Origin of the sequence: Ramlibacter sp. (assembly GCF_036676645.1) — a bacterium.
GTDB lineage: Bacteria > Pseudomonadota > Gammaproteobacteria > Burkholderiales > Burkholderiaceae_C > Ramlibacter.
In genome coordinates this window covers 1-56,527 of sequence record NZ_JAKFCM010000029.1, presented here as the reverse complement: position 1 = coordinate 56,527, position 56,527 = coordinate 1, and the positions used below count along the sequence as shown (strand labels likewise).

Genomic DNA, 56,527 nt, shown 5'->3' with positions numbered 1-56,527 from the left:
TTCGCCCCGGTGGTCGCCACGGTCGCCACGGTCACCGCGGTCGCCACGCGGCGGCCGGTCGCTCCGTTCGCGGCGCTCGCGCGGGGGCTGGTCTTCCATGCCGGCCGGGCGCTCGGCCAGGGCCTTCATGGACAGCTTGACGCGGCCCTTGTCGTCGGTCTCCAGCACCTTGACGCGCACGACCTGGCCTTCGCTCAGGTAGTCGCTGACCTTCTCGACCCGCTCGTGCGCGATCTGGCTGATGTGCAGCAGGCCGTCCTTGCCGGGCAGCAGGTTGACCAGCGCACCGAAGTCCAGCAGTTTGGTGACCGGGCCTTCGTAGACCTTGCCGATCTCCACCTCGGCCGTGATCTGCTCGATGCGGCGCTTGGCGTCCTCGGCGCGGTCGGCGTCGGTGGAGGCGATGGTGATGGTGCCGTCCTCGGCGATGTCGATCGTGGTGCCGGTCTCGTCGGTGAGCTGGCGGATGGTGGCGCCGCCCTTGCCGATCACGTCGCGGATCTTCTCCGGGTTGATCTTCATGGTGTACAGGCGCGGCGCGAAGCTGCTGATCTCGGCCTTGGCCTCGCCCATCGCGGCCTGCATCTTGCCCAGGATGTGCATGCGCGCTTCCTTGGCCTGGGCCAGGGCGACCTGCATGATCTCCTTGGTGATGCCCTGGATCTTGATGTCCATCTGCAGCGCGGTGATGCCGTTGGTGGTGCCGGCCACCTTGAAGTCCATGTCGCCCAGGTGGTCCTCGTCGCCCAGGATGTCGGTCAGCACCGCGAAGCGGTTGCCTTCCTTGATCAGGCCCATGGCGATGCCGGCCACGTGCGCCTTCATGGGCACGCCGGCGTCCATCAGCGACAGGCAGCCGCCGCAGACCGAGGCCATCGACGAGGAGCCGTTCGACTCGGTGATCTCGGAGACCACGCGGATGGTGTAGGGGAAATCGTCCTTCGCCGGCAGGCAGGCCAGCAGCGCCCGCTTGGCCAGCCGGCCGTGGCCGATCTCGCGGCGCTTGGTGCTGCCCATGCGGCCCACTTCGCCGGTGGCGAAGGGGGGCATGTTGTAGTGGAACAGGAAGCGGTCCTCGAACTCGCCGGCCAGCGCGTCGATGCGCTGCGCGTCGCGCTCGGTGCCCAGCGTGGTGACCACCAGGGCCTGGGTCTCGCCGCGCGTGAACAGCGCCGAGCCGTGGGTGCGCGGCAGCACGCCGTGGCGGATCTCGATCGGGCGCACGGTGCGGGTGTCGCGGCCGTCGATGCGCGGCTCACCGGCCAGGATCTGGCTGCGCACGATGCGCGACTCGATGCCGAACAGCAGGTCGTCGACCTTGACCGGGTCGAATTCGACGCCCTGCTCCTTCAGGTCGGCCTGCACGACGGCATTGGCTTCGCGCAGGGCCTGGGTGCGGGCCTGCTTGCTGCGGATCTGGTAGGCGGCGCGCAGCTTGTCCTCGGCCAGCTGCTCGACCTTGGCGATGAAGGCCTCGTCGCGGGCCGGGGCCTGCCAGTCCCAGACCGGCTTGCCGCCCTCGCGCACCAGCTCGTGGATGGCGTCGATGGCGATCTTGCCCTGCTCGTGGCCGAACACCACGGCGCCCAGCATCACCTCCTCGGACAGTTGCTGCGCTTCCGATTCGACCATCAGCACGGCGGACTCGGTGCCGGCCACCACCAGGTCGAGCAGCGAGTCCTTGCGCTGGGTCTGGCCCGGGTTGAGCACGTACTCGCCGTTGATGTAGCCGACGCGGGCGGCACCGATCGGGCCGGCGAACGGGATGCCGGAGATCGCCAGCGCGGCGCTGGTGGCGATCAGGGCGGCGATGTCGGCGTCCACCTCGGGATTGAGCGAGATGGTGTGGATCACCACGTGCACTTCGTTGAAGAAGCCTTCGGGGAACAGCGGGCGGATCGGGCGGTCGATCAGGCGGCTGGTCAGCGTCTCCAGTTCGCTCGGCTTGGCCTCGCGCTTGAAGAAGCTGCCGGGGATCTTGCCGGCGGCGTAGGTCTTCTCGATGTAGTCGACCGTCAGCGGGAAGAAGTCCTGGCCCGGCTTGGCGGTCCTGGAGCCCACCACGGTGGCCAGCACCACGGTGTCGTCGATGTTGACCAGCACGGCGCCGGAGGCCTGGCGCGCGATCTCGCCGGTTTCCATGGTGACCGTGTGCTGGCCCCACTGGAAGGTCTTGGTGATCTTGTTGAAGATGGACATGGTTGTGTTCTCTCTGTGATGAAGTGAGCGCACGGAGACGAACACGAATGCCATTCCTTAGGGGCTAGGGACCAGGGGCCAGGGGCCAGGGAAATTCAACCCGCCGCCCGCTCCAGCCCCTAAGGAATGACACAGCCCTGTGTCCTTCTCCCCTTGCTCGTCGGGGAGCAGAGGCAAGGCGCCGAAAGCCGAGGTGTCGGGGAGTTCCCCCAGCCCCCAGCCCCCAGCCCCCAGCCCCTGGCTTTACTTCCGCAGTCCCAGCTTGCCGATCAGCGCCGTGTAGCGCTCGGCATCCTTATCCTTCAGGTACGCCAGCAGCTTCTTGCGGCGGTTCACCATGCGCAACAGGCCGCGGCGGCCGTGGTGATCCTTGGCGTGGGTCTTGAAGTGCGGGGTCAGTTCGTTGATGCGGGCGGTCAGCAGCGCGACCTGCACCTCGGGGCTGCCGGTGTCGCCGGTGCCGCGCGCATGCGCAGCGACGACTTCGGCCTTGTTGATGGCGGACATCTGGGTTTCCTTGTTTGAAGATTGACTTGCGCCGGTGGCTGGAAGGGGCCTCCGGCGTGCGCTCTGCGGGATGCAGAACCCGTGGATTCTACCCCAGGCCCCGGTTCCAGGCGGGCCCGCCGTCCGGCGCATGGCTGAGCGGGGAAGAGTTACCCGGGCGCGGCGCGGGTCGGCCCCCAGCAACGGCCTGTTCGTGAAGAACCCGGCTGATCCGCCCCGGCTCCGACCCGCGCGGCGCGGGAACGCAGGAGGCGGAGCTGGTGGTGCCGCCCCGCTGAGCTAGCGAGCCGCCAGCCAGGCCGCGAGCCAGGCCGCGAGCCGCTCCACGCCCTGGTCCAGGCGGGCCGGATCCTTCGACGCGAAGCACCAGCGCAGCCAGCCCTGGGCCTCGGGCGCGAAGGCATTGCCCGGTGCGATGCCCAGGCCGGCCTCAGCCACCAGCCGCTTGGCGAGGGCGAGCGAGTCGCCGAAGCCGTCGAGCTTGAAGAAGGCGTACATGCCGCCGGCCGGCATCGCCAGCTCGACGCGGGGCAGCGCCTGCAACTGCGGTACCAGCCGGTCGCGGCAGGCCTTCAGGTGCGCCACCAGCCGCGGCGTCACCTCCTGGGTGCGCTGGACCGCCACCACGCCGGCGCGCTGGGTGAACACGCTGGCGCAGGAGGTGTTGAACTCGATCAGCTTGCCCATGGGTTCGGTCATGGCCGCCGGCATGACCAGCCAGCCCAGCCGCCAGCCCGTCATCAGGAAGCTCTTGGAGAAGCTGTGCGCGACGACCAGGCGATCGTCGGGACCGGCGATGTCCAGGAAGCTGGGGGCGCACCCGGCCTGCGTGGGTTCGTAGTACAGGCGCTCGTAGACCTCGTCGGCCAGGATCCAGGTGCCGGTGCGCCGGCAGTGCGCCAGGATGGCCTGCTGCTCGGCGCGCGTGAGCGTCCAGCCGGTCGGGTTGTTGGGCGCGTTCAGCACCAGCAGCCGGGTGCCGGGCCGCACTGCGTCCAGCAGTTGCGCCAGGTCCAGCTTCCAGGCGCCCGCCTGCGGGCGCAGGGACACCCGGCGCAGCTTCGCACCCATGATCAGCGGCTGCGCCGTCAGGTTGGGCCACACCGGCGTGACGGCCACGACCTCGTCGCCCGCATCCACCAGCATCTGCATCGCCAGCATCAGCGCGTTGACGCCGCCCGAGGTGATGGCCACACGCTCGCTGCCCACCGGCGAGTGCAGCCGCGAGGTGTAGCCCGCCACCGCCTCGCGCAGTTCCGGCAGGCCCAGGTTGTGGGCATAGAAGGTCTCGCCGGCGCGGATCGATTCGACGGCGGCTTCGCGAATGAAGTCCGGCGTGACCTCGTCGCTCTCGCCGAACCAGAAGGCCAGCACGTCGTTGCGGCCCATGCCGGCGTTGGCCACCTCGCGGATCTTGGAGGCCTCGAGGTCCAGGATGGCCTGTCGCATGGCGGACCCTTCAGGTGCCCGGCCGCTGCATGCGGCAGCTGCTGGGCAGCTCGGCCTGGGCGGGCGCGATCACGCGCACCACGCGGAAGCCGTAGCCGGATCCCTCGACGTCGAACTTCACCCCCGGGCTGCCCTGACGGTCCATCACGCCGACCACCAGCGCCTGCTGGAACTGGTGGTCCAGCGCGCGCATGGCACCGCCCTGCCCGGCCAGGCTGACGCGCGACTTCTCCAGCGCCCCTGCCACCGCGGCGGCTTCGGTGCTGCCCGCCTGCTCCATCGCTTGCGCCAGCGCCTCGATCATCAGCTGCATGCGCATGTGCACGTAGTCGTCCTGCGGTCGCGGGAAGCGCTGGCGGAACGCCTGGTAGAAGGCCTCGCTCGGCGCGGTGGGCAGGTTGGGCAGCCAGTCGGCCACCGCGATCACCCGCCCCACCCCCGCGTCGCCGATGGCGGCGGGGGCGCCCAGCGCATTGCCGTAGAAGGTGTAGAAGCTGCCGTCGAAGCCGACTTCGCGCGCGGCCTTGACCAGCAGCGTAAGGTCGTTGCCCCAGTTGCCCGTGATCACCGCGTCGGCGCCGCTGGCCTTGATCTTGACCGCATAGGGCATGAAGTCCTTGATGCGGCCCATGGGGTGCAGCTCTTCGCCGACGATGCGCACGTCCGGGCGCTGCGCGCCGAGCTGGCGCCTCGCCTCGCGCAGCACCGCCTGGCCGAAGCTGTAGTCCTGGCCGATCAGGTAGGCCCCGTGCACCGCCTTGTCCTCCCGCAGCACCGCCATCAGCGCCGCCATGCGCATGTCGGCATGGGCGTCGAAGCGGAAATGCCAGAAGCTGCAGCGCTCGTTGGTCAGGATGGGGTCGACCGCGGAATAGTTGAGGTACAGCACGCGCCGCGAGGGCTCGCGCTCGTTGTGCTTGTTCACGGCCTCGATCAGCGCCGCCGCCACCGCCGACGAGTTGCCCTGCAGGATCACGCGCGCGCCGTCGTCGATGGCCGCGCGCAGCATGGCCAGCGCCTCCTCGGTCTGGCCCTTGCTGTCGTAGCGTTCCAGCGCCAGCGGGCGCGCGCCGCCAGGCAGCCTGGCGCCGCCGCGCGCATTGACCCGCTCGACTGCCCACAGCAGGTTGCGGAACACCGCCTCGCCGGTGTTGGCGAAGGCGCCCGAGAGCGACTCGATCATCGCCAGCTTGAGCGGCGCGCCCGCGGGCTGCGCCTGTGCGAGGGCGGGCACAGATAGCGCCGCCGCGATGGTTTTCAAGACCCGCCTGCGGGTGCTGTGCATCAAGTATTCCCCTTGAAAAAGTGCCGGCCGGCGCGCACGTTGGCTGCAGGCGGCGATCGGAAATGGAACGAGAGCCGCGGAGTGTAGTTTCCCAAGGAGCCCACCATGTTCTTCGCACCCGTTGTCCGTACGCGCGCCGGGGTTCCGGCGTTCCGTTCCTTCGACCGCAACTTCGAGCGCTTCGTCAACGAGGCGTTCTACGGCCGCGGCCCGGCCGGCGCTCCCCGGCTGGTGCAGGACGACAAGGCCTGGACCGTGAGCCTGGACCTGCCCGGCGTCGCCCGCGAGGACCTGTCGATCAACATCGAAGGCGCCGTCGTGCGCATCGAGACCAAGGCCGAGGCGTCCCGCCAGTACAAGGCCGCCTACGAGCTGCCCCAGGAGATCGACGTCGAGGCCACCAGCGCCAGGCTGGAGAACGGCGTGCTGACGCTCACCCTGGCCAAGCAGCAGCCGGCGAGCAAGGCACGCGCGATCGAGGTGAAGTAAGCCGCGGCCGGTCCGGCGCCGTCGGTGCCAACCGGCCGATCGCACCTGGCACCTCCCGTTTCCGGCGCGCCCCCGGTGCGCAGCGCCCCCCAATGCCCGGCGCCCCCGGCGCCCCCCGGTGCCCAGCGCCCCCTCGGTGCCCAGCGCCCACCGGGGCCATCCCGGCCCTCCAGTGTCATTCCGGCGAAAGCCGGAATCCATCTCCAGGCCGGTGAACCCGCGCCGAGCGGTGTCGGGCGGTCGGGAGATCGATTGCGGGTCAAGCCCGCAATGACACGCCTTTCTGCCGACGCGCCGCTGCCTGCGCGCCCCCGCCCCTACGCGGCCGCGGCGATCTGCCCCAGCGGCCAGCGCGGTTTCACGTCGAACGCGTAGGACCGGCTGGCCGCTTCCACGTTCGCGCCGATGCGCATCGCCGCTGCCATGGCGATCATCGCGCCGTTGTCGGTGCACAGCGCCAGCTCGGGGTAGTGCACGCGCACCCCCCGCTTCGCGCACGCCGCATCGAGCTGCGAGCGCAGCAGCCGGTTGGCGCCGACGCCGCCGGCCACCACCATGCGCTTGAGGCCCGTTTCCTTCAGCGCGGCCAGCGACTTCTTCACCAGCACTTCCACGATCGCCGCCTCGGTGGCAGCGGCCAGGTCCGCCTTGCGCGCTTGCAGCCCCTGGCCCAGCTTGCGCGCCTGCGTCAGCACCGCGGTCTTCAGCCCGGCGAAGGAAAAATCCAGGTTGCCGCTGTGCAGCAGCGGCCGTGGCAGGGCGAAAGCCCTGGGATCCCCCTGCTGCGCCAGTTGCGAGAGGGCCGGTCCGCCCGGGTAGCCCAGTCCCAGCAGCTTGGCGCTCTTGTCGAAGGCCTCGCCGGCGGCGTCGTCGATGGTCTCGCCCAGCAGTTCGTACTGCCCCACGCCATCCACCCGCATCAGCTGCGTGTGGCCGCCCGACACCAGCAGCGCGACGAAGGGAAACTGCGGCGGATCGGCGCTCAGGAAGGGCGAGAGCAGGTGACCCTCCAGGTGGTGCACGCCCAGCACCGGCTTGCCCAGGGCCGCCCCCAGCGCGCAGGCCACGCCCGCGCCCACCAGCAGTGCGCCGGCCAGGCCCGGTCCGCGCGTGTACGCGACCGTCTCGACCTCGCGCAGCTCGCGGCCCGCCTGCTGCAGCACTTCGCGGGTGAGCGGCAGCACGCGGCGGATGTGGTCGCGGCTGGCCAGCTCCGGCACCACGCCCCCATACGCCTCGTGCATGCGCACCTGGCTGTGCAGGGCATGGCCGAGCAGGCGCGGCACGCCGGGCCCGCCACCCTCGACGAGCGCGACGCCCGTCTCGTCGCAGGAAGATTCGATGCCCAGCACCAGCATCGGGCAAGTTTAACGACGCCATCTGGTGCGCCGCCCCCGTTCCGGGCCACGCGCCAGGCCGGCGCGCGGGTGATGACGGCCGAAGAATGACGACACGGCCTTGGCACGGTCCCTGCTAGCCGGAACCACGAAGGCAGCGTCGGCCGATGCAGGCGCGAGCCGCTCGAGATCCGATCCACCCGCAAGGAGCATCCATGGCCTATGTCGTCCCCCATGAATTCGTCGCCCGCATGGTCGACGCCGGGGCATCGAAGATCTTCATGTCGACCCGCGACACGGTGATCCGCGCCTACATGGCCGGCGCATCCTGGCGATGGCCGCCGGGTTTCGCCATCACGGTCTCGGTGCAGACCGGCAACCCGCTGCTGGGCGCGGTGCTGTTCCCGGTCGGCTTCTGCATGCTCTACCTGCCGGCGCGCGCGGCGTGAGCGGGCGCCGCAGGAGGAGTCCCGCATGAAGCCATCGAACCTGCTGGTGGTCGGCAACGGCATGGCCGGCGCCCGCACCCTGGAAGAACTGCTGAAGATCGCGCCCGGGCTGTATGACATCACGGTCTTCGGCGCCGAGCCGCATCCCAACTACAACCGCATCCTGCTGTCGCCGGTGCTGGCGGGCGAGCGGGCGTTCGAGCAGATCGTGCTCAAGCCCTGGGCCTGGTACGAGCAGCACGGGATCCGCCTGCACGCGGGCCGCAAGGCGGTGGCGGTCGACCGCGCGCGCCGGGTGGTGCGCGCCGACGACGGCACCGAGGCGCCCTACGACCGCCTGCTGCTGGCCACCGGCTCGCGCCCGGTCATGCTTCCGGTGCCGGGTGCCGACCTGCAGGGCGTGCTCGCCTACCGCGACATCGCCGACACGCACGCGATGATCGAGGCGGCCCGCAAGTACCGCAAGGCGGTGGTCATCGGCGGCGGACTGCTCGGGCTGGAGGCGGCCAATGGCCTGCTCCGGCGCGGCATGGACGTGACCGTGGTCCATGCCACGCCCTGGCTGATGGAGCGCCAGCTCGACGAACCCGCCGCCCGGCTGCTGCAGCAGTCGCTGGAGGCGCGCGGCCTGGAGTTCCGGCTGGGCGCGCGCACCCAGGGCCTGGCGGGCGGCCGCAGCGGGCGCGTGCGCCGGGTGCAGCTGGACGATGGCTCGCAACTGGGCGCCGACCTGGTCGTGATGGCGGTCGGCATCCGTCCGGACACGGCGCTGGCCGAGAAAGCCGGCCTGCACTGCGCGCGCGGCATCGTGGTGCACGACACCCTGCAGACGGTGACCGACCCCCGCATCTGGGCGGTGGGCGAATGCGCGGCGCACCGCGGCGTGGCCTACGGGCTGGTCGCTCCCCTGTTCGAGCAGGCGAAGGTGGCCGCCAACCACCTGGCGCAGTTCGGTATCGGCCGTTACGCCGGCTCGCTCACCTCCACCAAGCTCAAGGTGACCGGCATCGACCTGTTCTCGGCCGGCCGCTTCATGGACGGCGAGGGCACCGAGGCCATCGTGATGAGCGATCCGGCCCGGGGCGTCTACAAGAAGCTGGTGGTGCAGGACGACAAGCTGGTGGGCGCCTGCCTGTACGGCGACACGGTGGACGGCGGCTGGTACTACAAGCTGCTGCGCGAGGGCCGCAGCGTCGCCGGCCTGCGCGACCGGCTGCTGGCCGGCCAGGCCAACCTCGGCGACGCCGGCCACCAGGGGAACAAGGCGGGGGTGGACGCCGGCCAGTTCGGGAAGCTGGAGGTCGGGCCGGCATGACCCCGATCCCGCACAAGGGCGGCCCGCTGTCGCAGGGCATGGTGTTCGGCGCCCGCGTGGCATGCCCGCTGCACAACTGGACCATCGCGCTGGCCGACGGCTGCGCGACGAGCCCCGACCAGGGATGCACACCGCACTTTGCCTTCCGGGTGGTCGACGGCGCCGTCTACCTGGATGCGATGGAACTCGCCAGCCGGGCCATCGCGGACGAGCCGGCAGGATGCAGCGCGGGCGCCCGGGCGATTCCCGTCGCCGCAAGCTGATGCGCATGCCTCGCCGGCCGGCATATGGCTATAGCCACCAGTGCTAAGTGCTTTGGGAGAATTCCGGCCGTGGGCATCAGCCAGTACCTCAAGGAAATCGGCCGCGGCCGGCAGGGCGCCCGCGCGTTGTCGCGCGAGCAGGCGGCCGACCTGTTCGGCCAGCTGCTGGACGGCACCGTCGGCGACCTGGAGGTGGGAGCCTTCTGCATCGCCATGCGCGTCAAGGGCGAGACGCCCGAGGAAATGGCCGGTTTCCTCGATGCCACGCGCACCCGCCTGAACCGGGTGCCGCCCACGCCCTCGCCCACGGTGGTGCTGCCCAGCTACAACGGCGCGCGCCGGCTGCCGGTGCTCACCCCCTTGCTGGCGCAGCTGCTGGCCCGGCGCGGCCTGCCGGTGCTGATCCACGGCACCGCCACCGAGAGCAGCCGGGTCTTCGTCACCGAAGTGCTGGCCGGGGCGGGCATCGCCCCACTCCACCTCCTGCGCGCACCGCGGCCCGGCGAAGCCGTGTATGCGGCCACGGAACTGCTGCACCCCGGCCTGAAGCGGCTGCTGGACGTGCGCCGGGTGCTCGGGCTGCGCAACCCGGCCCACAGCCTGGTCAAGCTGATGGATCCCTGCGACGGGCCGGCCGTCCTCGTCAGCAGCTACACCCATCCCGAGTACGCGGTGTCCATGGGCGCAGTCTTCGAACTCATGGGATCCACCGCGCTGCTGCTGCGCGGCACCGAGGGCGAAGCGGTGGCCGATGCGCGCCGCACGCCGGCCATGGAAGGCTTCGCCGCGGGCCGCCGCATCGTGCTGGAGGAAGGCCGGCGAGGCACCCTGCCTGGCCTGCCGGGCTGGCCCTCGGCCGCGGACCCCGACGCCACCGCCGCCTACATCCGCGACGTGCTGGACGAACGGCAGCCGGTGCCGGACTCGATCGCGCGGCAGGCGGAACACATCCAGCGCCTGGCGGACGGCGCCGCTTGAGCCGGGAGACGAACGCCATGGACGATTCGACGGGCAGGGTCACGCTGGTCGGCGCCGGTCCCGGCGACCCGGAACTGCTGACGCTCAAGGCGGTGCGCGCGCTGCAGGCAGCGACGCTGGTGCTGGTGGACGACCTCGTGAGCGAGGAGATCGTCGCGCTGGCTGCGCACGCCCGGGTCGTGCGCGTCGGCAAGCGCGGCGGCTGCCGCAGCACGCCGCAGGCCTTCATCGGCCGGCTGATGGCGGCCGCGGCGCTCGAGGGCGAACACGTGGTGCGGCTCAAGGGCGGCGACCCGTTCATCTTCGGCCGTGGTGGCGAGGAGGTCGAACAACTGCGCGCCGCCGGCGTGCGGGTCGACGTGGTCAACGGCATCACGGCCGGCCTGGCGGCGGCCACTTCGCTGGGCGTGCCGCTCACCCACCGTGAGCACGCGCAGGGCGTGGTGTTCCTCACCGGGCACGCGCAGCGCGGCGGCGAGCCGCCCGACTGGCCGCTGCTGGCACGGACGGCACGGCAGGCCCGGCTGACACTGGTGATCTACATGGGCGTCAGCGGCGTGCGCGGCATCCAGGACGGGCTGCTGTCCGCGCTGCCGCGCGCCACGCCCGTGGCCATCGTGCAGCGCGCCACCCTCCCCGGCCAGCGGCACGCGGTGACCACGCTGGACCGGCTGGCCGGCACCGTCGCGCGCGAACGGCTGGCCAGCCCCTCGGTGATCGTGGTCGGTGACGTGCTGCGTGGCGTGGCGGCGATGCGCGACGGCTCCGCGCGCGCGCGGGCCGCCTGAGCCGGACACGCCGGCGCCGGTCACACGCATGGATGTCGCTGCCACCTACCGCTGGCTCGCCGACGGGGTGCTCGTGCTGCACTTCGCCGTGGTCGTCTTCGTCATCGGCGGGCTGGCGCTGGTCCTCGCGGGCAACTGGCGCGGCTGGAACTGGGTCAACCGCTGGACGTTCCGGCTGGCACACCTGGGCGCGATCGGGTACGTGGTGCTGCAGCAGTGGCTGGGCGCGGCGTGTCCGCTGACCGTGCTGGAGATGGACTTGCGGCGGCGGTCCGGTGCGGGCGCCTACACCCAGGGCTTCATCGAGCACTGGCTGCAGCGCCTGCTGTTCTACGAGGCGCCCGGCTGGGTGTTCACCCTCGCCTACACGCTGTTCGGGCTGGCGGTGCTGGCCGCCTGGTTCGCCTTTCCACCGGGGCGGCGCAAGCCGGCTGCTATAAACGGCCCCTCTTGAGGGAAGGGGTCGCTGGAAAGTGCACGCGTTCGACGCAGTGGTGATCGGCGCGGGCGCCGCCGGCCTGTTCTGTGCCGGCGTGGCCGGGCAGCGGGGCGTGAAGGTCCTGCTGCTGGATCACGGCGCGAAGGTCGCGGAGAAGATCCGCATCTCGGGCGGCGGCCGCTGCAACTTCACCAACCGCGACCTGGATCCGCGCGCGCCGCAGCGGCACTTCCTGGGCGCGAACCCGCACTTCTGCCGCAGCGCACTGTCGCGCTTCACCCCCGCCGACTTCATTGCGCTCGTGCAGCGGCACGGCATCCCTTTCCACGAGAAGCACAAGGGCCAGCTGTTCGGCGATCGCAGCTCGGAGGATTTCATCCGCATGCTGCTGGCCGAATGCGAGGCGGGCGGCGTCCAGCACTGGCAGCCGTGCGGGGTATCGGGCGTGCGCCAGGCCGGCCATCCCGGTGCGCCGCTGTACGAGATCGAGACCGAGCGCGGTGTCGTGCGCGCGCCTCGCCTGGTCATCGCCACGGGCGGGCTGTCGGTCCCGAAGATCGGCGCGACCGACTTCGGCTATCGCATCGCCGGCCAGTTCGGGCTGCGGGTGGTGCCGCCGCGGCCGGCGCTGGTGCCGCTCACCTTCGATGGAGGGGACTGGGCGCCCTATGCGCAGCTCGCGGGCCTGTCGCTGCCGGTGCGCATGGGCACCGGCGACAGGAAGGCGGCAATCGCCTTCGACGAGGACCTGCTGTTCACCCATCGCGGGCTGTCCGGACCGGCGGTGCTGCAGATCTCCAGCTACTGGCAGCCCGGCTCCCCGGTGCGGATCGACCTGGCGCCGGGGGCCGAGCTGGCGGCGGCACTGCGGCAGGCCAAGGCCCTCTCGCGCAAGCGGCTGGGCAACGAGCTGGCCGCCTTCGTGCCGGCACGCCTGGCGGACGCCTGGGTCCAGCGCGACGCGGCCTGGCAGCGGCCCATCGCGGAAGTCCCCGACAAGGCCCTCGCGGCGCTGGCCCACGCCCTGTCAGGCTGGGAGCTGGTGCCCTCCGGCACCGAAGGCTGGCGCAAGGCCGAAGTCACCGCGGGCGGCATCGACACGCGCGAGCTGTCCTCGCAGACGATGGAGGCCGCCAGGCAACCCGGCCTGCACTTCATCGGCGAGGTGGTCGACGTCACCGGCTGGCTGGGCGGCTACAACTTCCAGTGGGCCTGGTCCAGCGGCTGGGCCTGCGCGCAGGCGCTGGCCGCCTGATTGGGGTCGGATACGAATTGCCGGGCAGGCCGGATCGATCCGGATCCGATCCCGGAGGTCAAAGCAGCCGCTGCAGCACCTCGGTCAGGAGATCGAGGCTGACGGGCTTGACCAGGTGCTCGTCGAAGTGGGACGCCAGCGCCCGCGCGCGGTCGCTTTCCTGGCCGTAGCCGGTCAGGGCGACCAGCCGGACGCCCTGGCCTTCGGGCTGCTGGCGGATCAGGCTGGCGAGCTGGTAGCCGTCCACCTGCGGCAGGCCGATGTCCAGCAGGGCGAGCTGCGGCCGGAAGGCCTTGAGCACCTGCAGCGCGGCGTCGGCATCCGGCGCGGTGCGCGCGTCGTACCCGATCACCTGCAGCAGTTCGGCCAGGGTCTGGGCCGCATCCGCGTTGTCGTCCACCACCAGGATGCGGCCGCTGCCGCGGGGCTCGCCGGCCGGCGCCGGCGTGGGCGCCGGCGACGCCGGGGGCGAGGCGCCGGACGGCGGCAGGCTCACGGTGAAGGTGGCGCCGCGTCCCTCGCCTTCGCTGTGGGCCTGCACCGACCCACCGTGCCGCTCGACCAGGCTGCGCACGATGGCCAGCCCCAGCCCCAGTCCGCCGGCGCGCCGGTCCATGTCCTGGCGGCCCTGCACGAACCGGTCGAACACCCGCCCCAGCAGCTCGGGCGGCATGCCGCAGCCCGTGTCGCTGACCTCGATCTCCCAGCCGCCCCGCTCGCGCACGCTCAGCGCCACGGTGCCGTGGGCGGGCGTGAACTTGGCGGCATTGACCAGCAGGTTGCACAGCACCTGCGACAGCCGCACGAAGTCGCCGTCGACCATGGCCGGCCCGTGCGGCAGCTGCACCTGCACCGGCTTCGGGCGCGCCGCGAACACCGGCCGGGTGAGCTCCAGCGCGTGGGCCACCACCGCCCGCAGGTCGACCCGCTCCCGGCGCAGCTGGACCTTGCCGCGCGTGATGCGCGAGATGTCCAGCAGGTCGTCGATCAGGCGCGAGAGGTGTGCCACCTGCCGGCCGATCACGCGCCGCTCCTGCACCACCGCGTCGGGCTCGCGCCGGGCCATCAGCTGCAGGGCGGTGCTGATCGGCGCCAGCGGGTTGCGCAGCTCGTGCCCCAGCATCGCCAGGAATTCGTCCTTGGCGCCATTGGCCGCCTCGGCCTGGACGCGCAGGGCCTGCGCCTCGGCAAACAGCCGGGCGTTGTCCAGCGCCAGCGCCGCGCGCCGGCCCAGGTCCAGCACCAGGGCCCGGTCGTCCGCGTCGAGCTTGCGGCCCGATTCCGCCTGCAGCACCGCCATCGCGCCTATGGTGCGCCCGTGCGCCACCAGCGGCAGGATGAAGTGCGCATGCATGCCGAACGTGCGGGTGAATTCGGCCGTCGCCGGATCGTGCTGCGCGTCCTGGAAATCGCCATGGTGCGGGCGTCCGGTGCGCACCACCCAGGCCATGCCGCCCACCACCGCGGCCGGCGCGCGCAGGCGCATGGCCAGCTCCAGCGCCTGCCGCGAACGCTGCGGATCGCTGTGCCAGGCCAGCTTGCGCTGCAGCACGCCGTTTTCGTCCAGCAGGTCGATGCGGCACCAGTCGGCGATGTCCGGCACCAGGGTGCGCGCCACCGCTTCCAGCGTGGCCTCGGGATCCAGCGAATGGGCCAGCCGCTCGCCGGCGGCGGCCAGCAGTTCCATGCGGCGGCGCGCCGCCTCGGCTTCGCTGCGGGCGCGGCGCTCGGCCGCCAGCAGCTCCACGCGCTGGGTCACGTCGGTGCTGGCGCCCACCATGCGCAGCGGCCGGCCGGAGCCGTCGCGCACCAGCTGGCTGCGGGTGGATATCCAGCGCGTGCCCCCGCCGGACAGCGGCGTGCGGAACTCGACGGCGTAGGGGGCGCCGCCGGCGAGCGCCTCGCCCAGCGCGGACTCCACGCGCGGCAGGTCGTCCGGCAGCACGAGCGAGCGGAACCCCGCCACGCCCCCGGGGTCGCTGCCGGCCTGCATCTCGTGCAGTTCGTAGACCCGGTCGGACCAGCTCACCCGGTCGGCCACGATGTCCCAATCCCAGATGCCGACCTGGCCGGCGTCGACCGCCATGCGCAGCCGCTCCTCGCTGCGGCGCAGCGCCGCCTCCACCCGGCGATGGCGCTCCAGCAGGCGGGCGTTGGCGACCAGCGGGGCGGCGACGTCGGCCACCCCGGCGGCGAGGGCCAGGTGCTCGTCCGTGTGGCGGCGGCCCGAGCGGCCCATGAACAGCGTCAACGCGCCCATCAGCTCGCCGCGCCAGCGCACGGGCACCGTCAGCATGGAGCGGAACGCCAGTTCGCGCAGCAATCGCAGGTGGTCGTCGTCGGCCGCGATGCGGCGGTACCACGCGTCGCCCGTGTCCAGGTGCAGGGCCGGCTCACCGCTGGACAGGGCGCAGAGGTTGAATTCGGGATGGTCCTGCCGCACCCAGCGGGTGGGCGCCAGCAGCGCCTGCACGTCAGGGGCGTCGTGTGCCGCGCACGTGCGGCGCACGTCCTCGCCCTCGACCACCGCGTCGAAGAACCCGAAGTCGGCCAGCGCCGGCAGGCAGGCGGCGATCGCCTGTCGCAGGGTCTCGTCGAAGTCCGCGGCACTGGCCAGCAGCCCGGCCGCGCGGCCGAGCACCTGCCGCTGCTCGTCGGGCGGGATCGCCACAGAGGAGGACACCATGGGCACGCCTGCAATTCTGGCCCAATTGGCCGCCATGCGGCCGCCGGCGAACCCCCCGGAGATTGCCGGCGCGGGCCCAGCCGCTATAATTGCGGGCTTTGCCGGCATACCCCGACGGCCCGATCCCAGTTGTAGTCGGGGCACCCCGCCGCAAGCCCGATCTTCTTGCGGCACTTCGAGATCGATTGATTCATTCATGACGACCATTCGCGTTAAGGAAAACGAGCCGTTCGACGTGGCCCTGCGCCGCTTCAAGCGCACCATCGAAAAGCTGGGCCTGCTGACCGAGCTGCGTGCCCGCGAGTTCTACGAGAAGCCCACGGCCGAGCGCAAGCGCAAGAAGGCCGCGGCCGTCAAGCGCCACTACAAGCGCGTGCGCAGCATGCAGCTGCCCAAGAAGCTCTACTGAGCCGCCGCGCCGGCGCCACCATGGCGCGCCCGCCCAGCCTGCCCGGGGACGCCTTGGCAGGCTTTTTTCGTTTCCACCCTGGAGAAGCAACGATGAGCCTGAAGGACCGCATCACCGAAGACATGAAGGCCGCCATGCGCGCCAAGGATACCGGCCGGCTGGGCACCATCCGCCTGCTGCAGGCCGCCGTGAAGCAGAAGGAAGTGGACGAGCGGGTCGAGCTCGACGACGCGGCGGTGGTCGGCCTGGTCGACAAGCTGATCAAGCAGCGCAGGGACAGCATCGACGCCTTCACCAAGGCCGGCCGGCAGGACCTGGCCGACAAGGAAGCCGCCGAAGTGCAGGTGCTGCAGGCCTACCTGCCCGCCCGGCTGTCGCCCGGGGAAGTCGCGGCCGAGGTCAAGGCGCTGGTGGCGGAACTGGGCGCCAGCGGTCCCGGCGACATGGGCAAGGTCATGGGCGCGGCCCGGCAGCGGCTGGCCGGCAAGGCCGAGATGGCCCAGGTGTCGGCGGCGGTGAAGGCGGCGCTGGCGGGGTGAGCCTGCCACCTTCCGGTTCGCGCGCGCCCGCACAGCGGCGCGCTACGAACCGGCCACCTTCATCCGGTTCACAAGCACCGACCCAACGGTCTTCGCGCCGTAGTTGTAGGTGTCGGCGCCCACCGCCTCGATTCCCAGGAACATGTCCTTCAGGTTGCCGGCGATGGTGATTTCCTGCACCGGGAAGGCGATCTCGCCGTTCTCGACCCAGAAGCCGCTGGCGCCGCGCGAGTAGTCGCCCGTGACGTAGTTGACCCCCTGCCCCATCAGCTCGATGACGAACAGGCCGGTGCCCAGCTTGCGCAGCATCCCGGGCAAGTCGTCGCCGGGCTGGGTCAGGCGTGACGTGAGCGACAGGTTGTGCGAGCCGCCGGCGTTGCCGGTGGTCCTCATGCCCAGCTTGCGGGCGGAATAGCTGGACAGGAAATACCCCTCGACCCGCCCGCCCTCGACCACCTTGCGGGCGGCGGTGCGCACGCCCTCCTCGTCGAAGGGTGAACTGCCCTTGCCGCGCTTCTGGTGCGGGTCCTCCAGCACGTCGAGGTGCCCGGCAAAGACCGGCTTGCCCAGCGAATCGACCAGGAAGCTGCTGCGCCGGTAGAGCGCGCCGCCGCTGACGGCCTGCACGAAGGCGCCCAGCAGGCCGGCGGCCAGCGGCGACTCGAACAGCACCGGGCACTCGCGCGTGGCGATCTTGCGCGACTTCAGGCGGGCCAGCGCGCGCTCGGCGGCATAGCGGCCCACCGCCTCCGGTGCCGCCAGCTCGTCGGCCGACCGCATCGACGAATACCAGGCGTCGCGCTGCATGTCCTCGCCGCGGCCGGCGATCGGCGCCACCGAGATCGAGTGGCGCGAACTGGCATAGCCGCCGCGAAAGCCGCGCGTGTGCGCGCTGAAGAAATGGCTCTGCTGCGCCGACACGCCGGCGCCCTCGCTGTTGGTGATGCGCCTGTCGGTGGCGAAGGCCGCCGCCTCGCACTGCAGCGACAGCCGCGCCGCCTCCTCGCTGTCGATCGGCCAGGGGTGGAACAGGTCCAGGTCGGGCTGCTCGCCGGGGCCGGCGATGTCCTGCGCGTCGGGCAGACCGGCCACCGGGTCTTCGGCCGTGAAGCGCGCGATGTCGTACGCCGCCTGTACGGTCTGCCGGATCGCCGCATCCGAGAAGTCGGACGTGCTGGCATTGCCGCGGCGCTGGCCGACGTAGACGGTGACGCCCAGCGACTTGTCGCGGTTGCGCTCGACGTTCTCCAGTTCGCCCTTGCGCACCGACACCGACAGGCCGCAGCCTTCGGAAGCCTCGGCCGCCGCGTCGCTGGCACCCAGCTGCTTCGCATGGTCCAGCGCCCGGTCGACCAGGTCCTCGAACTGCGCGCGGCTGTAGGAGAAGCCTTGTTCGGACCGGTTCGACGCACGGGATGCTTGGTTCATGGCGACGGCTATGATACTTGCGGCCGCCCGCACAGCCGGGCCGCGCCAACCCCCAACGCCATGCCACGCAAACCGAAAAAGGGCTATTTCGTGCGCGGCCAGTTCGTCGCCGAGGGCAGCGAGCTGGACCAGCAGCTCAAGGCCGAACTCAAGCAGACGCAGGGCAGCAGCAAGACCGACCTCAAGCGCGAGAGCAGCGAGCTGCAAAAACTCGGCGAGGCGCTGATGACGCTGCGCGCCGAACGGTTCGAGCGGTTGCCGCTGCCCGACCCGCTGGTCGAGGCGCTCGCACAGGCGCGCCGCATCACCGACTTCGAGGGCAAGCGCCGCCAGCTGCAGTACGTGGGCAAGCTGATGCGGGGCCTCGACGAGGACACGCTCGCGGCGGCGCGCGCAGCGCTGGACGAGCAGCGCCAGGGTTCGGCGCGCGACAGCCTGGCGCTGCACCGGGCCGAACGCTGGCGCGAGGAACTGGTCGACGACGACCAGGCCGTGCAGCGCTGGCTCGCCGAACACCCGGAAACCGACGGCCAGCAGCTTCGCGCCCTGATCCGGCAGGCGCGCAAGGACAGCCGGCCCGACCCCGCCGCCTCGCGGGGGCTCGCGCCACGGCAGGGGCGCGCCTGGCGCGAGATCTTCCAGATCGTGAAGGAGCACTTGCAGCATGAGTGAAGCATTCGATCCGGTGCGCATCGGCGTCGTTTCGGTCAGCGACCGCGCGTCCACCGGCGTCTACGAGGACAAGGGCCTGCCGGCGCTGCAGGACTGGCTGGCGCGCGCCCTGAAGAATCCGGTCACCTTCGAGCCGCGGCTGATCCCCGACGAAGCCGGGCGCATCAGCGCCGCGCTGGTGGAACTGGTGGACGCCGGCTGCTCGCTGGTGCTGACCACCGGTGGCACCGGTCCGGCCCGGCGCGACGTCACGCCCGAAGCCACGCTGGCCATCGCCGACCGCGAGATGCCCGGCTTCGGCGAGCAGATGCGGCAGGTCAGCCTGAAATTCGTGCCCACCGCCATCCTCTCGCGCCAGGTCGCGGTGATCCGCGGCGAGTGCCTGATCATCAACCTCCCGGGCCAGCCCAAGGCCATCCAGGAAACGCTGGAGGGTCTGAAGGACGACCAGGGCAAGCCGGTGGTGCCGGGCATCTTCGCCGCCGTGCCCTATTGCATCGACCTGATCGGCGGCCCCTACCTCGAAACGAACGACGACGTATGCAAAGCTTTCCGGCCCAAGTCGGCGGTGCGCCCGCCGCGCGCCGCATGAACCCGCAGGAAGAGGTCGAGCGCACGCTGGCGGACATCGCCGCGCGCGACGCGGAACTGGGCGCCTTCGTGGCGGTGTCCGACGCCGCGCAGGCGCAGCGCGAATGCGAGCGGGCCCTGGCCAGCGGCGGCGCGCTGCAAGGCCTGCCGGTCGGCGTCAAGGACATCTTCGACACGGCGGCGCTGCCGACTTCGTACGGCTCGCCGCTGTTCGCTGGCCACCAGCCGCGCAGCGATGCCGCCATCGTGCAGGCGATCCGGCGCGCCGGCGGCACGGTGGTGGGCAAGACCAGCACCACCGAATTCGCCTTCCTGCACCCGACGCCCACCCACAACCCGCGCGCACCCGGCCACACCCCGGGCGGCTCCTCGGCCGGCTCGGCGGCTGCCGTCGCCGCCGGCCTGGTGCCGCTGGCGGTCGGCACCCAGACCGGCGGCTCGGTCATCCGCCCCGCGTCGTACTGCGGCGTGGTCGGCTTCAAGCCCGGCTACGGTGCGCTGCCCACGCCCGGGCTCAAGCCGTTCTCCTGGTCGCTGGATACCGTGGGGCTGTTCACCGCCGGCGTCGAGACCATGGCCACCTGCGCGCAGGCGATCAGCGGCCGGCCCTGGGCGCAGGGGTTGAGGGGCGGCACGGCGCCGGTGTTCGGCGTCGCCTGGTCCTACCCGTGGGAGGCCATGTCGGCCAGCGGCCGGCAGGCCCTGGAGCGCGCCGTCGCGGCCTTGCGCGCAGCGGGCGCCACCGTGCGCGAAGTGACGCTGCCCCCGTGGCTGGGCGGCGTGTTCAAGGCGCACGACGAGGTGCAGGGCTGGGAAGCCACCCGGGCGCTGGCCGACGAATACGCGTTCGAGCGCGACCGGCTCTCGCCCGTCCTGCGCGACTATCTCACCCAGGCGCGCGGGATCACCGACGCCGCCTACTCCCTGGCGCTGGACGCGGCTGCCGCCGGCCGCGACGCACTCGGCCAGCTGTTCGACGGCATCGACGTGCTGCTCACGCCGAGTGCCCCGGACGAACCGCCGCAGGGCTACGCATCGACCGGTTCGTCCAGCTGGAACCGCGCCTGGACGCTGCTGCACGTGCCCTGCCTGGGCGTGCCGGGCACGACCGGCGTGAACGGGCTGCCGATGGGCGTGCAGGTGGTCGCGCCGCTGCGCGAAGAAGCGCTGTGCCTGAAGGCCGGCTGGGTGCTGGAGCAGGCGCTACGGGCGTGAGGGCCCGTCGGATGCCGACGGACGCCGACCCCGCGGGGTCATGGCGGGCTCGGCGGGGCCTGCCGCGGACGTGATCCGGGGCCTTCCAGCTCCGGCCCGCGATCACCGCCTGGGCGGATTCACGGGGGCAGGAGGTGGATCGCGGCTTTCGCCGCGATGACACGCTTCTCCGGACTGCGCCATCGCCCGCGCGATCCCGCGCAGGATGTGGATCTCCTCCGCCGTCGGCCGGGCGCGGTTGAACAGCTGGTTCAGGCGCGGCATCAGTTTCTTCGGCGCCTGCGGATCCAGGAAGCCGATGTCCACCAGGGAGCGCTCCCAGTGCTCCAGCATGCCGGCGACCGCCTGGGCATCGGCGGGCACGGCATCCGGGGCCGAAGGCCTCACCGGATAGCCGCCCAGCGCCAGCCGCCACTCGTACGCGACCAGCTGCACGGCCGCCGCCAGGTTCAGCGACCCGTATTCGGGCGCCGTCGGGATCGTCAGCGCCACGTGGCAGCGGTAGACGTCCTCGTTGCGCATCCCGTAGCGCTCCGACCCGAACAGGAACGCCACGCCGTTCGACTGCAAGGCCAGCGCCGGCAGGTGCTCGCGCGGCGTCGAGGTGGGCGGGCCGAAGTCGCGCGGGGTCATGGCGGTGGCGCACAGCGTGTCCACGCCTTCCAGCGCCTCGTCCAGGGCGGCGACCACCCGGGCACGCTGCAGCACGTCGGTGGCACCGCTGGCGCGGTCGACCGCCTCCTGCCGCTGCAGCACGTCGGGCCATCGCGGCGCGACCAGCACCAGGTCGTCGAAGCCCATCACCTTCATCGCCCGTGCCACCGCGCCGACATTGCCGGCATGGCTGGTCTGGATGAGGACGAAACGGGTTTTCAAGGCGGGGCCGGTAAAATCGACCCCATTGTCGCCGCCCGCATCGTCGGGCCGATTCCCGCACCAGCCGGTGCTGCTCTTCGATCATCCGGGCGCGGAACCCACGGGGCCGCGCCGGTGTCCAGACAACCCATGCCGCCCAACCTGCACCCCATGCTCAACGTGGCCGTCAAGGCCGCACGCGCCGCCGGCGCCATCATCAACCGCGCCGCGCTCGACGTCGAGGCCGTGCGCATCTCGCAGAAGCAGGTCAACGACTTCGTCACCGAGGTCGACCACGCCAGCGAGAACGCCATCATCGAGACGCTGCTGACCGCCTACCCGGATCACGCCATCTGGGCCGAGGAGTCCGGCCAGCAGCACGGACGACAGGGCTCCGACTTCACCTGGATCATCGATCCGCTGGACGGCACCACCAACTTCATCCACGGCTTCCCGGTCTACTGCATCAGCATCGCGCTGCGCGTGAAGGACCGCATCGAGCAGGCCGTGGTCTACGACCCCACCCGCAACGACCTGTTCACCGCCACCCGCGGCCGCGGCGCCTACCTCAATGAGCGGCGCATCCGCGTGTCCAAGCGCACCGAGCTGTCGCGCTGCCTGATCGCCACCGGCTTCCCGTTCCGCCCGGGCGACAACTTCAACCTCTACCTGCGCATGATGGCCGAGGTGATGCAGCGCACCGCCGGCCTGCGCCGCCCCGGCGCCGCGGCGCTGGACCTGGCCTACGTGGCGGCCGGCTTCACCGACGGCTTCTTCGAGACCGGCCTGTCGCCCTGGGACGTGGCGGCCGGCTCGCTGCTGGTGACCGAGGCCGGCGGCCTGATCGGCAACTTCACCGGCGAGTCGAACTTCATCGAGCAGCGCGAGTGCCTGGCCGGCAACCCGCGCGTGTACGGCCAGCTGGTGGGCCTGTTGGGCAAATACAGCAAGTTCGCTTCGGCCGGCGAGAAGGCCGGCGTGCGCCAGGCCCCCGAGCTGGTGCCGCGGCAGACCACGCCGACCACCCACCTGACCGACGCGCCGGACGACCGTTCCGAGTGATGGAGGCCCGGCTGAACGAAGTGCTCTGGCAGGAACACTGGCTGGCGACAGCGCTGCTGGCCGCCGGCGCGCTCGTCGTCGGCCTCGTGGTGCACTACGTGCTGGGCCGGCTGCTGCGCCGCGCCACGCGCAGTGCGCCCATCCTGCATGCGGTGCTGGTGAACGGCCAGGCCGCCGCCGGCTTCGCCTGGCCGCTGCTGGCGCTGCAGCTCGTGCTGCAGCTCGCGCCCGACACGCTGTGGCTGATCGACGGCCTGCGCCACCTCAATGGCGTGCTGCTGATCGCCGCCCTCACCTGGCTGGCGATGGCCGCGATCGAGGGCCTGGCCAACGGCGTGGTCGCGCAGCATCCGGTCGACGTCGAGGACAACATGCAGGCGCGCCGGGTGCACACGCAGGCGCGGGTGCTCTCGCGCAGCGCCATGGTGGTGGCGCTGATCGCCGGCACCTCGATGGCGCTCATGACCTTCCCCGGCGCGCGCCAGGTCGGCGCCAGCCTGCTGGCCTCGGCGGGCGTGCTGGGCATCATCGGCGGCCTGGCGGCGCGCCCGGTGTTCAGCAACCTGATCGCCGGGCTGCAGCTCGCGCTGGCGCAGCCGATCCGGCTGGACGACGTGCTGATCGTGCAGGGCGAGTGGGGCCGGGTCGAGGAGATCACCGGCACCTACGTGGTGCTGCGCATCTGGGACGAGCGCCGGCTGGTGATCCCGCTGCAGTGGTTCATCGAGAACCCGTTCCAGAACTGGACCCGCGCCAGCGCCCAGATCCACCAGGCGGTCTACCTGTTCGTGGATTTCGCCACGCCGCTGGAGCCGCTGCGCGCGGAACTGCGCCGGGTGGTGGAGGCCGCGCCCGAGTGGGACGGCCGCACCTGCACGCTGGTGATCGTGGATGCGACCGAGCGGGCGATGAAGATCCGCGCGCTGGTGTCGGCACGCGCTTCGGGGCCGGCGTTCGACCTCGGATGCAAGGTGCGCGAGGCGCTGTTCGGCTTCATGGCACGCGAGTACCCGCACTGCCTGCCGACGGTGCGGGAGATCCACAGAGTGGAGAGCGAGGAGGGGCTGGTGGCGCAAGGCTGAGCCAGCTCTTCTTCACCCCTCTGACCAGACCCGCTCTCAAGTGGATCTGGTCAGCTATGGACCGTCATGCGACAACCACCTAGGCACGCACCTCGGCGTACGCGGCACTTTACGTGACTGAGCGCCTTCGGCCAACGAGCACCAATCCCATTAGCCCCGCGACGGGACCGGCCAAGAGCAGCCAGCTTACTTTCTCGTCCAGAACATCGTACTGCCCAGAGACGACGGAGATCGCCACCACCGTGACTGCAAAGCCAATGCCGTTCATGACGGCTAACGCGCTTCCGACCGTCTGCCCCGGACACGCTTGCGCAGAAAGGCTGGAGAACTGCGGCGAGTCCGCAACCACTGCTGCCCCCCAAACAAGCAAGATCGCGAGTTTCAGCTCCGCCGACGCAGTCGCGGCTAACGGGTAGATTGCGCACATCAGGCCCGAAATGGCGAGTGCAGCCACCGCAATTCGCCTGCTGCCCCATCTCACGGAGAGCGCACCTCCGAGCAGACATCCCACGGCACCCACGGCGACAATGAGAAAGGCAAGGGCGCTTGCCGTAGCAGGGTCCGACTTGGCCGAGGTGGGTAGCAACAGGGGGACGAGAGCCCAGAACGCGTACAACTCCCACATGTGGCCGAAATACCCAAAGGCTGCTGATCGAAAGGCTGGCACGCGAAAAGCGCTGAAGCCGGCGCCGAGGGAGATTGCCGTCCCGGCTGACCTGGCAGGCAGATGAGGGCCATCCCCGAGCCGGAGAATGCAGAACCCGCCAACCACCGCGAGTGCAGACGAGGCAAGGACAGGAGCCCGCCAATCGAAGTCCGTCCCGATCGCATTGAGGCCGTGTGGGAGGGCAGTTCCCAGCGTAAGCATGCCGACGAGTAGGCCCAAGGTCTGCCCGGCGGCGCCCTTCGTCCACGAAATCACGATCTTCATTCCCAACGGGTAGACGCCTGCCATGGCTACCCCCACGAGAAACCGGAAGGCGAGCGCATCCTCGAACCCTCTGCTCAGGAGGGCAAATCCCAGATTCGAGAACGCGCCGATCCAGCTCGAAACGAAAAAGATCGCACTTGCACGGAACCGATCGGCCAGGCCGGTGGCGGCGAACACGAGAGTGCCCAGGATGAACCCGAGCTGAACCGCATTGGTCAGCCAGCCCAGCTCAGACACCCCAATGGACCAAGCGGCGTTGAGCTGTGCCGCTGCACCGTTCGCACTGAACCAGAGCGAAGTGCATAGCAGCTCGGCGATCGCGACGACGACGATCGGATTCACGGGCGGCTGGGGCCGTTTGGAGGTCGGTCGCGGCTACAGACTCGGGAACAAGGCCCTGCGCACATCGCGCTTGAGAATCTTCCCGTACCCGCTCTTGGGAAGCGTATCCACGAAGCGCACTTCGCTCGGCTTCTTGAACGAGGCAAGGTGTTGCAGGCACCAGGCCACGACCTCCGCTTCCTCGAGCCGCTCGCCTTCCTTGCGGACGATTGCCGCGACGATACGCTCCCCCCACTTCCTGTCGGGGATGCCGAACACCGTGGCTTCATGCACCGCCGGATGCTGGTAAAGGACCTCTTCGATCTCCCGGGGGTATACGTTCGAACCGCCGGAGATGATCATGTCCTTCTTGCGGTCGGTAATGAACAGGTAACCGTCTCCGTCGAGGTATCCGATGTCCCCCGTGTGCAGCCAGCCGTTGCGCAGCGTGTCCTGGTTTGCCTTCGGGTTCTGCCAGTAGCCATGCATGACGAGATCGCCGCGCACGACCACTTCACCCGGCGTGTTCGCGGGCAGCGGACGGTCGTCGTCATCGAAGATCCGCACTTCGACGTGGATGCATTCGCGCCCGGCCGAGGCGAGCCTGCGCTCGGCCTCCGGTGAAGCAGTGTGATGTTCATCCTTCGGCAGGTAGGTGCAACCCATCGGCGCCTCGCCCTGCGCATACCCCTGAACGAAGATCCGCCCGAATGTTTCGATCGCCTCCTTGAGCCGCTCCACATACATCGGAGCACCGCCGTAGATGATCGTGTGCAGCGAGGAAATATCGTGCTGCCGGTGGCTCGGGTCGTCCAGCATCATCTGGATCATCGTCGGCACCATGAAAGCCGTCGTCACGCGATGACGCTCCACGAGTTCGTAGAACTCCCCGGTCCGGAACCCCTGGAAGGTCGGAAACACATGGCCGGCGGCTCGGGCGACGTGCTGGAACGCCATCAACCCGTTCGAGTGGGACAGCGGTGCCATGTACGCGAGCCGGTCGTCGGGCTTGACCGGGTTGCACTCGATCAGCTGGGTCGAAACCATGGTCATGAGGTTTCGGTGCGTCAGCATGGCACCCTTTGGCCGGCCGGTCGTCCCCGACGTGTAGAAGATCCAGGCAAGCGCATCCGGCGAGACGTTCGCATCGTGCACATCGGGCTGCGAGCCGGCAAGAAGAGAATCGAAGCTGCGCACGTTCGGAAAACAACCTTCGTCGCAGTCGATGCCCAGGACCAGCAAGCCCGCAGGCAGGCCGTTGGCCGACATCAGCGGCTCGACGAAACGCTTGCTCGCGACAACCACGCGGGCGCCGCAATCCTCGAGCATGTACGCATGCTCGGAGGAGTGAAGCTTCGGGTTCATGGGCACGATGGCCATCCCGGCCCTCAAAGGGCCGAACAGCCCGACGAGCCCACGAGGCTCGTTGTCCAGAAGGAGGCCGACGCGGTCACCGGCGGCGAGCCCCAGGGCGAGCAACGCGGACGCGAGTCGCCCGACCTGATCGTCGAGCCAACGGTAATCACGAACGCTGTCGCCATGGAAAGTGGCCGGCCTGTTTCCATGGAGGGCGCCAGCCCGGGACAGCAGGTATGCGAGATTGTTCATTCCAATTCTTCTTTCAAGTCCGGCGAAGGATCGTTACCGCGGTGGCGGCAGGTTCGCTGCCGACAGAGCCCCCCGAGCTGTGCGCGAGTCCGATCCGCGCGTCGTCGACCTGCCTGCCCTCGGCGCGCCCCTGCAACTGCCACACGATCTCGACGATCTGCGACGCGCCGGTGGCGGCTCCCGGGTGGCCCCGCGAAAGAAGGCCGCCAGACGGATTGACAGGCAGCTTTCCGCCGAGGGCGGAGCAACCCCCCCGCAGCATGCGCAGGGCCTCGCCACGGGGTTGCAGGAGGATCTGCTCCGTTGCGATCAGCTCGGCGACGGCAGAGGCGTCGTGCACCTCGAGGAGGTCGAGGTCACCCGGCTCGATCCCGGCCTCTTCATAGGCCTTGCGAGACGCTCGGGAAAGCACGGGCTCCCCGGAGTCGAGCGCAGGCCGACCGCTTCTGACGACGCTCGCCGCGATTTCCACCGGCCGTCCGCCCAGCGACGCCCTCACCCGGCCGGAGCAAAGAAGCATCGCCGCCGCGCCATCGGTGAGTGGCGAGCACATCAGCGAGCGAAGCGGCTCGGCGACGACCGGAGACGCCATGACCTCGTCTTCCGAGATGGGCCTGCGATACTGGGCGTAGGGATTGCGGCTGGCGTGGGCCCGGTTCTTGACGGCCACCTTTGCGTAGTCGGTCGCGAACGCGCCCGTGTCATGCAGGTACTCGCGGGCGACCTTCGCGTAGTAGTTCTCCATGAAGACGCTGCCCACGGGTCCTTCTCGCTCGAGGGTCTCGCCGATCCAGGCCATCTCCTGGACATCCATGGCCCCGAACAGAGCGCGCATGCTTTGTCTGCGATCGGTGCTGAAGAGCTTGTCCATCCCGACCACGAGGACGAGGTCATGCTGACCGCTTCGCAGGGCGTGGGTCGCCAGGTTCAGTGCCGATGCCCCGGCGGCGCACGCATTATCGAGATTGAACACGGGCACATCCTCGATCCCCGTTCCTCGCAACGCTACCTGCGCCGGCACCGCGACCTGCCCGTCGATGGCCCCGCCGAAAGCCCGCCCCGAGTAGACCGCCTCGATGCGCTGCGCTGGTACGGCGGACTCCCGAAGCACCTCGCGAATGGCATCGCGACCCAGGTCGGCCACGGATCGCTCGGGATACTTGCCGAACGGCACCATGCTTGCCGCCAGGATGTAGGCGGTGTGGGATCCCGTTTTCATATGCGCCGCGAGCTCCCTTCCCAGTACCGCTGCCGTAGCTCCCGTCGCAGGATCTTTCCGTACGGGCTTTTCGGCAGCTCGGAAAGCCGCTCCACCGAGCGCGGCCTCTTGTCGGTCGACAGTTGGTCGCGGCACCAGGCGAGGAACGCATCGTCATCGAAGGCCGCGCCGGGCTTCGGCACGACCAGGGCATGGACCTGCTCGCCCCACTTCTCGCTTGGAATCCCGACGACGACGGCTTCGTGGACGAGGGGGTGCCTGTGGAGAGTTTCCTCGATCTCACGCGGATAGACGTTGCTCCCGCCGGTGATGATGAGGTCCTTCTTCCGATCGGTGATGTAGACGAAGCCGTCCTCATCGATGCGCCCGATGTCGCCGCTGCGCTGCCACGAGCCGTGGCGATCGGCGGCAGTCGCCTCCGGGTTGTCGAGATAGCCGACCATCTGGTGGTCGCCCGAGGTCACGATTTCCCCTTCTTCTCCCGGAGCAAGCAGACGGCCTTCGTCGTCCATGATCGCGACACGGCAAAAGAGAATGGGCCGGCCGGCCGAGGCCAACCGGTGCTCGCGCCCCTGCGTGACGGCGACCCGGTGCTGCTCTTGGTCCAGGAATGTGACCAGCTGGGGCGCTTCCCACTGGCCGTAGCCCTGTACGAACACGAATCCCCAGCTTTCGATGGCCTTCTTGAGGTGCTCCACCGGCATCGGTGCACCTCCGTAAACCACCGTATGAAGCGAAGTCTTGTCACGCCGATCGTGCTCCGGATGATTCATGAGCATGTGGATCATCGTGGGTGCGAGAAAGGCGGTGGTCACCTTCTCGGATTCGATCAATGCCAGCACCCGGGCCGCGTCGAACTTCGGCAGCACGCGCTGACGTGCCCCGAGCACGAAGTGGGTCAGGCCCAGCGCCCCCGATGCGTGCGACATCGGCGCGGAGTGCAACAGGACGTCGGACTCCTTCGCGTTCTTGAAGGGGCCCACCAGGTGATTGCGAACGACGACAAGCCAGTTTCGCTGGCTGAGCACCACGCCTTTCGGTCGCCCCGTGCTGCCCGACGTGTAATAGATGCTGTGCCAGTCCGTCTCTGCGACCTCATAGGCGGGAGCGGCCGGCTCGCCCGACTCGACCACGTCCTCGTACCGGAGAGCCCAGGACGGGCAGGGCTCGCCCACGCAGACATAGTGCCGAACGTTCGGCAGCAACTCCCGAAGACCGGCGACGGTATCCGCGAACGCCTCCCCGAAGATGAGGACTTCGGCCTTGCAGTGGTTGACCGAGTACTCGATGTCCGCAGGCGCGTACCGGGCGTTCAGGAGGGTCCTGACGTAGCCGTAACGCGCGGACATCAGATCCAGCTCCAGCGTTTCGATGGAGTTGTACTGCAGCGAGGCGATTCGGCTGCCCTTCGTCAGGCCCAGCCTGGACAGGGCATGGCCCAGCCGGCTCGTTCGCTCCCCCACCTCGTGGAACGTCCGGCAGCGGGCGTCATCCTCGATCGCGATGCGGTCCCGAAACCTGCCGATTGCGTTGCCGATAAGTACGTCGAGATTCATCTGCGGCCCTCAGATGGCGAGCATGTGGATGCAGCTGGACCACATCCCCATGTTCGACGTCAGACCGACCTTTGCTCCTTCGACCTGCCGGGCGCCGGCCTCGCCGCGCAGCTGGGTGACGATCTCGGCGACCTGGCTCAGGCCGGTTGCGCCCAGCGGGTGCCCTTTCCCGATCAGCCCGCCGCTCGGATTCACGGGGAGCCTGCCGCCGATCCGCGTGGACCCATCGTCGATGAGCTTGCCGCTCTCACCCTCGGCACAGAGCCCGAGGGACTCGTAGGCGAGCAGCTCGGCGACGGAGAAGCAGTCGTGCGTTTCGACCACGTCCAGGTCTTCGGGGCCGAGCCCGGCCTTCTCATAGACCGTGCGGGCGTTGCGCCTGACCGTCTCGAGGTTGAAGCGGTTGAAGGCGAGTTCGTCGACGTCCGAAGCCAAGCCGGAAGCCACCATCCGCACGGCTCGGCGCGCATGCTTCGCCTTCCTGCGCAGGTAATCCTCGGAACAGACCACGGCCGCCGCCGCGCCGTCGGTTGTCGGGCTGCACTGGAAGATCGTGATCGGATCGCTGATCATCCGGGACTCCAGGACGCGCTCGAGCGTGATGGGCGACGGATACTGCGCCTTCGGGTTGTGAACCGCGTGGTCGCGATTCTTCACGGTCACCTTCGCGAACTGCTCGACGGTGGTGCCGTACCGCGACATGTGCTCCATCGCCATCAGCGAAAAGCGCATCGGCAGCACGGTGGTGCCCATCGCGACCTCAGGGCTGTCCTCCGGGTGCACGTTGAGCAGCACGCCATGCTGCATCTTCTCGAAGCCAGCCACCACCACGAGATCGAATTCCCCGGAGCGCACGGCCAGGCTCGCCTCGCGCAGAGCGGTCGAAGCGGCCGCAGAACAATTCTCGACGTTCAGCACGGGGATGCCCGACGGCCCGATCTCCTTGACCACACGCTGACCCGCCGCGACACCCTGGTTCACGTGCGCCGCATAGAACTGCTCCACCTCGCGCCACTCGACTCCGGCGTCTTCGAGGGCAGAGACGACGGCCTCCGCAGCGAGCGACTCGACCGTCCTCTCGGGGAACCTGCCGAACTTGGTCAAACCCACGCCCAGAACATATGCATTGTTCATTGCTGAATCTCCGAAGAAGGACGAAATGCGAAAGCCTGGCCATAGCGCTCGGCGCGGGGGTCGAGTGGCAGCGACATGCCGCACGACTCCACGATGTCGCCCGCCTTCCACGATTCCGGCGGCTTTCCCACCAGGTGCGTGAGGACCTGGACCCCGGCCTCGAGCTCGACCATGCCCAGTGCGTAGGGGACGCTGCCGAAGAATCCGGGGGGCGCCTGCCGAATGACCGTGAACGTGACCACCCTCCCCTGGCGATCGAATCGGTGATTGTTGAGGGCCCCCCCGAAGCACTTCACGCAACGTGCCCGGATCGGGAACATCATTTGCCCGCAGTCGGCACACCCGGAGCCGATCAGGGCCAGGGTGCCTTCAGCATCAGGCCCCACGAACACGCCTTCCTGGATCGGCGGCAGTGCTTCGCCGGCGCTGGCCTTGCCTCCGGGAACGGATGCAACTTCACTCATTTGATGGGCTCCTCGGTTGAAGATTGATGGATGCGGGCCGCGCCACTCGCGCCCGAGTCGTCTGTCGCTGCTGAGCCGCTCTTGGACGGGGCTCTCGCTGATGCCGTTGTCTGGGCATGCACCAGCAGCACCTCGCTGGAGTAATTCCAGTGTGCGTCGAACAGTTGCAGTGTTCGCGCGCTGTCGCCGCTCGCACAGGCTTCGTAGATCGCCACGTGCTGCTTGTGCCACTGCTTGACGGTGGGCAGGTGCACCTGGGGGCGAACGATGTGCCGGACAAGGTTGACTCGGCACTCATCGATGAGTTTGGCAAGGCGGCTCCAACCCGCCGCCCGAACCAGGATCATGTGGAACTCCTGGTTCAACTCGTACCATTCCAGTGGCCTGCGCTCGTACTTCGGCATTTCGGCAAGCAGGGCCTTCATCTGACGCAGGCCTTCTGGCGTGATGCGCTCCGCGCCTCGACGCGTCGCAACGCCCTCGAGAGCCCCGGCGATTGCGAGCAGTTCCTCGCCGCTATCCCGGGTCATTTCGCTGACGAAGGCGCCGCGCCTTGGATGCAGGGTGACCAACCCCTCGGCGGCAAGCTGGCGCAAGGCCTCGCGAATCGGAATGCGGCTCACCCCGAGCTCCTCGGCCAGTTCCTCCTGGGAAAGCCGCACTCCCGGCTCCCTCTTTCCCTGGATGATTTCGTCGCGTAGGTAGGCGGTGACCGACTCCACCAGCGTTCGGCCGTCGAATTTCATGACTTGTCCTCAATTGATCATGAGCTGCGGAAGCCAGAGACTGAGCTGTGGGAAAGCAACCAGCACGCTGAGGACAACGAGCTCGATAAGAATGAACGGCGTCACGCCGGAATAGACCTCCCCGGAACTCACCTTGCCGTTCGCAGCACCGATGACCGCGAACAGGTTGAGGCCGACGGGCGGCGTGATCGCGGAAATTTCCACCAGCTTCACGATGAGCACCGCGAACCAGATCGGATCGAGCCCGAGCGGCTCCAGTGACGGATAGATGAATGGGATGGTCATCACCATCATCGTGACGGTGTCCACGAAGCACCCCAGCACGAGATAAATCAGTACGACGAATCCGATGAAAACCAGCGGGCTCAGCTTGGCCGATTCGACGAAGTCCGTGATGGCACCGATGAACCCCATGTGCAGCAGCAACCGGCTGAACAGAAGTCCTCCGATGATGATGAGGAACAGCGACGCCGTGGTGGATACCGTCTGCGATAGAGCGTCGGCGAACTCTGCACGCCCCAATTTCCTGCGCCCGATGCAGATGGCCAGGGCACCGAGCGCCCCTGCAGTTCCTGCCGCGGAAGGCGGCATCAGCCCCGAGTAGATTCCGCCCAGGACGATGATCAGGAGCAGGCAGACCGCCCAGAGGCCTCGAAAGCTCGAGACGATGTCACCGACCGAATACCGTTTCTCCACGGTGGGCGCCCAGTCGGGCCGCATGCGCATGAAGAGTTTGACGCCGAGCATGTAAGCACCGACGGTGAGCAGGCCCGGCACGACCCCGGCCATCAGGAGTGCGCCGATCGATTCGCCGGTGAGGATCCCGTAGATGACCATGCTGATGGACGGTGGTATCAACGCGGCGAACGTCCCCGCCGCGGCAATGCAGCCCGCCGAAAGCGAGCGCTTGTAGCCGAAGCGAATCATTTCGGGGAGCGCCACCTTCGTGAAGACCGCGCCGGCCACGACGGTCGACCCGGACACGGCCCCGAATCCCGCGGACGCAAGCACCGTGGTGTAGTAAAGGCTGCCTCGGATGCCGCTGAACAGGCGATGCGCCGCCGTATAGAGTTCCCCCGTCAAGCCCGAGGTCGCGGCAAAGGCACCCATCAGCACGAACATCGGCACGACGACGAAGGCGTACTGGCTGGCGATGCTGTAGGGCAGGGTCATGAAGGTTCCGAGTGCGAAAGGCGTGCCCGCGAGGAGGCACATTCCCACGAACCCCACCCCTGCCATGCTCAGCGCCACCGGGACGCCCAGGGCAGCCACGACGAGCATGGCAACGATGATCAACGCTCCGCCGAATATCGGATCCATTGCAACCTTTCAGTGAGACAAGCCGACGGCTGCTTGTGCCGCAACAGGTTCGTGTTCGCCCCTGAACCAGCACGCGATCTGCCGCACGCATTCGAGGCAAGCCAGGGCCGCTCCAAGCGCCACGAGCACCTTGGCTGGGTAAATCGGGAAGGCGAGGCTGGCGCCCGCGGTCTCTCGCATCTCGATGCTCGATAGCGCGAGCACGCCGCTTCTCCAGGCAATCACGCCGAGAACGAAGACGGACGCGACGAGCACGAGCAGGTTCAGCCGCCTGCGGGTCGTTTCCGAGAAACGGGAAACGACGATCTCCACGCTGATGTGTTGCCGCTTGTGCTGGACATGGGCAAGCCCCATGAAGATCATCGCGGCCAGGAGCACTTCCTGCAGTTCCAGTGCCGCGGGAATCGGGGTGCCGAGAAACTGGGTCGCGATGACGTCAAGCCCCCCGAGCAGCATCAAGAGCAGGGTGGCGGCGACCGCCACCCAATACCCGAGCCTCGTGAGGAAACGAATCGTGCGGTCAAAACCTTCGAGCATTGCGGCTCCTCGTTCGCAAGTGACGGCGGCGTGCGTCCGCGCGCGGCGCACGCCGGGTGAGTGGGTGCAGACGCCTTATCGAGGAGAAGGCCGTGCCTGCTTCGATTCGATCTCTGCTCCGCGCTTTCGCCAGAACTCGGAGATCTCGCGCGCTTCCTTTCCAAGGCCCTTTGCGTCCATTTTCTCGACCCACACCTTCGAGAGATCCGGCACCTTCGCGCGCACCTTGTCCATGTCCTTGAACTCCACCACCTTGACGCGGTGCTTATCCACCATCGCGCGCAACGCCTTTTGCTCGTCCTCCTTCACCGCTGCGAGATCCCTGGCCATCGCTTCCTTGCCAACCTCCATCAACAGCTTGCGGACGCTCTCGGGCCACTTCTCGTGCCACGTCTTCCAATTCACCCAGACGGGCCAAGTGGGAATGGCGCCAAAGTGATTACCTCCGTCCCAGGTGTACTTCGCAACCTCGTAGAGCTTCATCGTATGACTGAGGTCGTGCGGCCAGAACGCACAGTCGACGGTGCCGCGCTGCAGCGATTCGTACAGGTCCGGCGTCATGAGGCTGACCGGTGTGGCACCGAGCGCCTCCCACATCATGGGAATGTATTCACCCCAGGATCGGATCTTCAGACCTGCGAAGTCCCCGATGCTCTTGACTTCCTTGGTGCAGAGCAGCCGGTAGGCGTTCAGGCTGTGAAAGAAGATGGGGTAGACATCGGCTCGCTTCAACTCGTCCCGAACCGCCGGAAACTTCTCGACGAGTTCGGCTGTTGCCGTCGTCGCGGAGACGTTGTCGCCGAACTGCATCATCACGGAGTTGGTCGCGCCGACAAGTGGCAGCTTGTTCGGGAAATAGCCCGGGGAGGTCGCGCCCAGGTCCACGGCACCCGAGGCGACGAGGTCGAGTACTTCGTTCGCCTTGCCGAGCGACTCCGACCAGAAAATCTGGATCGAGATCTTCCCCCCGCTGCGCTTCTTGACCTCGTCGGCAAACCATTTGTCGACCTTGGATCCGGTGAAGTTGGCCGGACCGAAGTGCGCCATCTTCAGGTTCATCTTGGGGTAATCCTCCCCCCACGCCGGCGCAGCCAGTCCGACAGCCACCGTCGCCATGACGGCCAGGAAAACTCTACGCATTCTTGTCTCCTTCGTTCTTGTGCCCAAAGGGGCACTCGGTTGCGGGTCCGTTTTGGATACAATATCCAGCTCAAGCCACATCGTCAAGAGGGTTTTCGAGAATGAAGGCGATCCTTTGCGAGCGTTGGGGTGGGCCGGAGACTTTGCGGATCGGCACCGTGCCGATACCGCAGCCTTCGAGGGACGAACTTCTCGTTGGTCCGCAGGCCTGGGCGGCCAACTTCGCCGATCTGGTCCTGATCGGTGGCAGCTATCACTTGAAGCCGGCGCTGCCGTTCGTTCCCGGAATGGAAATCGCCGGCCGCGTGGTTTCCGTCGGTGATGCCGTTTCGGCGTTCAAGCCAGGCGACCGGGTGGCGTGCTACGTGGAAAGCGGAGGCTTTGCTGAATATGTGGTCGCGAGGCCGGACGCAACAATGCTTCTTCCAGAGGGGATGCCCTACGAAACGGGGGCCGCGTTCCCCGCAACTTATGGCACGGCGCACATCGCACTCACGCACAGGGCCCGCGTGGAACGCGGCGAGAGCCTGCTTGTCCTGGGCGCCGCGGGCGGGGTCGGCCTGGCTGCGGTCGAGCTGGGCAAGCTGCTTGGTGCTTCCGTCATTGCCGCGGCCAGTAGCGCTGAAAAACTGCAAGTCGCGGCCGAGCACGGGGCCGATCACGTCGTCAATTACGCCGCGGACCCCCTTGTCCAACGAGTCAAGGCACTGACAAACGGGAGAGGCGTCGACGTCATTTTCGACCCTGTCGGCGGCGACCGTTTCGACGATGCCTTGAGGTGCTTGGCATTCGAGGGCAGGCTCGTCGTGATCGGCTTCGCGAGTGGGCGTATCCCCACCGCGAGCGCCGGGAGACTGCTGATCAAGAGCACCGGGGTCATGGGAAGCAGCTGGACGTTCAGCCTGAAACAGCGGCCTGCCCTGGTCAGAAAGGCATTCGAAGATCTATCGTCCTGGTACGCGTCAGGGGCGCTAAGACCCAGGATCCACGCCGTGATGCCATTCGAGAAGGCTGCCGACGCACTACGCCTCTTGTCGCAGCGGACGGTCAGCGGGAAGATCGTGCTGACCAAGCGCACATGAGCTTCGGGTTCTGCATGGCAAGCCAATTCGAGGATGTTGTGCAGGATCTTTCGGCTCGGGGCCGCGTTGTCCAGTGCGCAGCTGGCTCGATCTCCGTTCGCCGCTATGGGAGGGTGTCGTGCTGGCCGTACCTCCGGTGGTCTTCAGCTTCACGCCGCTTCAGCCCTTCACGCATTGTCCAGGGGCTCTCTAACGCTTACTCGGTCCGCCCGTTCCACGCCAGCGCCGGCCCGCGCGGCGGGTGCTTGCGGAACGCCGAGACGTAGAGCTGGCCGAAGAACAGCACGATGTTCAGCTTCTGGATGGCCTCGCGGTGCAGTCGCCAGACGTGCTGCAGCTGCGCGGGCTTGAGCCCCGTGCCCACGGCGTCGGCCAGCTCCGCGCGGGCCGCAATGGCGGCGTCCTGCGCCTTCGCCGCGGCGCGGCTGGCGGCGCTGCAGATCACCTTGAGGTAGCCGAGCTGGTGCTCGGGAACCACCACGAATTCGACCTTGTTGCCCGACATCGCCACGCCTCCCTGCGTTGTCTCGTCCGGAGCTAGGCATGGTGGCAAGCGGGACCCTGCCGCCCTGTAGGACGGCCCCGGAGGCCACTGTGGGCGGCTGCCATCGCGTGGCAACGATAATGGCCGACCGCTGTGCCAGCCGCCCCGGCCGCAGCCCCGCACGAGATCCCATGGACGAGCCCACCCACGCCGTCGCCAGCGCACCCTCCGCAGCCCACACCCCCATGATGGCGCAGTACCTCGCCATCAAGGCCCAGCACCCCGCGACCCTGGTCTTCTACCGGATGGGGGACTTCTACGAGCTGTTCTACGCCGACGCCGAGAAGGCCGCCCGGCTGCTGGACATCACGCTGACCCGCCGCGGCCTGTCGGCGGGGCAGCCGGTGGTGATGGCGGGCGTGCCCTTCCATTCGGTCGAGAGCTACCTCGCGCGCCTGATCCGGATGGGGGAGTCGGTCGCCATCTGCGAGCAGGTCGGCGACGTGGGCGCGGCCAAGGGACCGGTGGAGCGCAAGGTGGTGCGCGTGGTCACGCCCGGCACCCTGACCGACACCGAGCTGCTGGCGGAGAAGTCCGAAGCCGTGCTGCTGGCCGTGCACCAGGGTGCGCGCCACCGCTGTGGCCTGGCCTGGCTGAGCGTCACCCAGGGCGCCCTGCAGCTGGCCGAGTGCGCCGGCGACGAACTCGAGGGCTGGATCGCCCGCATCGGGCCCAGCGAACTGCTGCACAGCGCCGACGTGACGCCCGCCTTCTCGCAGCGGCTGTCGGCGCTGCGGTCCGCCGGCCCCCTGACGCTGGCCGAACGCCCCGGCTTCCAGTTCGACGCCGGCCTGGGCCTGCGCAAGCTGCTGGAGCAACTCCATGCCGCCACGCTGGGGGCCTGGGGCGCCGACGAACTGGTCCATGCGCACGCGGCCGCCGCGGCCCTGCTCAGCTACGCCGAACACACCCAGGGCCGCGCCCTGTCGCACGTGCGAGGCCTGCAGGTGCAGCGCGACGACGAACTGGTCGACCTGCCGGTCGCCACCCGCCGCAACCTGGAGCTGGTGCAGACCTTGCGCGGCGAGGACTCGCCCACCCTCTTCTCGCTGCTGGACACCTGCATGACCGGCATGGGCAGCCGCCTGCTCAAGCGCTGGCTGCTGGAACCCCGGCGCGAGCGCACGCAGGCGCTGCAGCGGCTGGACGCGATCGAGTCGCTGCGCGGCGGCGCCTGGCAGCGGCTGCGCGCCGAACTCAAGGGCAGCAGCGACGTCGAGCGCATCACGGCTCGGACCGCGCTGCGACAGGTACGCCCGCGCGAGCTGGTCGGCCTGCGGCTGTCGCTGGAGAAGGCCGGGCAGCTCTCGCGCGCCATCGAGGGCGGGACCGAGCTGCTGGATCGCCTGCGCGCCGACCTGGTGCCGCCGCCGGGTTGCGCCGAACGGCTCGCCCGCACGCTGCGGGAGGATCCGGCGGCGCTGGTGCGCGACGGCGGCGTGATCGCGGCCGGCCACGACGGCGAGCTGGACGAACTGCGCGCCATCCAGGACAACGCCGACGGTTTCCTCGTGCAGCTGGAACAGCGCGAGCGCGAGCGCACCGGCATCGCCAATCTCAAGGTCCAGTTCAACCGGGTGCACGGGTTCTACATCGAGGTCACCCAGGGCCAGCTGGACAAGGTGCCCCAGGATTACCGCCGTCGCCAGACCTTGAAGAACGCCGAGCGCTTCATCACGCCGGAGCTCAAGGCCTTCGAGGACAAGGCGCTGTCGGCGCAGGAGCGGGCGCTGGCGCGCGAAAAGTGGCTGTACGAGCAGCTGCTCGACGAGCTGCAGGCGCACGTGCCCGCCCTCACCCGGCTGGCGCGCGCCCTGGCCTCGCTCGACGCGCTGTGCGCGCTGGCCGAGCGCTCGCTGACGCTGGACTGGTGCCGCCCGCAGTTCATGAAGGAGCCCGGCATCGAGATCGTGCAGGGCCGCCACCCGGTGGTGGAAGCGCGGCTGGCCGAAACCTCCGGCGGCGCCTTCATCGCCAACGACACGCGGCTGGGCCCCAGGCAGCGCATGCAGGTCATCACCGGCCCCAACATGGGCGGCAAGAGCACCTACATGCGGCAGGTGGCACTGGTCTGCCTGCTGGCGGCCATGGGCTCGTACGTGCCGGCCGCGGCCTGCCGGCTGGGGCCGCTGGACGCGATCCACACCCGCATCGGCGCGGCCGACGACCTGGCCAATGCCCAGTCGACCTTCATGCTGGAGATGACCGAGGCCGCGCAGATCCTGCACGCCGCCACGCCGCAGAGCCTGGTGCTGATGGACGAGATCGGGCGCGGCACTTCCACCTTCGACGGCCTGGCGCTGGCCTCGGGCATCGCCGCGCACCTGCACGACAGGACGCAGGCCTTCACGCTCTTCGCCACCCACTACTTCGAGCTGACCGATTTCCCGGCCCGGCACCACGCGGCCGTGAACGTGCACGTCAGCGCGGCCGAATCGGGCAGCGACATCGTGTTCCTGCACGAGATCCAGCCGGGGCCGGCCAGCCGCAGCTACGGCATCCAGGTGGCGCGCCTGGCCGGCATGCCGGCGGCCGTGGTCAACCATGCGCGCCATGCGCTGGCCGCGCTGGAGAGCCAGCAGGAGCTCGCCCGCGAGCAGGTCGACCTGTTCGCGCCGCCCCCCGCGCCGGTCGAGCCGGGGCCCAGCGCCGTGGAAGCCGCCCTGGCGCAGCTCGATCCCGATACCATGAGTCCTCGCGAGGCGCTCGATGCGCTGTACACGCTCAAGAAGAAGCTCGGGAAGGAATGACTGCATGGCACGGCTTCGTCATCGCGCAACGGTGTCATCGCGCAAACGGTGTCATCCCGCGAACCTTGTCACCCGGCAGGAAAGGTGTCATCCCGGTGAGAGCCGGGATCCATCTCCTGCGCAACGGTCGTGCGCAGCGGGTCCGCCGGGAGGTGGATTGCGGGTCAAGCCCGCAATGACATGCATCGGATGACATGCATCGGATGACATGCATGGAGGCAAGCCCGCCATGAAACCCCTGGGGAATCGCGCATGACCTACTGCGTAGCCATCAAGCTGGACGCCGGGCTGGTGTTCCTGTCGGACTCGCGCACCAATGCGGGGGTCGACCACATCAGCACCTTCCGCAAGGTCACCGTGTACGAGCGCACGGGCGACCGCTTCATGGTGCTGCAGAGCGCCGGCAACCTGTCGATCTCGCAATCGGTGCGCGAATTGCTGCCCGTCGAGCACGTCAAGGATGCCGAAGGCGGCGACCCGATCACGATCTGGAACTGCCGCACCATGTTCGACGCTGCACGCGTGCTCGGCCAGGCCGTGCGGCGCGTTCACGATCGCGACGCCGACGCGCTGAGGGCAGCCGGGGTGGAGTTCAACGCGGCCCTGCTCTTCGGCGGCCAGATCCGCGGCGAGGACATGCGGCTGTTCCAGGTCTATTCGGCCGGCAACTTCATCGAGGCCACCGCCGACACGCCCTATTTCCAGGTGGGCGAGGCCAAGTACGGCAAGCCGGTGCTCGACCGGGTGGTGCGCCCCGACATGCCGCTGGCCGAGGCGTCCAAGTGCGCGCTGGTGTCGATGGACTCGACCATGAAATCCAACCTGTCGGTGGGCCCGCCGCTGGACCTGGTGGTGTACGAGGTCGACACCTTCCACAGCGACAAGCTGGTCAGCATCGACATGGCCAATCCGTACTTCCGCATGCTGCATTCGGTGTGGGGCCAGAAGCTGCGCGAGGTCTTCGACGCATTGCCCGATCCGGCGTGGGACGACCCGCAGGGCGGCACGCCGCTGAAGGTCCAGCACCCGCACGACCGGCCGATGGACAAGGTGACGGCGGCGTGAAGGGGCTTGCTCCAACGCCCGTGGGCCGCGGCCGGGGACGAGCATGTCCCTGATCGTCTTCTCCCACGCCAACAGCTTCCCGGCCGCGACTTACGGCGTCCTCTTCAAGCACCTGCGCTCGCGCGGGTTCGTCGTCAAGGCGGTCGACAAGTTCGGGCACGACGAGCGCTATCCGGTCAGCAGCAACTGGCCGCAGCTGGTGCAGCAGCTGCACGACTTCGCCGAGCGCGAGACGCAAAAGGCCGGCGAACCGGCCCACCTGGTGGGCCACTCGCTGGGCGGCTTCCTGAGCATCCTGTGTGCCGCGCGGCATCCGCAGCTGGCGCGCAGCGTGCTGATGCTGGATTCGCCCCTGCTGGGGGGCTGGAAGGCCACGGCGGTGGGCGCCGCCAAGCGCGCGCAGCTGGTCGGCTCCATTTCGCCGGGCCGCATCAGCCGCGCGCGCAAGAATCGCTGGCCGACCCGTGAAGCCGCATTCGAGCACTTCCGCCACAAGCGGGCCTTCGCGCACTGGGACGAGCAGGTGCTGCACGACTACGTCAACCTGTGCACGCACGACGAGGACGGCGAGCGGGCCCTGAGCTTCGACCGCGCGATCGAAACCGCGATCTACAACACCCTGCCGCACAACCTGCCGCAGGTGCTGGACCGCCATCCGCTGCGCTGCCCGGCCGCCTTCGTCGGCGGGTGCCAGTCGCAGGAGTCCAAGCAGGTGGGGCTGGGCCTGACGGCCAGGGTCACGCAGGGCCGGATGACGATGATGGACGGCAGCCACCTGTTCCCGATGGAGAAGCCGGTGGCCACCGCCGCCGCCATCGAGGCGGCGCTGCGCTCGATGGAGCACGGCTAGCGGCCGCCGCCAGGCCGGTGCGGCCCGGCCTCACTCGGACTTGGGGCGATCCTCGCCCGGATGGACCCGGCGGGTGCCGTAGTCGTTGCGGCGCAACTGCTCGAGTGCCGTGGCGGCGCCCTTGCCCCAGGTGCGCTCGGCCGCCTGGGATTCTTCGCGCGGCGTGCGCCCGGTTTCCGCCCGGCTCGGATCAGCCGGGTTTGCCGCGCCGGGAGCCGGCCCGTCCTGTTCCATCTTCTTCGTCATGCCCACGTCTGCATGCAGGACCACCTGCACCATGGAGGCGATGATGGGCGCCACTTGCCGCGCATCCCTGTGGCCGCACGCCGATGCCGGGGGTAGGACGGCGCGCTCTCTGCAAGGGCCCTGCTACCCGTGCCACTCCACCCAGCCCATCGACGAGGTGAGCAGCACCAGCAGACCGAACACGATGCGGTACCAGGCGAACGGCGTGAAGCTGTGGCTGGAGATGTACCGCAACAGCCAGCGCACGCACACCCAGGCACTGAGGAAGGAGAACAGCAGGCCCACCCCGAACAGCGGCAGGTCCTGCGCCGACAGCAGCGCACGTTCCTTGTACAGCATGTACACGCCGGCGCCGACCAGGGTCGGGATGGCCAGATAGAAGGAGAAATCGGTCGCCGCCTTGCGCGACAGCCCCAGCAGCATGCCGCCGATGATGGTGGCGCCGCTGCGGCTGGTGCCCGGGATCATGGCCAGGCATTGCACCAGGCCGACCTTGAGGGCGTCCCTGGCACCCATCTGGTCGACGTCGTGGATGCGCACGCTGGACTGCTGGCGGCGCTCGGCCCACAGGATCACCAGCCCGCCCAGGATGAAGGTGGTGGCCACGACGCCCGGCGTGAACAGGTGCGCCTTGATGGCCTTGCCCAGCAGCAGGCCGAGCACGATCGCCGGCAGGAAGCCGATGGCCACGTTCAGGGCGAAGCGCTGCGCCTGCTCCTGCGTGGGCAGCGCCACCAGGGTGGAGCGGAGCTTCTGCCAGTAGACGATGATGACCGCCAGGATCGCACCCGTCTGGATGGCGATGTCGAAGACCTTGGCCTTCTCGTCGTCGAAACCCAGCAGGGCCCCGGCGAGGATGAGGTGGCCGGTGCTGGAAATCGGCAGGAACTCGGTCAGCCCCTCCACCACCCCCATGACTGCGGCCTTGGCCAGCAGGACGACATCCACGCGCGCTCCCTTCGACGAAAGCGGGGGATTATCGTTGGCTCAGCGGCCGGCTACCCCGCCCGCAGCGCCTCGCGCAGCTGCGACGCGCAGATCTGCACCGCGACACGGGCCTCGTCGACCACCTTGCCCATGGTGATGAAGCCGTGGATCTGGCGCTCGAAGCTGACCAGCGCGGCCGTGTTGCCGCTCTCGCTGAGCTTCTGGGCATAGGCGACGCCTTCGTCGCGCAGCGGGTCGAAACCGGCCGTCAGCACCAGCGCCGGCGGCAGCCCGCGGTGGTCGTCGTGCAGCAGCGGCGACAGCCGCCAGTCCAGGTCGCCGTCCTGGCCGGCCAGGTACAGGTCGTGGAAATAGGCGATGGTGTCCCGGGTGAGCAGGTAGCCCTCGCCATTGCGGGTGTGCGAGGGCCAGCCGCGGCGCTGGTCGGTGGCCGGGTAGATCAGCAGCTGGTACGCGATCGGCAGCCCCTGGGCGCCGGCGTCGCGCTCGGTCAGCGCCACCACCGCCGCCAGGTTGCCGCCGGCGCTGTCGCCGCCCACGGCGAAGCGGGTGGCATCCAGGCCCAGTTCCTGCGCGCTGGCGTGGATCCAGCGCGTGGCGGCGATCGAATCGTCCACCGCCGCCGGAAACGGATGCTCGGGTGCGAGCCGGTAGTCCACCGAGACCACCGCGCAGCCGGAGCCGTTGCACAGCTGCCGGCACAGCACGTCGTGCGTGTCCAGGTCGCCGATCACCCAGCCGCCGCCGTGGTAGTACACCAGCACCGGCAGCGCCTGCCCGACGTCGCTGCCCAGCGGCCGGTACAGCCGCAGCGGAATGTCGCCGGCCGGCCCCGGGGCCGCCAGGTTGCGCACCAGTCCGACGTCGGGCGGCTCGGGTTGGGTGACGGTGCGCCGCAGCAGGTAGTACTCGCGCGCCTGCTCCGGCGGCAGGGTATGGGTGGGCGGGATGCCCTTTTCCACCATCAGGCGCAGCAGCATCTGGTCGGCCGGGTGCAGCATCGTGGGTCTCCTGGGTTGTCGGCCCGGCAAGTCTGACACAGCGGCCCGGGCGCGCTGCGCTCCGCCTGGATGCCGCCGAGTTCTGGCAGTTGCACCGCGGCACCGTCGTGCGCGCCGCGACGAAGCCGGCAGGCTGCACCTGACGCTGCGCGGCCGGCCGGAGCGCTGGAGCGTGAGCCGGCTGTACGCGCACCGGTTCAGGGCGATGCAGCCCAAATGCGGCCCCGTCCTACAGGCGCCGGCCGGGGCCTGCGGTCTACTACGCCCATCGGTTTGCGGGGCTGGCCCGAATGGATCGACCAGCCCTGCCACGGAAATCACCCCGACTCCTCTGAGTCCCCTCCTCCTCCGGGGTGAGCTGGTCCGGCCCTCCGTCCCGCGACTGGCAAGTTGCCCCCAAGCCACCGGCTTGGGGGCTCTTTTTTTTCCCGTTCCATCTTGGAGCATGCAAGCGATGGGCCGGGTAGGGTCCATCCTACCGGCGCTGCTGAAGCGTTCGGGCACGTCTGTTGCGTTCGATTGGGTACCTTGTCGCCGTGCGGCGTCACCTCCTGGCCCGCCCGCCGTCCAACCCAAGCCCATGGCCCGCGACGATTCCCGCCCCTCGCACGACAGCGAACGACGCTCCGGCAACGGGCGTGGGCGTGCCACGGCCGGCCCGCAGGCGCGGCGCGGCAACAGCGGCTACGGCATGGACAGCATCCGGCGCAACCTGCGGGTGCAACTGGAGCAGCGCCGGCTGCTTCGGCCGGGTTCACCCTGGGACGAGGACGACAGGAGCAACGACCCGTCCTGAGGCCGGACGAGGTGGACCTCAGGTCTTGGTCGCACGGCGCCGCGTGACGATGCCGTTGAGCACCAGCGCGATGCCGCGGTCGGCGATCTGCTCGGGCGAGAGCTCGCCGTCCGGCCGGTACCAGCGGCCGATCCAGCTGAGCGCGCCGCCCAGCATGAAGGCAGCCATCTTGGGGTCGCAGGGCGCGATGCTGCCCTCCTGGATGCCCTCGGCCACCAGGCGGCGGAACTCCTGGTCGATGCCCGACTTGAGCGCGCGCAGCTCGCGCCGCAGCGGCGGCGGCAGCGGGTCCTCGCCGATGCGGATCACGCAGCGCCCGAACTCCTGCGTGACGATGAGCGCGTAGACCCGCATGCAGGCCACCAGCTGGTCGATCGCGCGGCCGCCGGCACGGCGCACCACGACGATCTCGTCGCGCATCATGCCCAGCGCGGTGCGCACGCATTCGAGCAGGATGTCGTCCTTGCTCTTGACGTAGTAGTACAGCGTCGGCTTGGTCACGTGCAGCCGCTCGGCGATGTCGTCGAGCGAGGTGGCGTGGAAGCCCCGCTCGTTGAACAGCTGCGCCGCCGCGTGCAGCACCGCCTGGCGCTTCAGCTCGCGCTGCTGCGCCCGCGTGTCCGCCGCCAGCCACGGCGATTCGGGGGCGGCGGCGGGGCGACTGGACGGAGGGCTCATGGCTCTGGCTGGGGTATTTCCCGATGCCTCGTGACCGTTGAGCATCGAAGATGGTTACCGACCAGTAGAAATTCTACGAACGAGTAACACCCCTGGGCACCACGCAAACCCTGATGCCGCCCTTGTCCGCAGTTCCCGAGCCCGGCGCGTCCGGCGCGCCCGTCCTGCAGGTGCGCGAGCTGACGCTCGCCTTCGGCGGCGTGAAGGCGCTCACCGGCGTCACGCTGGACGTGCAGCCCGGCTCCATCACCGCGGTGATCGGCCCCAACGGCGCCGGCAAGACCTCCCTGTTCAACACCATCTCCGGCTTCTACCGGCCGGCCTCCGGCCGGGTGCTGTTCGACGGCGCCGACATCACCCGCACACCGGCGCCGCGCCGCGCCGCCATGGGGCTGGCGCGCAGCTTCCAGAACATCGCCCTGTTCCGCGGCATGACCGTGCTGGACAACATCAAGCTGGGCCGGCACGCGCACCTGAAGTCCAACGTGCTGGATGCGCTGCTGTACGTCGGCCGCGCGCGGCGCGAGGAGGCTGAACTGCGGCGCGAAGTGGAGGAACGGATCATCGACTTCCTCGAGATCGACCACATCCGCCACGCACCGGTGGCCGCCCTGTCCTACGGCCTGCAAAAGCGGGTGGAGATGGCGCGCGCGCTGGCCATGCAGCCCAAGGTGCTGATGCTCGACGAGCCGGTGGCCGGCATGAACCGCGAGGAAACCGAGGACATGGCGCGCTTCATCCTCGACGTGCGGCGCGAGTGGGGCGTGACGGTGCTGATGGTGGAGCACGACATGGGCATGGTCATGGACCTGTCCGACCACGTGGTGGTGCTCAACTTCGGCCAGGTGATCGCCAGCGGCAAGCCCGCCGAAGTACAGGCCAACCCCGAGGTGGTGCGCGCCTACCTGGGCGCCGGCGACATCGGCGAGCTGCGCCGCAAGCTGCGCGCGGCGCCCCCGGCGCCCGCGGCGGCGGGGGTGGCCTGATGGACTGGGCCTACCTGTTCGAGATCTCGCTGACCGGCGTGGCCGGCGGCGGCCTGTATGCGCTGGCGGCGCTGGCCTTCGTGCTCGTGTACAAGGCCACCCGCGTGGTCAACCTGGCCATCGGCGAGATGCTGATGGTCGGCGCCTACCTGTTCTTCGCCTTCGCCGCCTCGTTCGCACTGCCGATCTGGCTGGCGATCCTCGGCGCCGTGCTGGGCGCCGGCCTGCTGGGCGCCGTGATCGAGCGCACCATGATCCGCCCGCTGCTGGGCGAGCCGCCGATCTCGGCCTTCATGGTGACGGTGGGGCTGGGTTCCATCCTGGTCGGCCTGGTGGAGATCATCTGGACCGCCGACCAGCGCCGCCTGCCCGAGTTCTTCCCCAACACACCGGTGATGGTCGGCGATGCCTTCCTCGCGCCCAAGGTCGCCTACGGCGCGCTGGCCGCCACCGCACTGATCGCGCTGGCGCTGCTGCTGTTCCGCTTCTGGCGCGGCGGCGTCGCCCTGCGCGCCACCGCCTCCGACCAGGGCGCCGCCTACATGATGGGCATCAACGTGCCGCGCGTGTTCTCGCTGGCCTGGGTGGCGTCGGCCATGATCGCCGCGGTCGCCGGCATCGTGGTCGGCGCCATCGGGGGCATCTCCTCCTCGATGGGCGTGTTCGGGCTGTCGGTGCTGGTGGTGGTGATCGTCGGCGGCCTGGACAGCGTGCTGGGCGCGCTGGTCGGCGGCCTGTTCATCGGCCTGGTGGAAGCGCTGGCCGGCGCCTTCCTGGGCGCCGAATACAAGCTGCTGGCCACCTTCGTGGTGCTGGTGGTAGTGCTGATGATCCGGCCCTACGGCCTGTTCGGCACCCACGAGATCGAGAGGCTCTAGAGAACATGAACCCCCACGTTTCACGCTTCGCGTGTGCACTGCCCCCCGAGGGGGCGCAGTCCGCCCTTGGGGCGGCCCGGCGGGCGGACTGATCGCGATGCGAATCGGCACCCTCAAGGAAAGCTACGTCGCGGACGCCGCGCTGTTCGACTCGGCCACCCAGAAGACCTGGCTGGGCGTGGGTGCGGCGCTGCTGCTGCTGTTCCCCTTCCTGGCCAACGACTACTGGCTGTACCTGGCCTGCCTGGTCGCGATCAACGTCGCCAGCGCCACCGGGCTGAACATCCTGACCGGCTACACCGGGCTGGTGAGCCTGGGCCAGGCGGCCTTCATGGGCCTGGGCGCCTACACCGTGGCCATCCTGCAGATCCGCGCCGGCACGCCCTTCCTGCTGAACCTCCTGGCCGGCGGCTTCGTCGCCATGGTCGGCGGGCTGGTGGTGGGCATCCCCTCGCTGCGGGTCAAGGGCCTGTACCTCGCGATCGCCACCATCGCGGCCTCGTTCATCGCCCACTTCCTGTTCGCCAACCTCGAATTCACCGGTGGCACCGGCGGGCTGTCGCTGCCGCCGGCGGAGCTGTTCGGTCTGGCACTGGACCGGCCTTCGCGCATCTACTGGCTGATCGTGCCGGTCACGGTGCTGATGGTGCTGGGCGCGGCCAACCTGTTCCGCACCCGCGTGGGCCGCGCCTTCATCGCCATCCGCGACCGCGACATCTCGGCCGAGGTGCTGGGCATCCCGCTGCTGCGCTACAAGCTGCTGTCGTTCGGCCTGTCCTCGTTCTACGCCGGCGTGGCCGGCGGCCTGTGGGCCTACTTCTTCCGGGTGGTCACGCCCGAGAGCTTCCCGCTGCTGATGTCCATCTTCTTCCTGGCCGCCATCATCGTGGGCGGCATGGGCACCATCCTGGGCGGCATCCTGGGCGCCGTCTTCATGACCATGGTGCCGGAGCTGCTCAAGCTGGTGTTCGACCTGCTGCCCGGCGGCAGCGAGATGACGGTGTTCCTGTCGCCGGTGCGCACCGTCGTGTTCGGCGCGCTGATCGTCGGTTTCCTGGTGTTCGAGCCCAACGGGCTCGCCGAAGTGTGGCGGCGCATCCGCCGCTTTTTCCATCTGTGGCCGTTCCGTAACTGAGTAACGAAGGAGACATCCATGCAATCCGACAAGCCCCTGACGATGCGCCGCCGCAGCCTGGTGCTGGGCAGCGCCGCCGCGGCCGCCAGCCTGGCCGCACCCGGCCTGGCCCAGGCGCAGGCCGAAGACATCGTCATCGGCGGCTCCATCCCCATGACCGGCGTGTTCGCCTTCGCGGGCATCGGCATCAATGCCGGCATCAGCGACTACGTGAAGATCGTCAACGACGCCGGCGGCATCAAGGGCCGCAAGGTCCGCTACGTGCCGGAAGACACCGGCTACAAGGTCGACGTGTCGGTGGCCGCGTTCAAGAAGATCACCAGCCAGAACAAGGTCAACCTGTACTACGGCGACTCCACCGGCTTTTCCAAGACCATCAACCCGGAGCTGGACCGCAACGGCAACATCCTGATGGCCGGCGCCTCCTTCGCCACCGAGCTGAACGATCCGAAGAAGTTTCCCAACCAGTTCCTGGTGGGCCCCGACTACACCGAGATGTTCGGCATCCTGCTGCGCCACATCGCCAGGGAGAAGCCGGGCGCCAAGGTGGCCTTCGTCTATTCCGACTCCGAGTTCGGCCGCGACCCGATCGACGAGAGCGAGGCGCTCGCGAAGAAGCTGGGGCTGTCGGTGCCGGCCAAGATCATGACCCCGCCCGGCAGCGTGGACGTGTCCACCGAGGTGATCAAGCTGCGCCGCGCCGCGCCCGACTACACCATCTTCCACGGCTACATCCTGGCGCCCATCCCCGAGTTCATCCAGCAGGGCAAGCAGCAGGGCATGACCAGCAAGTGGATGGGCACCTTCTGGACCATGGACAGCTCCACCGTCATGAAGATGGGCGAGGCCGGCGACGGCTTCATGGGCGTGATGCCCTACCGCTACTACTACGACACCGAGAAGGCGCCGATGCTGGAGAAGATCCGCGCCATGCGGCCGGAGTACCAGAGCACGGCCTACACGCAGGGCTTCCTGACGGCGATGCTGTTCGTCGAATCGGCCAGGCGCACGCTCGAAGCCGGCAAGCCGCTGACGGGCGCCAACCTGAAGGCGGCGCTGAACTCCATCAAGGACTTCGACACCGGCGGCATCATCGGCAAGCCCATCACCATCAAGGGCAACTCCATCCCGGTGGGCCGGGTCTACCGCGCCGACATGAAGGCGAAGAAGATGGTGCCGGCCTCCGACTGGATCGCGCTGAACTGATGTCGGGTCCGGCGGCCAGGGCGGCGGACCTGATCCTCGAGGTCAACAACATCGAGGTGGTCTACAACAAGGTCGTGCAGGTGCTGCGCGGCCTGTCGCTGGCCGTGCCGCGCGGCCGCATCGTCGCGCTGCTGGGCGGCAACGGCGCGGGCAAGTCCACCACCCTGAAGGCGATCTGCGGGCTGCTGCCGCTGGAAGACGGCGAACTGCAGGCCGGCCAGATCGGCTTCGACGGGCAGGACACCGCCCGCCTGGCGCCGCAGCAGCTGGTGCACCGGGGCCTGTGCCACGTGATGGAAGGCCGGCGCATCTTCGCCGACCTGACCGTGGAGGAGAACCTGGTGGCCGCCACCTACGCGCAGGCCGGCCGCAAGGCGCAGCCGCGCGACTTCGACGCGGTCTATTCGTACTTCCCGCGGCTGCACGAGCGGCGCCGCGGGACCGCCGGCTACCTGTCGGGCGGCGAGCAGCAGATGCTGGCCATCGGCCGCGCGCTGGTGGGCGACCCGCAGCTGATCCTGCTGGACGAGCCCTCGCTGGGCCTGTCGCCACTGCTGGTGGAGGAGATCTTCACCATCATCGCGCGCATCAATGCCGAACGCGGCGTCTCCATGCTGCTGGTGGAGCAGAACGCCAGCATCGCGCTGGCCGTGGCGCACGATGGCTACATCATGGAAAACGGCAAGATCGTCATCGACGGTACTGCGGAGCGGCTGGCCGACGACCCGGACGTGCGCGAGTTCTACCTGGGCATGGGCGGCGCCGGGCACGCCAAGAGCTTCCGCGAGCTGAAGCACTACAAGCGGCGCAAGAGATGGCTGTCATGACCCACCCCCGAAGCGCCTGCGGCGCTCCCCCCTCAAGGGGGTGTTACCAGCGGCCCGGCAAAGCCGGTTCCGCGGTGGCCCTGGAATTGCCCTCGCGAATTCCACGCGGGTGGCTCGCAATGGAGAACCGGGGTTGAGCGCGTTTCACAATCACCTTCCCGAGAAGACCCTGCCGCAGATGCTGCGCGAGCAGGCGCGCCGCCAGGGCGGGCGCGTGGCCATCCGGCAGAAGGACTTCGGCATCTGGAACCCGCTGACCTGGGCCGACTACCTGCGCCGGGCCAGCCACTTCGGGCTGGGCCTGTCCACGCTGGGCGTGGCGCGCGGCGGCCATGTCGGCGTGATCTCCGAGAACCGGGTCGAGTGGGTGCTGGCCCAGATGGGCAGCGGCCTGGTCGGCGCCGTGACCGTCGGCGTCTACCCCACCAGCCCGAGCAACGAAGTGGCCTACGTGGTCGGCCACGCCGATTGCGAGGTGGTGGTGTGCGAGGACCAGGAGCAGACCGACAAGCTGCTGGCCACGCTCGACCAGCTGCCGAAGCTGCGCCGCATCGTCGTCATCGAGACCAAGGGCCTGGCCAGCTTCACGCCGGCCGAGCGCGAGCGCATCGTCACCTTCGCCGAGGTCGAGGCCGCCGGCCGCGCCCTGCAGCAGCAGGAGGGCGACGCCCGCATCGACGCCGCCCTGGCCGCGCAGACGCTGGACGACATCGGCCTGATGATCTACACGTCCGGCTCCACCGGCGCGCCCAAGGGCGCCATGACTTCCTGGCGCAACATCCGCGGGGTGGTGCCCGGCATCGTGGAGCGCCTGCAACTGGACGAGCGGACCTCGCACCTGTCGTACCTGCCGCTGTGCCACGTGGCCGAGCAGATGCTGACCACCTTCGTGCCGCTGTACCTGGGCTCGCAGGTGAACTTCGGCGAATCGATCCGCACCGTGCAGGAGGACCTGCGCGAAGTGGCGCCCAGCATGTTCCTGGGCGTGCCGCGCATCTGGGAGAAGCTGCACGCCTCGATCACGATCAAGATGCAGGAAACCGGGCCGCTGCGCCGCCGCCTGTTCGAGCGGGCGCTGGCCGCCTGCGGCCCGCTGGCCGAGAAGCCGCGCGGCCGGTGGACGTTCGGCGAGAAGATCGGCTACTTCGTCTCGTACTGGACGGTGCTGCGCTCGCTGCAGAACTTCGTCGGACTGCGCCGGGCGCGGGTGGCGCTCACCGGCGCCGCGCCGATCCCGCCGGACGTGGTGCGCTTCTTCCGCACGCTGGGCCTCCCGCTGGTGGAGGTGTACGGCCTGACCGAGTCCACCGGCATGATCACCGGCCAGCGCCTGGACGACGTGAAGATCGGCACCGTCGGGCCGCCCACGGTGGGCGTGGAGCACCGCATCGGCGAGCAGGGCGAGCTGCTGGTGCGCGGCGACGTGGTGTTCGCCGGCTACTACAAGAACCCCGAGGCGTCGGCGGCGGCGGTGCGCGACGGCTGGCTGCACACCGGCGACGTGGTGGAGCAAGGGGCGAACGGCCACCTGCGCATCGTCGACCGGCTCAAGGACATCATGATCACCGCCGGCGGCAAGAACCTCACGCCGTCGGAGATCGAGAACACCCTGAAGGGCAGCCCCTTCATCAAGGAATGCATCGTGGTGGCCGAGGCGCGCAAGTTCGTCTCGGCGCTGATCCAGATCGACTACGAGACCGTGGGCAAGTGGGCCGAGGCGAACCGGCTGGCCTTCACCCACTTCCGCTCGCTGGTGGAGAACCCGCGCGTGCGCGAGCTGATCGCCGCCGAGGTCGACCGCGGCAACCAGCGCCTGGCCCAGGTGTCGCAGGTGCGCAAGTTCCACCTGCTCACCAAGGAGCTGGACCACGACGACGGCGAGGTCACCGCCACCATGAAGGTGCGCCGCGCCAGCGTGTACAAGGCCTACGCGCAGGAGATCGAGGGCCTCTACGCGTCCGGGGCGGGAGCGGCCTAAGCGGCCGGAGAACCGGCCCCGCCCGGCTCCATCCACCCGACCGCGCGCGCCTGCGCATGCGTGCGGTCCAGGGCCTGGCGGATCAGCCCGTACAGCTCGTCCACCTGCGCCCGGGTCGTGATCAGCGGCGGCGCGACGATCATCCGGTCTCCCACCGCCCGCATCACCAGCCCCAGGTCGAAACAATGCCTGCGGCACGCCAGGCCGACGGCCGTCTCCGGGGCGAAGGCTTCGCCCCGCGAGGGATCGCGGCACAGCTGGATGGCGGCCATCAACCCGCAGCTCTGGACCTCCCCCACCAGCGGGTGGTCCCGCAGCTCCGCGAGCCGCCCCGCCAGGTAGGGGCCGGTGTCTGCGCGCACCTGCTGCACCAGCCCCTGCTGCTCGATCAGGTCCAGGTTCGCCAGGGCCACGGCGCAGGCCACCGGGTGGCCCGAGTACGTGTACCCGTGCTCGAACTCCCCGCCACGCTCGATCAGCACGCGCGCGATCCGCTCCCCGACCATCACGCCGCCCAGCGGCACGTACCCGCTGGTCACGCCTTTCGCGAACGTCATCAGGTCCGGCGCGGTCCCGAAGGTCTCGCAGCCCCACCACCGGCCCGTGCGGCCGAATCCGCAGACGACCTCGTCGCTCACCAGCAGGATGCCGTGGCGCTCGCAGATGCGCTGGATCTCCGGCCAGTAGGTGGCCGGCGGCACGATCACGCCGCCGGCGCCCTGCACCGGCTCGCCGATGAAGGCGGCGACCCGGTCGGAGCCGATCTCCGCGATCTTCTCCTCCAGCCAGCGGGCCGCGACGACGCCGAAGGCGTCGCGGCCGAGTCCCTTCGCCGCCCCGTCGCGATGCGCCCAGTAGTGCGGCTGGTCGATGTGGACGATGCCCGGGAGGGGCAATCCCCCTTGCCGGTGCATCGCCGCCATGCCGCCCAGGGAGGCCGCCGCCAGCGTGGAGCCGTGGTAGGCGTTGAGCCGCGAGACGATCACCTGGCGCTGCGGCTGCCCCACCAGGTCCCAGTAACGGCGCACCAGCCGCACGACGGTGTCGTTCGCCTCGGAGCCGGAACTGCCGAAGAACACGTGCCCGAACTGCGCGGGCGCCAGCGCAGCGAGCCGCTCGGCCAGGGCGGCGGCCGCCGGCGTCGTGGTCTGGAAGAAAGCGTTGTAGTACGGCAGGGTCCGCATCTGCTGCGTGGCGGCCTCGACCAGCGCATCCTGGCCATAGCCGACGTTCACGCACCACAGCCCCGACATCGCATCGAAGATCCGGTGGCCCTCGCTGTCCCACACGTACACGCCCTCGCCGCGGGTGATCACGCGCACCCCCTGGGCGGCGAGCGCCTGGTGGTCCGTGAACGGGTGCAGGAAGTGCGACGCGTCCGCGGCCTGCCACTCGCCGGTGCTGCGCCGCGCGAACGGCGGCAGGTCCGTCCTGAAGGCTGGCGTGTTGGCCGTCATGTCGCGTCTCCTGCTCAGACGTGGAGTAGGAGGTGCTCGCGCTCCCAGGGCGAGATCACCCGCATGAACTCCTCGTGCTCGAGGTCCTTGATTTCGGTGTACACGGTCAGGAACTCCTTGCCGAGCACCTCGGCCAGGTCCTGTTCGGCACGCAACAGCGACACCGCTTCGCCCAGGCTGCGGGGGAGCTCGAACGCGCTCTGGTAGGCGCTGCCCTTGCACTCCTCGGTGGGCTCGATGCGCTGCTCGATGCCCAGCAGGCCGCAAGCCAGCGTGGCCGCCAGCGCCACGTAGGGATTCGCATCCGCACCGATGACCCTGTTCTCGACGCGGCGGGCCCGCGGCGTGGAGACCGGGGAGCGGATCCCCACGGTCCGGTTGTCCACGCCCCACTGGATGTTGATCGGGGCCGCGGTGAAGCGCGCCAGGCGCCGGTAGCTGTTGACGTACGGCGCGAAGAGCGCCATGGCGGCCGGGATGTATTTCTGCAGGCCGCCGATGTACCAGTAGAACTCCTGGCTGGGCGTGCCGTCCTCGTTGCTGAACAGGTTGCGTTCGCTGTCCCGGCTCACCAGGCTCTGGTGCACGTGCATGGCGCTGCCCGGCTCGCCCGCGATCGGCTTGGCCATGAACGTGGCGTACATGTCGTGCCGCAGGGCCGCCTCGCGGACCGTGCGCTTGAACAGGAAGACTTCGTCGGCCAGCGCCAGCGGCGCCGAGTGGAAGAAATTGATCTCCATCTGGCCGGCGCCCACCTCGTGGATCAGCGTGTCCACGTTCAGCTCCATCTTCTCGCAGTAGTCGTAGACGTCCTCGAACAGCGGGTCGAACTCGTTGACGGCGTCGATGGAGTACGCCTGGCGGGAGGTTTCGGCGCGGCCGCTGCGCCCGATGGGCGAGCGCAGCGGCTGGTCGGGATCGGTGTTGCGGGCCACGAGGTAGAACTCCAGCTCCGGCGCCACCACGGGAATCCAGCCCTTGCGGTCGAACAGCTCGCAGACACGGCGCAGCACCGCCCGCGGCGCGAACGGCACCAGCCGGCCGTCGCGGTCGTAGCAGTCGTGGATCACCTGCGCCGTGGGGTCGGCCGCCCAGGGGACGATCCGCACGGTGGTGGGGTCGGCCACGAGGTGCATGTCGGCGTCGTTGCGGCTGACGACGTCGAAGTAGGGCCCCTGGTCCGGATATTCGCCGGTGACGCTCATGGCCACCACGACTTCGGGAAGCCGCATCCCGCGGTCTTCCGTGAACTTCTCCCGCGGAAGGATCTTGCCCCTGGCCACGCCGGTGAGGTCCGGCACCAGGCATTCGATCTCGGTGACGCGGTGCGCGTTGAGCCAGTTGTCCAGTTCGGCGAACTGGAACGGCCGACGGTCTTGCAGGAAGGGGGCCATGGTGTCGTCGCTCGCGAGAGCCACGAAATCATCCTAGTCCACCGGGCCCGCCGATCGGCTGCCGGGCTGGCTCCAAAGAGCCATCCGCGCGCACCAAAAAAAACCCCGCGGCGCGGGGGCGCACGCGGGGGACCTTGGAGAAAAACGGTTGTGCTTGCCGGGCTGGCGATCAGCGCCAGTGACCATGGCCCCGGTGGCCGTTGCCATGCCCGTGGCCGCGGTTCTTGAAGTGGCGGTGGCCGTGGCCATCGAAGTGGCTGCGGGAGTGCCAGCCGCTGCGGTAGACCACCACCGGCGCCGGTTGCTGGTAATAGATGCCGCCCGGGTAGACCACCTGCGGCGAGGTGTACACCACCGGCGGCACGATGACCGGCGCGGGCACCACCACGACCGGGGCAACGGGACGGTGGTTGCCGACATCGACGTGGACGCCCGGCGCGGCCTGCACGCCGACCGACCAGTACACGTCGCGGGCCTGGGCCGCACCCATGGCGGCGAATGCCAGCGAACCCAGAAGGGCGGCCTTGCCGATGAGGGAACGGTTGGAACTCATGGGGAAATCTCCTGTTAAGGGTTGCCGCGGCATGCAGGGCACACCGATGTGCGTATTTAACGCTGGGGCAGCCCTGCTGACTACGCGGGGCAGGTCAAGAGCGTTGCGAGACGTAACCCAGCGCAGCCGGGGTAACCCGTAGAGCCCAACCTAGAATCAGCCCCGATATGACCTCCCCCGCCGAGAAAGACAGCGCCAAGCCCAGCCATTTCCTGCGCCAGATCATCGAGCGCGACCTCGAACAGGGCACGTACTCGCAGCGGCGCTGGGCCGGCCACCCGGGTGATGCGGCCACGCAACAGGCGGGCCCGCCCGACCCTGCGCGCATCCGCACCCGCTTTCCGCCCGAGCCCAACGGCTACCTGCACGTGGGCCATGCCAAGAGCATCTGCCTGAATTTCGGGCTGGCCCGCGACTACGGCGGCATCTGCCACCTGCGCTTCGACGACACCAACCCCGAGAAGGAAGAGGTCGAGTACGTCGAATCGATCAAGGACGCGGTGCGCTGGCTGGGATTCGACTGGGAGGCCAAGGGCACCCGCCACCTCTACCAGGCCAGCGACTACTTCGACTTCATGTACCGCGCCGCCGAATACCTGGTGGGCGCCGGCCTGGCCTACGTGGACGAACAGACGCCGGAGCAGATGCGCGCCAACCGCGGCGACTTCTCGCGGCCGGGCGTGGACAGCCCCTTCCGCAACCGGTCGGCGGACGAGAACCTGCAGCGCTTGCGCGCCATGCGCGACGGCCAGCTGCCCGACGGCGCCGCGGTGCTGCGCGCGAAGATCGACATGGCCAGCCCGAACATCAACATGCGGGATCCGGCCCTGTACCGCATCAAGCATGCGGAGCACCACAACACCGGCGACAAGTGGTGCATCTACCCCATGTACACCTTCGCGCACCCGATCGAGGACGCGCTGGAGAACATCACCCACAGCTTCTGCACGCTGGAGTTCGAGGACCAGCGGCCGTTCTACGACTGGCTGCTGGACCGGCTGGCCGAGGGCGGGCTGGTCAACAAGCCGCACCCGCGCCAGTACGAGTTCGCGCGGCTGAACCTGACCTACGTGGTCACCAGCAAGCGCAAGCTCAAGCAGCTGGTCGACGAAGGCCACGTGGGCGGCTGGGACGACCCCCGCATGCCCACCATCGTCGGCCTGCGCCGGCGCGGCTACACGCCCGAATCGCTGCAGCTGTTCGCCGAGCGCATCGGCGTGAGCAAGGCCGATAGCTGGATCGACTACTCGGTGCTGGAAGGCGCGCTGCGCGACGACCTGGACCCCAGGGCCGCGCGCGCCATGGCGGTGCTGGACCCGGTGAAGCTGGTGATCGAGAACTGGGGCGAGGTCATGGGCGGCGACGACCAGCTCGATGCCTGCAGCGCGCCGGTGCACCCGCACGACGCCTCGCGCGGGCGGCGGCAGTTCACGTTCGGGCGCGAGCTGTGGATCGAGCGCTCGGATTACGAGGAAGCCCCGCCCAAGGGCTTCTTCCGTTTGTTCCCGGGGAACAAGGTGCGGCTGAAGTACGGGCACGTGGTGGAGTGCGTCGGCGCCGACAAGGACGCGAACGGCGCCATCACGCAGGTGCGCGCGAAGCTGATCCCGGACACCAAGAGCGGGACACCGGGGGCCGACGCCGTGAAGGTGAAGGGCAACATCACCTGGGTGGGCGTGGCCGATGGCCTGAAGGCGGAAGTGCGGCTCTACGACCGCCTGTTCGCCGTGCCGCAGCCGGGGACGGGCGAGAAGGACTTCCTGGAGGAGATCAACCCGGATTCACTGAAGGTGGTGACGGCGTACGTGGAGCCGTCACTGCGGGAGGCGAAGGGGGACGAGAAGTTCCAGTTCGAGCGGCACGGGTACTTCGTGGCGGATCGGGT

The 56,527-nt window shown here is 69.2% G+C and carries 50 protein-coding genes and 4 pseudogenes (1 of these 54 cut by a window edge); 28 read left to right on the top strand and 26 right to left on the bottom strand.

The genetic code is table 11. The features are described from left to right. The 4 genes from pnp to V6M57_RS04900 all read right to left on the bottom strand — a co-directional run. Positions 1-2,199 carry the 5' portion of a polyribonucleotide nucleotidyltransferase gene (gene pnp / locus V6M57_RS04915; protein WP_332813864.1) on the bottom strand. 105 nt of this gene lie to the left of the window's left edge, so the window shows 2,199 of its 2,304 coding nt (coding positions 1-2,199); its start codon is at positions 2,197-2,199; its stop codon lies off the left edge, out of view. Positions 2,200-2,442: 243 nt separating this feature from the next. Then, positions 2,443-2,706, bottom strand: coding sequence for a 30S ribosomal protein S15 (gene rpsO / locus V6M57_RS04910; protein ID WP_332813863.1), 264 nt, complete (start codon positions 2,704-2,706; stop codon positions 2,443-2,445). A gap of 279 nt (positions 2,707-2,985) precedes the next feature. Then, entirely contained in the window at positions 2,986-4,155 is a 1,170-nt protein-coding gene (locus V6M57_RS04905; protein WP_332813862.1) for a pyridoxal phosphate-dependent aminotransferase, read from the bottom strand. A 10-nt stretch (positions 4,156-4,165) separates the two neighbouring features. Next, complete coding sequence (locus V6M57_RS04900; RefSeq protein WP_332813861.1) at positions 4,166-5,440, bottom strand: branched-chain amino acid ABC transporter substrate-binding protein; 1,275 nt, start codon at positions 5,438-5,440, stop codon at positions 4,166-4,168. Between the two features lie 105 nt (positions 5,441-5,545). Between V6M57_RS04900 and V6M57_RS04895 the strand changes: the two genes are divergently transcribed. Beyond that, positions 5,546-5,929 (top strand): Hsp20/alpha crystallin family protein, encoded by a 384-nt coding sequence (locus tag V6M57_RS04895; RefSeq protein ID WP_332813860.1) that lies wholly within the window; start codon positions 5,546-5,548, stop codon positions 5,927-5,929. Positions 5,930-6,246: 317 nt separating this feature from the next. Here V6M57_RS04895 and tsaD read toward each other — a convergent pair whose 3' ends face one another. Beyond that, entirely contained in the window at positions 6,247-7,287 is a 1,041-nt protein-coding gene (gene tsaD / locus V6M57_RS04890; protein ID WP_332813859.1) for a tRNA (adenosine(37)-N6)-threonylcarbamoyltransferase complex transferase subunit TsaD, read from the bottom strand. 194 nt (positions 7,288-7,481) lie between these two features. Here tsaD and V6M57_RS04885 point away from each other — a divergent pair. The 7 genes and pseudogenes from V6M57_RS04885 to V6M57_RS04855 all read left to right on the top strand — a co-directional run. Continuing rightward, positions 7,482-7,697 (top strand): annotated as a pseudogene (locus V6M57_RS04885) (formate/nitrite transporter family protein); the annotation flags it as partial. Between the two features lie 43 nt (positions 7,698-7,740). Continuing rightward, positions 7,741-8,976: pseudogene (locus V6M57_RS04880) on the top strand (NAD(P)/FAD-dependent oxidoreductase); the annotation flags it as partial. Between the two features lie 62 nt (positions 8,977-9,038). Beyond that, positions 9,039-9,293: pseudogene (locus V6M57_RS04875) on the top strand (Rieske 2Fe-2S domain-containing protein); the annotation flags it as partial. A 69-nt stretch (positions 9,294-9,362) separates the two neighbouring features. After that, positions 9,363-10,271 carry a DNA-binding protein YbiB gene (ybiB, locus tag V6M57_RS04870; RefSeq protein WP_332813858.1) on the top strand — a complete coding sequence of 303 codons (909 nt, stop codon included), beginning with the start codon at positions 9,363-9,365 and terminating at the stop codon, positions 10,269-10,271. A gap of 17 nt (positions 10,272-10,288) precedes the next feature. Then, the gene (cobA, locus tag V6M57_RS04865; protein WP_332813857.1) at positions 10,289-11,059 is read left to right on the top strand and encodes a uroporphyrinogen-III C-methyltransferase; all 771 of its coding nucleotides are present in this window, start codon (positions 10,289-10,291) and stop codon (positions 11,057-11,059) included. A 28-nt stretch (positions 11,060-11,087) separates the two neighbouring features. Continuing rightward, positions 11,088-11,513: a DUF2784 domain-containing protein gene (locus tag V6M57_RS04860; RefSeq protein ID WP_332813856.1), complete on the top strand. Its 426-nt coding sequence runs from the start codon at positions 11,088-11,090 to the stop codon at positions 11,511-11,513. Between the two features lie 19 nt (positions 11,514-11,532). Continuing rightward, positions 11,533-12,753, top strand: coding sequence for an NAD(P)/FAD-dependent oxidoreductase (locus V6M57_RS04855; RefSeq protein WP_332813855.1), 1,221 nt, complete (start codon positions 11,533-11,535; stop codon positions 12,751-12,753). Between the two features lie 58 nt (positions 12,754-12,811). Here V6M57_RS04855 and V6M57_RS04850 read toward each other — a convergent pair whose 3' ends face one another. Further along, complete coding sequence (locus tag V6M57_RS04850) at positions 12,812-15,439, bottom strand: ATP-binding protein (protein WP_332813854.1); 2,628 nt, start codon at positions 15,437-15,439, stop codon at positions 12,812-12,814. A gap of 196 nt (positions 15,440-15,635) precedes the next feature. Here V6M57_RS04850 and rpsU point away from each other — a divergent pair, with 196 nt between their 5' ends. Both rpsU and V6M57_RS04840 read left to right on the top strand, forming a co-directional pair. After that, positions 15,636-15,848 carry a 30S ribosomal protein S21 gene (gene rpsU / locus V6M57_RS04845; RefSeq protein ID WP_012346814.1) on the top strand — a complete coding sequence of 71 codons (213 nt, stop codon included), beginning with the start codon at positions 15,636-15,638 and terminating at the stop codon, positions 15,846-15,848. Between the two features lie 92 nt (positions 15,849-15,940). Continuing rightward, complete coding sequence (locus tag V6M57_RS04840; RefSeq protein WP_332813853.1) at positions 15,941-16,387, top strand: GatB/YqeY domain-containing protein; 447 nt, start codon at positions 15,941-15,943, stop codon at positions 16,385-16,387. A gap of 42 nt (positions 16,388-16,429) precedes the next feature. Here the strand turns inward: V6M57_RS04840 and pmbA are convergent, their stop codons facing one another. After that, a complete protein-coding gene (gene pmbA / locus V6M57_RS04835; protein ID WP_332813852.1) occupies positions 16,430-17,815 on the bottom strand; it encodes a metalloprotease PmbA in 1,386 nt (461 codons plus the stop codon). A 60-nt stretch (positions 17,816-17,875) separates the two neighbouring features. Here pmbA and yjgA point away from each other — a divergent pair, with 60 nt between their 5' ends. From yjgA to V6M57_RS04820, 3 genes are read left to right on the top strand one after another with little or no spacing between them, the layout of a single operon-like run. Beyond that, positions 17,876-18,487, top strand: coding sequence for a ribosome biogenesis factor YjgA (yjgA, locus tag V6M57_RS04830; RefSeq protein WP_332813851.1), 612 nt, complete (start codon positions 17,876-17,878; stop codon positions 18,485-18,487). Between the two features lie 13 nt (positions 18,488-18,500). Beyond that, positions 18,501-19,079, top strand: coding sequence for a molybdopterin adenylyltransferase (gene mog / locus V6M57_RS04825; protein ID WP_442968780.1), 579 nt, complete (start codon positions 18,501-18,503; stop codon positions 19,077-19,079). After that, positions 19,076-20,293 (top strand): amidase, encoded by a 1,218-nt coding sequence (locus V6M57_RS04820; RefSeq protein WP_332813849.1) that lies wholly within the window; start codon positions 19,076-19,078, stop codon positions 20,291-20,293. The genes mog and V6M57_RS04820 overlap by 4 nt, the downstream gene beginning before the upstream one ends. Positions 20,294-20,395: 102 nt before the next feature. Here the strand turns inward: V6M57_RS04820 and V6M57_RS04815 are convergent, their stop codons facing one another. Next, positions 20,396-21,169: an RNA methyltransferase gene (locus V6M57_RS04815; RefSeq protein ID WP_332813848.1), complete on the bottom strand. Its 774-nt coding sequence runs from the start codon at positions 21,167-21,169 to the stop codon at positions 20,396-20,398. A 129-nt stretch (positions 21,170-21,298) separates the two neighbouring features. Between V6M57_RS04815 and V6M57_RS04810 the strand changes: the two genes are divergently transcribed. Then, positions 21,299-22,210, top strand: coding sequence for an inositol monophosphatase family protein (locus V6M57_RS04810; protein WP_332813847.1), 912 nt, complete (start codon positions 21,299-21,301; stop codon positions 22,208-22,210). Further along, positions 22,210-23,292, top strand: a complete 1,083-nt coding sequence (locus V6M57_RS04805) for a mechanosensitive ion channel family protein (RefSeq protein WP_332813846.1) — start codon at positions 22,210-22,212, stop codon at positions 23,290-23,292. Before V6M57_RS04810 ends, V6M57_RS04805 begins: the two co-directional genes overlap by 1 nt. A 109-nt stretch (positions 23,293-23,401) precedes the next feature. Here V6M57_RS04805 and V6M57_RS04800 read toward each other — a convergent pair whose 3' ends face one another. From V6M57_RS04800 to V6M57_RS04755, 10 genes are all read right to left on the bottom strand, one after another. Next, on the bottom strand, positions 23,402-24,565 hold the full coding sequence (locus tag V6M57_RS04800) for an MFS transporter (RefSeq protein ID WP_332813845.1): 1,164 nt from the start codon (positions 24,563-24,565) through the stop codon (positions 23,402-23,404). A gap of 33 nt (positions 24,566-24,598) precedes the next feature. After that, positions 24,599-26,152 carry an AMP-binding protein gene (locus V6M57_RS04795; protein WP_332813844.1) on the bottom strand — a complete coding sequence of 518 codons (1,554 nt, stop codon included), beginning with the start codon at positions 26,150-26,152 and terminating at the stop codon, positions 24,599-24,601. A 13-nt stretch (positions 26,153-26,165) separates the two neighbouring features. Further along, on the bottom strand, positions 26,166-27,371 hold the full coding sequence (locus V6M57_RS04790) for a thiolase family protein (RefSeq protein WP_332813843.1): 1,206 nt from the start codon (positions 27,369-27,371) through the stop codon (positions 26,166-26,168). Next, complete coding sequence (locus V6M57_RS04785; RefSeq protein ID WP_332813842.1) at positions 27,368-28,927, bottom strand: AMP-binding protein; 1,560 nt, start codon at positions 28,925-28,927, stop codon at positions 27,368-27,370. The genes V6M57_RS04790 and V6M57_RS04785 overlap by 4 nt, the downstream gene beginning before the upstream one ends. 9 nt (positions 28,928-28,936) lie before the next feature. Next, positions 28,937-30,061: a thiolase C-terminal domain-containing protein gene (locus V6M57_RS04780; RefSeq protein ID WP_332813841.1), complete on the bottom strand. Its 1,125-nt coding sequence runs from the start codon at positions 30,059-30,061 to the stop codon at positions 28,937-28,939. Continuing rightward, positions 30,058-30,525 carry a Zn-ribbon domain-containing OB-fold protein gene (locus tag V6M57_RS04775; RefSeq protein WP_332813840.1) on the bottom strand — a complete coding sequence of 156 codons (468 nt, stop codon included), beginning with the start codon at positions 30,523-30,525 and terminating at the stop codon, positions 30,058-30,060. Before V6M57_RS04775 ends, V6M57_RS04780 begins: the two co-directional genes overlap by 4 nt. Further along, positions 30,522-31,271: a GntR family transcriptional regulator gene (locus V6M57_RS04770; protein WP_332813839.1), complete on the bottom strand. Its 750-nt coding sequence runs from the start codon at positions 31,269-31,271 to the stop codon at positions 30,522-30,524. Before V6M57_RS04770 ends, V6M57_RS04775 begins: the two co-directional genes overlap by 4 nt. Positions 31,272-31,280: 9 nt before the next feature. Further along, positions 31,281-32,591 carry a TRAP transporter large permease gene (locus V6M57_RS04765; RefSeq protein ID WP_332813838.1) on the bottom strand — a complete coding sequence of 437 codons (1,311 nt, stop codon included), beginning with the start codon at positions 32,589-32,591 and terminating at the stop codon, positions 31,281-31,283. Between the two features lie 9 nt (positions 32,592-32,600). Continuing rightward, positions 32,601-33,128, bottom strand: a complete 528-nt coding sequence (locus tag V6M57_RS04760) for a TRAP transporter small permease subunit (protein ID WP_332813837.1) — start codon at positions 33,126-33,128, stop codon at positions 32,601-32,603. A 75-nt stretch (positions 33,129-33,203) separates the two neighbouring features. Beyond that, positions 33,204-34,268, bottom strand: a complete 1,065-nt coding sequence (locus tag V6M57_RS04755; RefSeq protein WP_332813836.1) for a C4-dicarboxylate TRAP transporter substrate-binding protein — start codon at positions 34,266-34,268, stop codon at positions 33,204-33,206. A gap of 101 nt (positions 34,269-34,369) precedes the next feature. Between V6M57_RS04755 and V6M57_RS04750 the strand changes: the two genes are divergently transcribed. Further along, positions 34,370-35,350, top strand: coding sequence for an NADPH:quinone oxidoreductase family protein (locus V6M57_RS04750; protein ID WP_332813835.1), 981 nt, complete (start codon positions 34,370-34,372; stop codon positions 35,348-35,350). A 196-nt stretch (positions 35,351-35,546) separates the two neighbouring features. On the opposite strand, the gene V6M57_RS04745 is transcribed toward V6M57_RS04750, so the two are convergent. Next, positions 35,547-35,855, bottom strand: a complete 309-nt coding sequence (locus V6M57_RS04745; protein WP_332813834.1) for a hypothetical protein — start codon at positions 35,853-35,855, stop codon at positions 35,547-35,549. Positions 35,856-36,025: 170 nt separating this feature from the next. Between V6M57_RS04745 and mutS the strand changes: the two genes are divergently transcribed. The 3 genes from mutS (at position 36,026) to V6M57_RS04730 (ending at position 40,559) form a co-directional block, all read left to right on the top strand. Continuing rightward, positions 36,026-38,644, top strand: a complete 2,619-nt coding sequence (gene mutS / locus V6M57_RS04740; protein ID WP_332813833.1) for a DNA mismatch repair protein MutS — start codon at positions 36,026-36,028, stop codon at positions 38,642-38,644. Positions 38,645-38,896: 252 nt separating this feature from the next. Then, positions 38,897-39,709, top strand: a complete 813-nt coding sequence (locus V6M57_RS04735; protein WP_332813832.1) for a proteasome-type protease — start codon at positions 38,897-38,899, stop codon at positions 39,707-39,709. A gap of 43 nt (positions 39,710-39,752) precedes the next feature. Then, positions 39,753-40,559, top strand: a complete 807-nt coding sequence (locus tag V6M57_RS04730; RefSeq protein ID WP_332813831.1) for an alpha/beta hydrolase — start codon at positions 39,753-39,755, stop codon at positions 40,557-40,559. Between the two features lie 30 nt (positions 40,560-40,589). On the opposite strand, the gene V6M57_RS04725 is transcribed toward V6M57_RS04730, so the two are convergent. The 3 genes from V6M57_RS04725 to V6M57_RS04715 form a co-directional block, all read right to left on the bottom strand. Then, complete coding sequence (locus tag V6M57_RS04725; RefSeq protein ID WP_332813830.1) at positions 40,590-40,859, bottom strand: hypothetical protein; 270 nt, start codon at positions 40,857-40,859, stop codon at positions 40,590-40,592. 69 nt (positions 40,860-40,928) lie between these two features. Then, positions 40,929-41,753: an undecaprenyl-diphosphate phosphatase gene (locus V6M57_RS04720; RefSeq protein ID WP_332813829.1), complete on the bottom strand. Its 825-nt coding sequence runs from the start codon at positions 41,751-41,753 to the stop codon at positions 40,929-40,931. Between the two features lie 50 nt (positions 41,754-41,803). Beyond that, positions 41,804-42,754 carry an alpha/beta hydrolase gene (locus V6M57_RS04715; protein WP_332813828.1) on the bottom strand — a complete coding sequence of 317 codons (951 nt, stop codon included), beginning with the start codon at positions 42,752-42,754 and terminating at the stop codon, positions 41,804-41,806. A gap of 62 nt (positions 42,755-42,816) precedes the next feature. Between V6M57_RS04715 and V6M57_RS04710 the strand changes: the two are divergent. Beyond that, positions 42,817-42,962, top strand: a pseudogene (locus tag V6M57_RS04710) (LytR/AlgR family response regulator transcription factor); the annotation flags it as partial. A gap of 372 nt (positions 42,963-43,334) precedes the next feature. Further along, the gene (locus tag V6M57_RS04705) at positions 43,335-43,550 is read left to right on the top strand and encodes a hypothetical protein (protein ID WP_332813827.1); all 216 of its coding nucleotides are present in this window, start codon (positions 43,335-43,337) and stop codon (positions 43,548-43,550) included. 18 nt (positions 43,551-43,568) lie between these two features. Here the strand turns inward: V6M57_RS04705 and V6M57_RS04700 are convergent, their stop codons facing one another. After that, on the bottom strand, positions 43,569-44,228 hold the full coding sequence (locus V6M57_RS04700) for a TetR/AcrR family transcriptional regulator (protein ID WP_332813826.1): 660 nt from the start codon (positions 44,226-44,228) through the stop codon (positions 43,569-43,571). A 113-nt stretch (positions 44,229-44,341) separates the two neighbouring features. Between V6M57_RS04700 and V6M57_RS04695 the strand changes: the two genes are divergently transcribed. From V6M57_RS04695 to V6M57_RS04670, 6 genes are all read left to right on the top strand, one after another. Then, positions 44,342-45,214: an ABC transporter ATP-binding protein gene (locus V6M57_RS04695; RefSeq protein ID WP_442968779.1), complete on the top strand. Its 873-nt coding sequence runs from the start codon at positions 44,342-44,344 to the stop codon at positions 45,212-45,214. Next, on the top strand, positions 45,214-46,092 hold the full coding sequence (locus V6M57_RS04690; protein ID WP_332813824.1) for a branched-chain amino acid ABC transporter permease: 879 nt from the start codon (positions 45,214-45,216) through the stop codon (positions 46,090-46,092). The genes V6M57_RS04695 and V6M57_RS04690 overlap by 1 nt, the downstream gene beginning before the upstream one ends. A gap of 97 nt (positions 46,093-46,189) precedes the next feature. Then, positions 46,190-47,227: a branched-chain amino acid ABC transporter permease gene (locus V6M57_RS04685; RefSeq protein ID WP_332813823.1), complete on the top strand. Its 1,038-nt coding sequence runs from the start codon at positions 46,190-46,192 to the stop codon at positions 47,225-47,227. Positions 47,228-47,245: 18 nt separating this feature from the next. Beyond that, complete coding sequence (locus tag V6M57_RS04680) at positions 47,246-48,433, top strand: ABC transporter substrate-binding protein (protein WP_332813822.1); 1,188 nt, start codon at positions 47,246-47,248, stop codon at positions 48,431-48,433. Continuing rightward, a complete protein-coding gene (locus V6M57_RS04675) occupies positions 48,433-49,260 on the top strand; it encodes an ABC transporter ATP-binding protein (protein WP_332813821.1) in 828 nt (275 codons plus the stop codon). The genes V6M57_RS04680 and V6M57_RS04675 overlap by 1 nt, the downstream gene beginning before the upstream one ends. Positions 49,261-49,438: 178 nt before the next feature. Continuing rightward, the gene (locus V6M57_RS04670) at positions 49,439-51,238 is read left to right on the top strand and encodes an AMP-dependent synthetase/ligase (protein ID WP_332813869.1); all 1,800 of its coding nucleotides are present in this window, start codon (positions 49,439-49,441) and stop codon (positions 51,236-51,238) included. Here V6M57_RS04670 and V6M57_RS04665 read toward each other — a convergent pair. The 3 genes from V6M57_RS04665 to V6M57_RS04655 form a co-directional block, all read right to left on the bottom strand. Then, a complete protein-coding gene (locus V6M57_RS04665) occupies positions 51,235-52,695 on the bottom strand; it encodes an aspartate aminotransferase family protein (protein ID WP_332813820.1) in 1,461 nt (486 codons plus the stop codon). The two genes, V6M57_RS04670 and V6M57_RS04665, sit on opposite strands and share 4 nt — an antisense overlap. Before the next feature lie 14 nt (positions 52,696-52,709). After that, complete coding sequence (locus V6M57_RS04660) at positions 52,710-54,089, bottom strand: glutamine synthetase family protein (RefSeq protein WP_332813868.1); 1,380 nt, start codon at positions 54,087-54,089, stop codon at positions 52,710-52,712. Between the two features lie 169 nt (positions 54,090-54,258). Then, on the bottom strand, positions 54,259-54,642 hold the full coding sequence (locus tag V6M57_RS04655) for a hypothetical protein (RefSeq protein WP_332813819.1): 384 nt from the start codon (positions 54,640-54,642) through the stop codon (positions 54,259-54,261). 167 nt (positions 54,643-54,809) lie between these two features. On the opposite strand from V6M57_RS04655, the gene V6M57_RS04650 reads away from it, so the two are divergent. Further along, on the top strand, positions 54,810-56,527 hold a 1,718-nt coding region (locus V6M57_RS04650), incomplete at its 3' end, for a glutamine--tRNA ligase/YqeY domain fusion protein (protein WP_332813818.1).

Bases quoted from the DNA above. Each gene is read 5' to 3' on its own strand.
- rpsO (WP_332813863.1), bottom strand. From the start codon at position 2,706: ATGTCCGCCATCAACAAGGCCGAAGTCGTCGCTGCGCATGCGCGCGGC.
- V6M57_RS04905 (WP_332813862.1), bottom strand. From the start codon at position 4,155: ATGCGACAGGCCATCCTGGACCTCGAGGCCTCCAAGATCCGCGAGGTG.
- V6M57_RS04900 (WP_332813861.1), bottom strand. From the start codon at position 5,440: ATGCACAGCACCCGCAGGCGGGTCTTGAAAACCATCGCGGCGGCGCTA.
- V6M57_RS04895 (WP_332813860.1), top strand. From the start codon at position 5,546: ATGTTCTTCGCACCCGTTGTCCGTACGCGCGCCGGGGTTCCGGCGTTC.
- tsaD (WP_332813859.1), bottom strand. From the start codon at position 7,287: ATGCTGGTGCTGGGCATCGAATCTTCCTGCGACGAGACGGGCGTCGCG.
- cobA (WP_332813857.1), top strand. From the start codon at position 10,289: ATGGACGATTCGACGGGCAGGGTCACGCTGGTCGGCGCCGGTCCCGGC.
- V6M57_RS04860 (WP_332813856.1), top strand. From the start codon at position 11,088: ATGGATGTCGCTGCCACCTACCGCTGGCTCGCCGACGGGGTGCTCGTG.
- V6M57_RS04850 (WP_332813854.1), bottom strand. From the start codon at position 15,439: ATGGTGTCCTCCTCTGTGGCGATCCCGCCCGACGAGCAGCGGCAGGTG.
- rpsU (WP_012346814.1), top strand. From the start codon at position 15,636: ATGACGACCATTCGCGTTAAGGAAAACGAGCCGTTCGACGTGGCCCTG.
- V6M57_RS04840 (WP_332813853.1), top strand. From the start codon at position 15,941: ATGAGCCTGAAGGACCGCATCACCGAAGACATGAAGGCCGCCATGCGC.
- pmbA (WP_332813852.1), bottom strand. From the start codon at position 17,815: ATGAACCAAGCATCCCGTGCGTCGAACCGGTCCGAACAAGGCTTCTCC.
- yjgA (WP_332813851.1), top strand. From the start codon at position 17,876: ATGCCACGCAAACCGAAAAAGGGCTATTTCGTGCGCGGCCAGTTCGTC.
- V6M57_RS04820 (WP_332813849.1), top strand. From the start codon at position 19,076: ATGAACCCGCAGGAAGAGGTCGAGCGCACGCTGGCGGACATCGCCGCG.
- V6M57_RS04810 (WP_332813847.1), top strand. From the start codon at position 21,299: ATGCCGCCCAACCTGCACCCCATGCTCAACGTGGCCGTCAAGGCCGCA.
- V6M57_RS04805 (WP_332813846.1), top strand. From the start codon at position 22,210: ATGGAGGCCCGGCTGAACGAAGTGCTCTGGCAGGAACACTGGCTGGCG.
- V6M57_RS04795 (WP_332813844.1), bottom strand. From the start codon at position 26,152: ATGAACAATCTCGCATACCTGCTGTCCCGGGCTGGCGCCCTCCATGGA.
- V6M57_RS04790 (WP_332813843.1), bottom strand. From the start codon at position 27,371: ATGAAAACGGGATCCCACACCGCCTACATCCTGGCGGCAAGCATGGTG.
- V6M57_RS04785 (WP_332813842.1), bottom strand. From the start codon at position 28,927: ATGAATCTCGACGTACTTATCGGCAACGCAATCGGCAGGTTTCGGGAC.
- V6M57_RS04780 (WP_332813841.1), bottom strand. From the start codon at position 30,061: ATGAACAATGCATATGTTCTGGGCGTGGGTTTGACCAAGTTCGGCAGG.
- V6M57_RS04775 (WP_332813840.1), bottom strand. From the start codon at position 30,525: ATGAGTGAAGTTGCATCCGTTCCCGGAGGCAAGGCCAGCGCCGGCGAA.
- V6M57_RS04770 (WP_332813839.1), bottom strand. From the start codon at position 31,271: ATGAAATTCGACGGCCGAACGCTGGTGGAGTCGGTCACCGCCTACCTA.
- V6M57_RS04765 (WP_332813838.1), bottom strand. From the start codon at position 32,591: ATGGATCCGATATTCGGCGGAGCGTTGATCATCGTTGCCATGCTCGTC.
- V6M57_RS04760 (WP_332813837.1), bottom strand. From the start codon at position 33,128: ATGCTCGAAGGTTTTGACCGCACGATTCGTTTCCTCACGAGGCTCGGG.
- V6M57_RS04755 (WP_332813836.1), bottom strand. From the start codon at position 34,268: ATGCGTAGAGTTTTCCTGGCCGTCATGGCGACGGTGGCTGTCGGACTG.
- V6M57_RS04750 (WP_332813835.1), top strand. From the start codon at position 34,370: ATGAAGGCGATCCTTTGCGAGCGTTGGGGTGGGCCGGAGACTTTGCGG.
- V6M57_RS04745 (WP_332813834.1), bottom strand. From the start codon at position 35,855: ATGTCGGGCAACAAGGTCGAATTCGTGGTGGTTCCCGAGCACCAGCTC.
- mutS (WP_332813833.1), top strand. From the start codon at position 36,026: ATGGACGAGCCCACCCACGCCGTCGCCAGCGCACCCTCCGCAGCCCAC.
- V6M57_RS04735 (WP_332813832.1), top strand. From the start codon at position 38,897: ATGACCTACTGCGTAGCCATCAAGCTGGACGCCGGGCTGGTGTTCCTG.
- V6M57_RS04730 (WP_332813831.1), top strand. From the start codon at position 39,753: ATGTCCCTGATCGTCTTCTCCCACGCCAACAGCTTCCCGGCCGCGACT.
- V6M57_RS04715 (WP_332813828.1), bottom strand. From the start codon at position 42,754: ATGCTGCACCCGGCCGACCAGATGCTGCTGCGCCTGATGGTGGAAAAG.
- V6M57_RS04705 (WP_332813827.1), top strand. From the start codon at position 43,335: ATGGCCCGCGACGATTCCCGCCCCTCGCACGACAGCGAACGACGCTCC.
- V6M57_RS04700 (WP_332813826.1), bottom strand. From the start codon at position 44,228: ATGAGCCCTCCGTCCAGTCGCCCCGCCGCCGCCCCCGAATCGCCGTGG.
- V6M57_RS04695 (WP_442968779.1), top strand. From the start codon at position 44,342: ATGCCGCCCTTGTCCGCAGTTCCCGAGCCCGGCGCGTCCGGCGCGCCC.
- V6M57_RS04690 (WP_332813824.1), top strand. From the start codon at position 45,214: ATGGACTGGGCCTACCTGTTCGAGATCTCGCTGACCGGCGTGGCCGGC.
- V6M57_RS04685 (WP_332813823.1), top strand. From the start codon at position 46,190: ATGCGAATCGGCACCCTCAAGGAAAGCTACGTCGCGGACGCCGCGCTG.
- V6M57_RS04680 (WP_332813822.1), top strand. From the start codon at position 47,246: ATGCAATCCGACAAGCCCCTGACGATGCGCCGCCGCAGCCTGGTGCTG.
- V6M57_RS04675 (WP_332813821.1), top strand. From the start codon at position 48,433: ATGTCGGGTCCGGCGGCCAGGGCGGCGGACCTGATCCTCGAGGTCAAC.
- V6M57_RS04670 (WP_332813869.1), top strand. From the start codon at position 49,439: ATGCTGCGCGAGCAGGCGCGCCGCCAGGGCGGGCGCGTGGCCATCCGG.
- V6M57_RS04665 (WP_332813820.1), bottom strand. From the start codon at position 52,695: ATGACGGCCAACACGCCAGCCTTCAGGACGGACCTGCCGCCGTTCGCG.
- V6M57_RS04660 (WP_332813868.1), bottom strand. From the start codon at position 54,089: ATGGCCCCCTTCCTGCAAGACCGTCGGCCGTTCCAGTTCGCCGAACTG.
- V6M57_RS04655 (WP_332813819.1), bottom strand. From the start codon at position 54,642: ATGAGTTCCAACCGTTCCCTCATCGGCAAGGCCGCCCTTCTGGGTTCG.